Source organism: Hymenobacter citatus, from assembly GCF_014333615.1.
Taxonomy (GTDB): Bacteria; Bacteroidota; Bacteroidia; order Cytophagales; family Hymenobacteraceae; genus Hymenobacter; species Hymenobacter citatus.
On the sequence record NZ_JACSCY010000004.1, the window covers coordinates 401,807 to 443,141 of the forward strand.

Here is a 41,335-nt window from a genome sequence, read left to right on the forward strand (position 1 = left end):
GAGAACAACATCAAAATCGAATATCTCAAAAACCTCAACGAGCACTACGAAAAGTGGATCAGCGGCTACAAAAACGGCAAACTGCTGGTCATCGACGTCAATAACCTCGACTACGTGCACAACCCCGAAGACCTCGGCATCGTCATCGAGCGGATTAATAGCACGTTGTTTGGGCTGTTTTAAAGAATGGTGAAGTTGTGAGTTTGTGAAGTTGTGAATGCAACAAGCGTCTGTCATCCTGAGCGGAGCGAAGGACCTTATGCCAGTTGAACGAGTCGTTGTTACGCTTGCCGTTCTGAGGTGATAAGGTCCTTCGCTCCGCTCAGGATGACAGACGCTTTGCTATTTCCTATTCACCACTTCACAAACTCACCATTTCACTATCTCACCATCTCACCATTATTCCTCCCCAATGGCCTGATTGAGAAACTGCACCAGCGGCTGTGCTATGCGCAGGCTTTCAACGGCTTTTTCCACGAAATTAGGTTGCAGTAACTCGGCGTCGGAGATGGGGCGGCTTACCAGAAAGCTTTTCATCTTGAGCCATTCGATATCAGGGTCGTGTTTGTCGTAGCCTTTGGGTGGGCGCTGGAGCCGGTCGCCCTCCAGGCCGTCGGGGAAGTGGCGCACAAAATCGGGGTGCTGGCGCAGGGCGTGAAAGGCATCGGGGGAGTAATGGATTTCCTGGCGGATGCGTTGCAGGCTGGCGGTGTCGGGCAGCCACTTGCCGGCGCCCAGCCAGGAGTTGCCGGGCTCCAGCGTCAGGAAGTAGCCCGCCCAGCGCGAGTGCCTACCCTCGGCCTTGAGGCCCGCGCCCATGTGGCGCTTGTAAGGCTCCTGGCCCTGCTGAAACCGGTCGTTTTTGTTGATACGGTACATCGTTTCGCCGGCTGTGAGAGTTTGCAGCGCTGGTTCGAAACGCTGCACGCCTTGGAGCACTTCCGCTACCAGCTCCTTGAACACGGCGCGGGCCTGGTGGTACTCGGCCCGGTGGTCATCCATCCAGGGCTTGTTGTTGTTGGCGGCCAGGCCGCGCAGAAATTCCAGTAGTACAGCACGATTCATGGCTGGGCATACGAGGCAGGGTAGGCGGGAGTTGGGTAGGGTAGGGGTGAGGGTAATGAATGGTGAGTAAAGAATATGGCTGTCATCCTGAGCTTGCGAAGGACCTTCTCACACGCGAACGAGCCGTTGGTACACTTGCCGTTCTTGCATGAGAAGATCCTTCGCAAGCTCAGGATGACAGACAACTCAGGATAACAGATACAATTGGGTTAGTGTCGTTCAACGACGTTTACCACCCCCTACCCCTCCTTAAAAAAGGAGGGGAGTTCGTTCTAACTTCTGCTTCTAGCTATTCTCCTTATACCCCAGCACCGTCAGCGCGTCGCCTATCCGGATGGTGCCCTGACTACCGGCCGTCACGTTCTGGCCGAACATCACCTTGCGGCCCACCGTGCGGTAGGAGGCCAGCGTGCTCAACGTCTCAGGGTTTTTCTGGGCAGTTTGCTGGTCGATGGTGGTGACCACGCAGCGCCCGCAGGCCCGCACGGCCCGGAAAGCCACGTCGCCTACCCGGAAATCAGTCCAGGTGTCCTCCGCAAACGGTTCGCCACCTGTGAAGACCAAGTTGGGCCGGAAGCGGTTCATGGGAACGGGCACGGCGAGGCGCTCGTTTAAGTCGTCCAGCGCGGCCTGCCCAATGAGTAGGTAGGGGTAGCCATCGGCGAAGCTCACAAGCGTGCCGGGCGGGTTCAGCTCGGGCTTGTCGGGCTCTACCTCACGCCGAACCATGTCTGACATATACACCAGTCGGCACTCCTGACCCAGGGCTTCGGTCAGCCACTCGTCGGCGGCGGGAGTGCCGCGCCAAGCAAACACCATATCATCCCAAATAGTCACGAATAGCGTTTTGTCCCGCTCTGCCTCAAACGGAATATAGAGCGGTAGTAGCTCGGGGCGCTGACGGTGCGTGAGCAGAAAGCCGTTGAAGGCGGGGGCTACGTCTAGCAGGGCCATGGTGGCAATCTGCCGCTGAGTCATGAACTGGTTGCGCGCATCCACAATTAGCCAGCGCCGGTCATATTGCAGACCACGCCAGCCCACGGCTGCCTCCGTGAGCCGAATGCCACCCAAGGATTTAACAGGATAAATGTAGATATCGGAGAGGATGAGAGAAGTAGCCATTGGGTAAAGGTAAGAGACGTAGGGTAGAGACACTCGATAAAGAACGTCATTTCAACCAGTGAGAGAAATCTCGCGTGTTCCTATAGGTCGTCTTGGGTAGGCTCGCTCCGGGCCGTCATGCGGAGCGAAGCGAAGCATCTCGCTCGCATCGTTGGGTTAGTTGCACAACATCAGCACGCGAGATGCTTCGACTTCGCTTAGCATGACGTTCTGAAGGAACCATGCAAACACAAAAAAACCGGCGCGGGAGGTAAGTCCCGCGCCGGTTTGGCTTTAAGCAACTATCTGCGAAGACTACTGCTTCACGAACTTGCTTTTCTTACCCTGCACCTGTACTACATACAAGCCGCTGGGTAGGTTGGCTACCGACACCGAAGTCGTCTGATCCTTGAAGGAGTGCGTTAGCACGCGCTTGCCCATCATGTCGTACACTTCGGCTACGTGGGCGCCGCTGCCCAGGCCACTGATGTTCAGTACATCGGGAGTAGGCACGGGGCTCAGCACCAGGGCAGGCGAGTTACCGGCCGGTACCGCAATGGTTACCACCGGCGAGAAGCTCTCGGTGCCGTCATTGTCAATCTGACGCAGGCGGTAGTAAGCTTTGCCTTCGGGGGCGTTGGCATCGCGGTAGGCGTAAGCGTTGCGCTGGCTGGTACTACCATGGCCAGCCACAAAACCCAGCGTGAACCACTGGTCATCGCCCACGCTACGCTGCACCTCGAAGCCCTTGTTGTTCTTCTCCGAAGCCGTAGCCCAGTTCAGACGAACGGCCGAGCCTTCTAGTTGGCCAGTGAAAGCCACAAGCTCGACGGGTAGGGGAGCGTTGCCATCACCTAGGGTGAAGTAGCCGTTTAGAGAAAACTCACCGGTTACAGTTACTGTGTTAGCGGATGCATCAACTAAGCCGCCTAGTCGCTCATATGGGGGGGTGTTTTCAAATTCTGAACGGAACACGCGTAACTGGCTCTCAGGAATACTATTTAGTTCACCATTGGTAGCGGCTGGTTGATTAGGATATGCATCTCGGTAGCCAAATATCAGTGTTGAAGCCAGTACCTTATTGTTAGCAGGAGTCACTTTATACTGACGAGTAATGCTCTTGCTATTGTTCGGACCAGCCTGTGCAAAACCGGTGCGACGTAGTACAGTTGTTGAACCTGGCAACGTTTCGAAGGAGTTGCCAGAAGGGCGGATTCTAATACCGATGTTATTGAAAATTACTTCTGTATTAGGCGTTGATAGATTACCCTGAGCTTGTACATAACCTAATACGTAACCGCCGCCTCCACTATTTGCTTCATTCAGTCTTGAGCCGGGTTGCAGGTTGAGTGTATAGTTAGTTGTATTACCATTAACTGTTCGAATAGTATTTAAAACTGCTCCAGCTCCTAGCGAAATATTTCCATTGATAGACAGATTGTCAGTCAAATTCTTCTGACCGCTACCAGTAAAGCTAACAGAGTTGAAGCTAGCTACTGAAACAATATCCTGTGGAGTATCCCCATTTAATACAAGGGTCTGAGACCCGGCATTAAAAGTGCCTGGCGTGCTAAAATTGCCGCCCACACTCAAGCCAGCAGAATTCTGTGAAAATGTACCACCATCATTAACAGTAAAATTACCACCAACTGTAATGTCATCACTTGAACGCCCCGCACTAACAACACTATTAGTACCGACTGTTAAAGAGCCAAGAATATTCCATGGCACGCTGTTTCCATTAACGTTATCTCCACGTGTGACGGTTAATTGAGGGGTTGTACCCGGAGTAAACTCAGTTTTATTTACTGTGAAATCGTATACTTGGATAGATCCAAAGTCGCTACGGTTACCTTCTGTATTCGTGTAACTGTTTCTGCTAAAGGGACCTGTAGAACCAGAAGCAGTACTATTTACGTTGTCGTCACCAGTAGTTGATACAGTGTAATACCGCACAAATTTTGCTTCACGACCTATAATTCCAGGTCCTTCTAACCCTAATACTGTGTTAGTTGGGATTTGGCCATATATGTAGCCAGTTTTACCATTTGAGGCATTTCTATTTTTAGGTACTGTAGTATATCCTAGAAAATTAAAGGACTTAGGAAGCCCACCAATTTTGCTCCAAGGAATAGAGAATTCACGAGTAGCATTTTCTCCTTCTACAAATTTTGTGGTTGCAAAGCCGCCTTGTGTTCCAGTCCAACCGCCGTTTCCGTCGGAAAGACGAAATTCCTGATAGTCTCCTCTAACAAAAAATACTACATCAGCCCGAAAAGGTAATATGCCTCCTGTACCATCGTATCCTTCACCCTGATTAAACGCTTGGATGGAGCCATCTTTATTAGCTCCTCCATTAACAATGGGTAGGGGATTCTTATCTAAGTAAATAACTGTGGCTTCTTGATCACCGCTAATATTATTTATATCAGTAATACCAACATATAAATTCGTAGCATCCCAAGTCATATGCCATACTAACTGACGTCCGGGCACATTGGTTGGAGTCGTATTCTGTCCTCCTCCATACTTGGCTTGGTCAACATTGCCATTTACTGTAACAGTTCTAAACTGAGCCTTCACGCTCCCTACCGCCAGCACGAGTAAGAAAAGAGCACTAAGAACTTTTCGGGTTAGATATAAGTGTTTCATTTTGAGAAGGTGGAATAGAAGAATTCTGTCACAAATTTAACGTATAGATGAAAAAATTGTGTTAAATAAATTTTACATTTAACAAAAACTTATTTTAGTTATATAATAAAGAATGTGTTCTATCCTATATAGAAGCCGATATGACAAAACGGTAGTCTAGGATTAATCCTGATAGAAACGCCTTTAGAGGTTCTTCGTGCTATAGGTTAGAGCGAAAAAGCCTATTATGATAGGTAGTATTTTACCTCACCAGTATAGAGAGTAATCTGACTTTTAGATATATTCTCTTCAAAAATTATAATTGAATTATTCGGGTAGCAAAACAGGCTCGTAACCATTTGGCAACCTTATAGTAGTGGTTGTGGCAAAACCATGTAAATGGTTGATGGACAAAAGTATAGATGAATAAAAAGAAACGGCGCGACAGTTCCGAAACCGGTAACTGCCGCGCCGTGTGCGCTGTTTGTTACAATAAGATTTACTGCACCTGCTGGGCCATCTGAACGGCCTTGTACAAGTTCACCAAGCCGCCCGTGTTCGACAATTCAGCAAAGTCGATGGTGGTTTTGCCGCCGGGCTTGAGCACCTTGGTGTGCAGGGGCGTAGCCGACTCGCGGATGATGCGTTTCAGGTCCTCGGGGCTGAGCTTGGGGAAATACGATTTCAGGACTGCCGCCATGCCGGCTACCATGGGGCCGGCCATACTGGTGCCGCTTTCGTTGCCGTAGGTGTTGTTGGGGAGGGTGGAGTTGATCTGCACGCCGGGCGCAAACACGTCCACGTTCTTCTTGCCGTAGTTGGAGAAATCGGCTACCAGCTCCTGGTTATTAGTGCGGGAGGAGGCGCCTACCGTAATCAGGTTCGGGATGGTCTTGGTGTTCAGGAACACCGGTGAGGGGTACTGCTTCTTGGTGTCGATGTCGATGGACTCGTTGCCGGCGGAGTGCACCAGCAGCACGCCCTTGGTATCGGCGTAGCGGATAGCTTCTTCCACGGCCTCGCGGTGGGGCGAGAAGTACTTGCCGAAGCTCATGTTGATGACCTGCGCACCGTTGTCAACGGCGTAGCGGATGGCATTGGCCACGTCCTTGTCGCGCTCGTCGCCGTTGGGTACGGCTCGTACTGCCATGATGCGCACGGGTAGGCCGGCCACACCCATGATGCCCAGGTTATTGGTTCGGTCGCCGGCAATGATGCCCGCCACGTGCGTGCCGTGGGTAGGGTCGGGGCCGGTTACGTCGGCATTGCCGTACACGCGTTGTTTCAGGTTGTCGGGGTCGTCGCCCACAATGCTACGCGGGTTGAAGTTGAGGTCCAAGGAGTACTCTACCAGGTTTTTGGTCTGGTCGTAGGCGTGCTTCATGTCGTCCAGCACCGATTCCATATCGGCGTAGCCACCTGCTTTTAGATTCTGGTAGAATAGCTGGCTGATCTTGCGCAGATCGGCATTATCGGTGGGCGGGTTGCGCAGGGTAGCCGTGTCCAGACGCGACACGCCCAGGGCTTGCTTCATCTGGTCGGTCACGGCCTGGGTCTGCGGATACGCATCCTTCACCTGGTCATAGTGCTCGTGGTCTTCCTTGTAGTGCGTCTGGTAGGACTTTTTCACCTGCTGGTAGAGGTCAAATTCCTCGCGCTTGGCGGCGGGCACCTGGTTGCGGGTTTTGCCCTGGTAGAGCGGCTCCAGGCGGGCCAGCATGCGGGTGTCCTCGTAGGCTTCCACATCAATGTTGCGGCCATCCTGACCCCCAAGGAAGTTCCAGCCATATATATCATCGATGTAGCCGTTGCCGTCGTCGTCTTTGCCATTGCCGGCAATTTCCTTGGGGTTGTGCCACATCACACCACGTAGGTCTACGTGGGCGGTATCCACGCCGCCGTCAATTACGGCCACGGTTACGGGGGTAGCCGTGCGGCCTTTCAGAAGCTCCTGGTAGGTGCGCTCGGCGCTTAGGCCCATTACGCCATTATTTTGTTGCGGGTCGAGCAGATGCCATTGGGGCTGGGCGGCAGCAGGAGCAGGGGTAGTTTGCGCAGCGGCAGCTACAGGCAACAGCAGCGCCACCAGACCAGCCTGGCAGGAGAGGGGGAAAAAGCGCATTAGAGAAAAATAAGGAGATAAAGAGGCGGCTACTACACAGTTGCCGTGGTGGAATGCTGTGCCTAACACAACGCAACGGCAAGCTGGTTCTTGCTTTCAATACAAGATTGAGAAAAATCTCGCGTAGTTACACTGTTCTGAGCCAGCGGCAGCAGGCAAAACAAGTAAAGTGGCTGGTGAATAATCGTAACGGTTTCGTGAGCTGTGTGCAAAGTATATCGTAGATATACAACGGTTTATGTCTCGTTTTTGCTGACGTGGGCTGTTTGATGAGGGTGTCTGGAAGATTCAGCGAGGAGACATAAAATATTGTGTCTCTGCTTACCGCCCACAAAACCGTTGTAGGTAGGCGCTATTTTTTATAGTGCATTATTCCAGAAAAAAATAGAATAGTAAAGCCTGCTAGAATTGCACTTCATGAGTATGCTATTATAGATAAAGGGCAAAGAACTACGTAAATTGAAATTGTGTATATAAAGTGTTATACCATTGTAAATACTGTGATGACGCTGTTGAAATAGATTTATTTCGGTGTGGCATCATTCTTTAGGCTAGTATTTCTGACGTCTAACCGCCTCAGGAATGCAAATACGTTTACTATTTTTCTTATTTCTGTTGTTGCTGACCAGCAAACAAGCAGCTGCTACCACGTATTACGTACGCATTGCGGGCGATGATGCGCAGGATGGTACTACCCCCGGTACTGCTTGGCGCAGCATTGCGCGGGTAAACGCCGCCACGCTGCAACCCGGCGACCAAGTGCTGTTTGAGGGAGAACAGACCTTTGTGGGCGGCTTGCAACTGAATGGTACTACCCAAGGCACAGCTGCGCACCCTATCGTATTCGGTTCATATGGCCGGGGCTGGGCTACTATCAGCAGCGGCGGCACTGTGGGGTTGCTGGCCCGCAACGCAGGCGGTATTGAGCTGCATCGGCTGTATTTTGCCGGCTCGGGGCGGTTGAATAACAAAAGCGCTGGGGTGGTGTTCGTGCTGGATTCAGCGGCCACACAGCTCCCACATCTGGTACTCGACAGCCTCGACGTAAGCGGCTATCAGCAGGCGGGCGTTACCATCAGCAGCCAGCAGGCCGGCAGCGGCTACGCTGGCGTACGCATCACCAACAGCCGCGTGCACGACAATGGCGAAGCGGGCATCAGCTCGTATGGCCCGGCCGCGGCTACCCACCGCAACTGGTACGTAGCACATTGTCTACTCTATAACAACACCGGCCGGCTCGATCTAAAGCAGACTCGCACCGGCTACGGCCTGCTGCTAGCCCACGTAACGGACGCCGTGGTAGAGCAGTGCGAGGCCTACAACAACGGCCGCCTGAACGCCTACCCTGCTGCCGGCCCGGCCGGCATCGGGGCCTGGCGCTGCACCAACCTGACGGTGCAGCAGTGCCAGTCGTACAGCAACCGCTCGGGCACGGTGCGCGGTGGAGGCTTTGCCCTGGAAGGTGGCTGCGCTACTGCTGTGGTGCAATACAACTATGCGCACGACAACGAAGGCCCCGGCTATGCCATCACCCAGCCCGATACGCTGTCGGCGCCCAGCACCAACTTGACGGTGCGCTACAACATCAGCGACAACGACGCCCGCCGTGCCAACCAGGGCGCTCTAGCAGTGCTGGCACCCGCCACGGCAGCGCAAATGCAGCGCGTCAGCCTGCACAACAACACCGTGCTGGTGACGAAACCCGCCAACAACTCGGCGCCCGTAGCAGTCCAGCTTGGGGGCAGTGCAGCCAGCGGGCTCACCCTGCGCAACAACCTGTTGCAGACCACCGACGGCCTGACGCTGGTAGACGCCACCCTCACCACCGGTGTGCGCCTGGAAGGCAACTGCTACTGGAGTGGCGCGGGAGCTTTTGCCTTACGTTGGAACAATGCTACCTACACCTCACTACCCACCTGGCGGCAGGCTACTACGCAAGAGCAACTCGGCGACCGGCCCTGCGGCCTCAGCATCAATCCGCAGCTGCGCACTGCCAACCAGAGCGATGCAACGACAACTCCTCTAACTGCCGCCGCTACGACCGCCAGCAACGACTACCGGCTGGCGCCTACCTCGGCACTGGTAGGGGCCGGGCTGAACCTGTGGGACGAGTTTCGGCAGGATGCAGGACCGCGCGACTACTTTGGTTTAGCAACGCCCGCGGCGGGCATACGGGGTAGCATCGGGGCTGCGGAAAGCCCGGCCGTGACGCTACCTACGGCTACCCCCGCCGTTGTCTCGGGGCCTTGGTGCGCGGCCTACCCTACCCGTACCCACGAGCTGGTGCGCGTGGTGCTCACCAACACGCCTACCGCCGACGTAGCCATTCGTCTCTACGATATGCAGGGCCGCACCTGCCTGACGCGCACGCTACACGGCCGCGAAACAGAAGTGCCCGTAGCCGGCTTAGCTAGCGGCGTGTACGTGCTACGCGTGGAAGCCAGTGCCCAGCAGTATCAGCAGCGTATTGTGGTGGAGTAGTAATGTGCATTAGTTAGGTAAGAAAAGCGTTTGTCATCCTGAACGCAGTGAAGGACCTTCTCACGCTGAACGACCATCGTACCAACGACTCGTTCTAGCGTGAGAAGGTCCTTCACTGCGTTCAGGATGACAAACGCTTTTTACTGACCACCTCACAACTCGTAACTTGCGCGCTTATTCGATTTTAGAAGCGTGCAAATGATGCAGGTAGTAACTACCCGCTGCCGATGGGGCGCGGGCATGATCATGCTAGTGTGGCTGCTGCTGAGTGGGGCCGCGCAGGCCCAGGACGCGCCGCCCAAGCGGGAGCTGCGGGGCGTGTGGATTGCCTCGGTGGCCAACATCGACTGGCCCAGCCGCCCCGGCCTCACCGCCGACCAGCAGCGCAACGAGTACCGCCGCATGCTGGACCGACAGCAGCGCACGGGCATCAACGCCGTATTTGTGCAGGTGCGGCCCGCCGCCGATGCCTTTTACCGAAGCGGCCTGGAGCCCTGGAGCAAGTGGCTGATGGGGCAGCAGGGCAAAGACCCCGGCTACGACCCGCTGCCGTTTCTGATTGACGAGGCGCACAAGCGCGGTATGGAGTTTCACGCGTGGTTCAATCCCTACCGTGCTTCGCAGGATACGCTCACGCGGCGCCTGGCTGCTACCCACGCCTACCGCCAGCACCCCGAGTGGTTTTTGCGCTACGGCGGCAAGCTGTTGTTCAACCCTGGCCTGCCGGAAGTACGGCAGCGCATCACAGAAGTGATTCTGGACGTGGTGCGTCGCTACGACATCGACGGCGTGCACTTCGACGACTACTTCTATCCCTACCCCGAAGCTGGTCAGACGCTGCACGACGAGGCGGCTTTCGCGCAGTTCAATCCCGACCACCTCACGCTGGCCGACTGGCGCCGACAAAACGTGAACCTGCTGATTGAGGGCCTGAACCGCGAGATTCACGCTACCAAGCGCTGGGTGAAGTTTGGCATTTCGCCGTTTGGGGTCTGGATGAACCGCTCGGCGCACCCTGAGGGCTCCGATACGCGCGCTGGCCAGCCTACCTACGCCAACCTCTACGCCGATACGCGCTTGTGGCTGCAAAAGGGCTGGATCGACTACATTGTGCCGCAGCTGTATTGGAGCAGCAACTTCCGGCTGGCGCCCTACCCGGTGCTGGTGGAGTGGTGGAGCCGCAACCACTTCGGGCGCCACCTCTACATTGGACAGGCACCCTACCGGATGCTGGAAAACACCCGCGGCGACACCACCTGGCGCAACCCCCGCGAGCTGATGCGTCAGATTCGCCTCAACCGAAATTATCCCACGGAGGTGAGCGGGAGTGTGTTCTTTAGCTCGAAGTCGTTGCTGGCCAACCCGCTGCATGTAACCGACTCGTTGCAGCAAAACGCGTTTCGCTACCCGGCGCTAGTGCCGGCTATGCCCTGGCTGGATGCGGTGCCGCCCCGCCCGGCCCAGCAGTTGGTGCTGGTGCGCACGCCCCCAGCCGTGACGCTCACCTGGCAGCCCGGCCCCACCGCCGCTGATGGCGACGATGCCCGCTACTTCGTGGTCTACCGCTTCGCCGAAGGCGAAACCCCCTCGCCCGACGACCCCCGCCACATCTTAGCCCTGGTGCCGCGCACCGCCTACGCGCCTACCCTGATTGATACCACAGCCCTTGCCGGTTTGGAATACGCTTACTACGTGACGGCCGTAGACCGCCTCCACAACGAAAGCGCGCCTGTGCACGTGGTGACCAGGAAAGGGGAAGTTGTGGTAGCACAAGCACCCCAACCAGTCAGCCCAACGGTGCCGACACTGCCTACCCCAGTGCCACCTACTCCCCAGCCAGCCACCGATGTGAAGGTGAAAACCAAAACCGAAGCTGGCACCATCAAGAAAAAAACCAAGCTAAAAAAGCGCCGCAAAGGCTTTTTCGGGCGGTTGTTCGGCGGGTGAGTGGTGAAATGGTGAGGTGGTGAAGTGGTGAAATGGTGAAATAGTGAAATGGTGAGTTTGTGAAGTGGTGAGTAATAAAGAGGGGCTGTCATCCTGAGTGCAGCGAAGGACCTTATCACGCGTGAACAACAGGCGTAACAACGACTCGTTCAACTGGTAAAAGGTCCTTCGCTGCACTCAGGATGACAGCCCCTCTTTATTACTCACCACTTCACAAACTCACCATTTCACCACTTCACCACTCACCATCTCACAGCATTCGGTACTCAAAACGCACCCGCGAGGTGGCGCCGGTGGCACCGGCTTTCACGCCCAGAATGCGTAGGAGCATTACTTCGCCGGTGCCGCGCACGCGTACGGCGTACACGTCGCCGGCGGTGGCGGTGCCCAGCTCAGCGGTATTGGTATTGCGGAACAGCAGATTACCTACGGCGTTGGCAGTGGCCTGGGTGTAGAAGCCGGCAGCTACCTGCGTAGCCGGTACCTTGTAGTAGCGGGTGGTATTACCGGCCGTGAGCGTGACGCTTCCATTGGCGGCGCCACTCACAAACAGATCCTTCGTGGCGGCGGCGCTGGCGGCGGGCTCGTTGCGGGCCAACTTCAGGTTATAGGCCAGCGAGTCGGGAGAAGCGCCGGTGCCGAAGCTCACCGCGCCGCGCTGAGTGGTAGCCAGCGCGGTAGGAGCTACAATGTTGAGGGTAGCCGAAGGCAGATCGACGCGCTGGGTTTGGGCAAAGGCTGAAAACAGGAACGTGACGGGCTGGCCCTGTGCCCCGGAGGGAACCGTTACATCTACGGTGCGCGTGGTAGCCACGCCGGCCGTTGGTGTGCGCAATACTCCCTGACGCACGGGTGCCTGCGTGCCCACGCGGGCATAATACACCAGGCTATCGATGTTCTTGAACAGGGTAGCAGTGCTGCCGGCAGCAGGCACCGTCGAGATGCCGCCTTCATTCATCACAATAGCGTAGCCAATTAGGTCGCCGGGGCTCTGGGCGGTGGCGGCCAGGCCGTTGCGGTAGGTGGCAGGGGTAGCGCCAAACTTAAGGGTAGGGGCTGAGGCCACAGTGTAGGAAAAGCGCCGGAGCTGCCTGGAGCCATTGGTGAAGTTCAGCGTTACATCCACCCGCACAGGGGTTTTGTTGGCTAGCGCCGCAGGTACTGTATAGGGCACCGACTGTATGAAAGCCTGCGTGGTAGCATCCAGGGCACCACTGGCGGGGTAGGTGCCCACCACGGCCGAGTCCTGGCGGTTTATCACCTGAAACACGGTGATGTCGCGGAGGTTGTCTTGCTGATTGTAGCTTACCAGTACCGGCACGGTTTCGCCGGGCGCAAACTTGGTAGCCGTCGTTACCAAACCACGCAAGGAGCCGTAGCCCGCATCCTGCTGGACGGTGTATAGCTCGTCGTACGGTTCTTTCTCGCAGCTCGCTAACAGAGCCACCGCGAGGCATGCTACCACCGGTAGCGTGCGGCGTAAAGTGAAAAAGGTAGAATATAACATGCTGATGAAGTGCGTTTTGAAGAAAGGTATTGCTTCGCTTGTTAACGTTGTATGTCCTTCCGAGCGTAGCGAGGAATCTGGCTTAACCGTTATGGGTGCATACTCAGATTTCTCACTACGCTAGGAATGACAGCAGGCCTTCTAATTGGCCTGGTCCCACCACAGCGGCTTGGTGATGTAGTTGCCGTTGGAGGTAGCGCCTACGTCGCTAAACAGCTTAGCCACAGCGGCGGGGTTGTAGAGTACCTCGGTGGCACCAGGTAGCATCCGCCGCGGAAACTTGCTATCCACCTCGGGGTTGGCATTCACCGGGAAGCGGAAGTTGGGGTAGATGGTATCCGAAAAATCAAAGCGGCGCAGGTCCGACCATGACTCCGGATTCAGGAACATAGCAATGTACTTTTGCTCCATAATGCGCTTCAGCGTGAGTTGGCTCTCACTCTGGGCCACGGCGGCGCTGCTTAGGTATTCTTCAATCTGAGCCGAGGAAATGAGCGGGAACGTAACGGGCGGCAAGGCGTTGAAGCCACCGGATCCTACCTTCTCCATGTGTGCTCGAATGCCGGCCCGGTAGGCCGTGAAAGCCCGCGACAAGTTGCCGGCCCGGAATGCCGCTTCGGCCTCTATAAACTTGGCCTCCGCGTACGTCATCACCTGAAAAATGCCCAGGTCGCGGGCGTACCAGCCGGAGTAGAAATCGGAATAGCCATTCACCACAAAGCTGGTGGAGGGCACGCTCACGCCGGGGTCGGTACCCAGGCTGATGGAGGTAGCCATAATGGTATAGCGCGGGTCTACCACGCCAGGGTAGGCGGCCCCGCCCGCGTTGCCGTTCAGGTACTTAATGATGTTGGCCGAGAAAGTGGCCGTGGAGTAGTTGTTGCGCGTGGTCCCAAAGATGTTGGTGGTGCTCGTTTGCGGCGCCACAGCCGGAATGTATTGAATCTGCGCGTCGTCGGCGTTGCTGGTGAAGCCCTTGTCTAGTAGCGCGAGCACCTGTTGTGGGTTGTAGGAGCTCTTTTTGGTGAGGTGGTTGAGCTGCCGCGCCTTTAGGGTGTTGGCAAAGCGAATCCACTTTTGCACATCGCCCTTATACAGAATGTCGCCGCTTTCGCTGGGCGAGGTCACGTACAACGGCCGGAACTCCTCGCTGGCGGGCCGTTCCATCAGGGCAATACCCTCATCCAGCAGCGTATTGATGGTGGCGTAGATTTGCTGCTGCGGGTCGTAGGCGGGCGTGTAGTTGGCAGCCCCTTTAAAGGCCTCGGTGTAGGGAATGTCGCCCAGCATATCGGTGGCATGGGCCAGCACCATAGCCGTCATGATCTTGCCCGCGCCCACGTAGTAGGGCGAGCCTTCAGCCTCGGCAGCGGCTGTCATCGTCGGCACGTTGCCGGCCGAGTAGTAGTAGGTGTAGTTGAAGACGTTGGTGCTGTTGGCGTTCGACAGAAAGTACTGGTCGGTACTACCTACCGGCGTTTTGCGCACCGTGTACTGCGTGAGGTAGGTAGTGGTGAGCGAGGTGAACATCTGCGCTTGAAAGCCCTGCGAGATGATGCCGGGCAGCAGGAAGTTCGGGGTGGTCGTCACCGGGTTATTGGGGTCGGTGTTCACATCGAGGTAGCTCTCGCACGCCGTGAAAGCGCCGCTACCCAGCAACAGGCCCAGGAAAAGGAAATATCGTTGTTTCATTGAGTTCATATGTTGAAGTGGACCCCACTCCAACCCCTCCCCTCCGGGAGAGGGGCTCTAGTTCTAGCTTTTTAATTTTTCTTGAAGTTAAAGCTAGAGCCCCTCTCCCGGAGGGGAGGGGTTGGGGTGGGGTAACGGTTAAAAATTCACCCGCAGGCCCATGTCTACGCCACGGGTGCCGGGCACGGCGCCGTAGTCGAAGCCACCGGAGCCGCCGCCGCGCACGCCGGCGCCCGATGCAGCCGTTTCGGGGTCTACGCCCGAGTATTTGGTGAGCAGCAGCAGGTTGCGACCAGTCACGTTCAGCTCAATGCCTTTGATGAACTTGGAGCGTTCTAGCAAGGCAGCGGGTAGGGCATACGTCAGGTTCACGTAGCGCAGGCGCACCCAAGAGCCGTCCTCAATAAAGGGAGTACCGATAGCGCCCAGCACGTTTTGATAGTAAGCCTGCGTTAGCTCCACGGGACGCGTATTGGCCGAGTAGGTGCCATCTGCGTTAGCCACTACCCCATCAAATACCACTTGCTTGTAGCGGTCCTGGGTGCGCTCGGCTAAGCCGGTACCAGTCAGGTACAACTCATTGCCGTTGAATACTTTGCCGCCCTTGCGGAAATCCGTCAGAAACGACAGCCCCAGGCCTTTGTAGCTGAACGAGTTGGTGATCTGCACCGTGAAATCGGGGGCGCGGTTGCCGGCGTAGATGAACGTACCGGTGTTGATGAGCGGGTAGCCGGTGGTTGGGTTAATCAGCACTTTCCCATCGGGGGCACGCTGAAAATCGGTGGCGCTGATAGATGAAATCGGGCGACCCAGGAACGCGCCTCCACGGGCACCAAGCAGGTTCACGTCCGATTGGTATACCTCGGTGAGGAAGCTCGGGATGGACTCTACCTTGTTGCGGTTGCGGGTGTAGTTGGCCAGCACGTCCCAAGTGAAGCCGCTGGCGGCGCGTACCGGCGTGCCGGTCAAAGACACTTCCCAACCCTGGTTGCGCACATTGCCCGCGTTGATGTATTGCAGAATAAAGCCTGTGGCCTGGCTCACGCGCGGCCCAATGATCTGGTCGCGGGTGAGCTGGTTGTAGTAGGTCACGCTCAGGCCCAGCCGGTTCTGGATGAATTGGAGGTCCACGCCGCCCTCGATAGCGCGGGTACGCTCGGGCACTAGGTTGGCGTTAGAGCCAAAAAAGCCGTTGCGGAAGCCGCCCCCAATGTAGGTAGCCTGCGCCAGCGGCGAAAACACGCGGTAGGGCTGGGTGTCCTTGCCCACATCGGCCACCGCCGCCCTGATCTTACCGAAGTTTAGGTAACGGTTTTGGTCCAGGCCCAGCAGGCGCGTAAACTGCCAGCCTGCTGCCACCGAGCCGTAGCCGAACAGCTTACCAAAGTTCTTGTTCTCACTGGGGCGGGGTAGGGTAGACGACTGGTCAATGCGGCCGTTTACCTCCAGCGTTACCTGTTGCAGAATATCCAGGCTTAGGCGGGCAAAGTTGCCAATCAGGCGGCGGTCCTGGGTGGTTATCAATACGTTGCGGTTTACGGTGTTGTTGATGCTGGTGAAGGTAGGGTTCTGGAAAATGAGGCCCAGATTATCGGTGGTTTCGCGGTGCAGGTATTCCACCGTGTTGCCCAGCACCAGCGAGCCGCTGAAGTTGTCGCTGAAGCTATGCGTGAGCGTGCCGAGCAGGTTGCTGGTAATGAGCTGGTTGAAAACGTCAGACTCCGAAATACCGCCGTTCTGGTTGTCGCGCTGGGTGGTACCCACGGCCCGCACCGAGCGGTCTTTCTGAAAGTAGAAGTCGTTGCCAATGTTGTAGCTGAAATTCAGCCAGTCGGTCGCCTTGAAGGCCAGCTGCACGTTGCCCAGCATGCGGTTGGTGCGGCTGGTCTGGGGGTTGCGATACACCTGGAAGTAAGGGTTGTCGGCATCGGTTGAGGCCTGAGCAGCGCCCAGCAGGCGGCGCACCGAGCCATCGGGGTTCAGGTAGTTGCGGGCATCGTCGTTGCGGGGCCAGTTCAGCAGGCTGCGCAGGTAGCCGCCCGCGCCCCCAAACAGACCATCACCCTGCAAGGGCGAACGGTTGCCCGAGTTCAGGTACTCCACCGAGCCCGAACCGCTGAATTTCGGCGTGAATTGAAAAGTGCCCGACAAGCGAGCCGTGGTCTTATCGTACTGGCTGGTAGGCGCCACGCCGGTTTGGTCGAGGCGGGAGGCCGACACGAAGAAGGTGCCCTTCTCACTACCCCCCGACATGGTGAGGTAGTGCTGCCAGCTTTTGCCGGTCTGGAAGAAGTTGCCCAGGTTGTCGTATACGGCCTCATCGGGCTGGAAGCGTGGCCCCCAGGAACCCCGCACACCCGTATCGAATACGCCCTGCGAGCCTTGCTTGTACTGGTCCTGGAGCTTGGGTAAGCGGCTCACCTCATCCACCGAAAACTGCGTGCGGTAGTTGAGCGTCGTCACGCCTTTGGTGCCTTTCTTCGTGGTGATGACCACGGCGCCGTTGGCAGCGCGCAGGCCGTAAATGGCCGAGGCAGCCGGACCTTTCAGCACCGTCATACTCTCAATGTTTTCCGGGTTCAGGTCGCCGGCGCGGTTGGTGCTGGCCGATGAGCGCCCCAGAATGCCGTTGAAAGCCGAGCCCCCGCCCGGCGCCGTCGACTCCACGAAGGAGGAGTTGTCCATGATGATGCCGTCAATCACGAACAGCGGCTGGTTGTCCGAATCGAGCGAGGCCCCACCCCGAATCACGATGGACGCCCCCTCGCCAGGCGCGCCGCCCGAGCTGGTTACCTGCACGCCGGCCACCTTGCCTTGCAGGGCATTCACCACGTTCGGCTGCCGCGACTCAATGATATCCTTGGATTTCACTACCTGCACGGCGTAGTTGATTTTGGCTTGTTCCTCTTTGATGCCGTAGCCCGTCACCACGGCCTCCTGCAACTGCTGCGCCGACTCGCGCAAACTCACGCTGATTTCGCCACTGGCTTCTACCGTGCGCTCCTGGCTAGTGTAGCCGATGAAGCTGAAAACCAATACGGTACCTGGCGCAGCTTGCAGCGTGAAGCGGCCGTCGCCGTTGGTGGTAGCGCCGTTGGTCGTGTTTTTCACTACCACCGTCACGCCAGGTAGGGGAGAGTTGTCGGAAGCGGCCGTGACGACGCCCGTGACGGCGCGGGCTGCCCCCGTTTGGGCGTGGGCGCCGGGCACCACAAAGCCTAGTAAAAGGAGAAATAGTAGGAGTTTGTGCATGGATTTGGAAAGGGAAAGGGGGAAAGAAAGCATTTATATGGGTGAAGGCCCGTACAGATGCGAGGACGTGTAGGGGGTAGTAATAAGAATAATGATACTACTACCGCCAGTATGCAAATCAGGGTAAGGGGGGGCTATTTAAAATACAAGCAAGCCCTTACCCGTGAGGAAGAACGGATTTTCAATCTACATTTTTCACTTACAATAGCGCAAACGTGTCGGTGTATTTGTCGAGGTATCTTGAGGCTCTATAGGGCGTAAACTTGCCTTTATCGGTTGCATGGTCAGAATGCTTGCTGGTAGGTCTTGCTGAAATATCTACATTTAGCAAAACGCTTCTGCCCATGCAAACCACTACCCAGGCTGCCACCGCTACCACTGGCGCCCTGCCTCTTGCCGAGGCCTCCCAACCCGGTCGCCTGCTTTCCCTGGATGTATTCCGGGGCTTCACGGTAGCGGCCATGCTGCTGGTAAATAACCCCGGCGACTGGGGCCATATCTACGCCCCGTTGGAGCACGCGCACTGGAACGGCTGCACGCCCACCGACCTCATTTTCCCGTTCTTCCTGTTCATCGTGGGCGTCAGCATTGCCTACGCGCTCGGCACCGCCCGGCAAGACGCCAGCCGCCACCCGCAGCTGCTCCTGCGCGTGCTGAAGCGGGCGGCCATTTTATTCGGGCTGGGGCTACTCATGGCCCTGGAGCCGCGCTTCGATTTCGCGCATGTGCGCGTGCTGGGCGTGTTGCAGCGCATTGCGTTGGTGTTTTTGATATGCGGGATAGTGTTCGTGAAAACCGATTGGCGCACGCAGGTGTGGCTATTGGTGACGGCTTTGGTAGGGTATAATATTCTGATGCAACTGGTGCCCGTGCCGGGGGTAGGCGCCGCCAACTTGGAGCCCGAAACCAACCTCGGCGCCTGGCTCGACCGCACGGTGCTGGGCGAAGCGCACCTCTGGAGCCAGAGCAAAACCTGGGACCCCGAGGGCCTGCTGGGTACCCTACCCGCCGTGGGCACCGGCCTGCTGGGCCTGCTTGCCGGGCAGTGGCTGCGCCGCAAGGCAGTGCCCGTGGCCGAGCGCATAGCCTGGCTGTTCGTCATAAGTGCCGCCGCCATAGTGCTGGGTCTCATCTGGAACGGCTGGTTTCCCATCAACAAAAGCCTGTGGACCAGCTCCTTTGTGCTCTACGTGGGTGGGCTGGCCGGCGCTACGCTGGCGGCCCTCTACTGGCTCTGCGATGTGCAGGGCTATCGGGGCTGGTGGTCGCGCTTTGCGGTGGTATACGGCGTCAATGCCATTACCGTGTTTTTCTTGTCGGGGGTAGTGGCGCGGTGGTTGGGCATGTGGCAGGTAGCCGATGGAACGGGCGGCACCACCTCGGCGCACCAATGGCTATACCAGCGCTTCTTCGTGCCCTACCTCAGCCCGCTGAACGCCTCCCTGGTGGCGGCCGTCGTGTGCGTGCTGATTTGGTATGGGGTACTGTGGGTGATGTATCAGCGTCGGATTATTATCAAGGTATGATCTGCGCTTAACTCAGGCGCCGGACTATCCACATAACCAGACTGAGTAACAGGCTGATCAGCAGCATCGACGCGAGTGGGACGTACAGCCGAAAACCGGGCCGCTCCACCCGAATGTCACCGGGCAGACGACCAAACCAACTGAGCAAGCTGCCGCCGCCCCACCATACAAATGCCCCCAACAGCGCCAGGCCCAAGCCAAGAATCACCAGTAATTTGCCGAATTGTGGAGCCATAGGAATACGTTGAACAAGTACGGATACCTATAACGCTACCGCGCAGGCGCTGGCCGGTCCGACGCCGTAGGCGTCCGACCGGCCAGCGCCTGCTGCCGCTTGGTCAAACGGCTGCAACCTCAGCAGGCCTCCGACCGGCCAGCGCCTGCGCGGTAGTGCTAACGTCTAAAGATAATGCCCGCCGGAACAGCATCTAACTCTGCTGAACCGGCGGGCATAATGCGTTGTAGTCGCGCTTGCCTACTCCTCCTTCGGCACCGTAGACTCGATGGGTAAGCGCGCCGTTTTTCCCGATCGGGCGGCTTCAATGGCAATTTGCAGGAAGTTGCTGCGTACACTCAGCTCGCCCAGCTTGTTGTTGTTGCGGGTAGGAAACACGCGGTTGGTGAGCAGAATGCACACCAGGTCTTCGGTGGGCTCTACCCAAAAATAGGTGCCCGTGTAGCCGGTGTGGCCGTAGCTTTGCTGGGAGGCACTTTTGGCGGAGTTAATGGTCGGGTCGAGGGTAGGGCGGTCGAAGCCCAGGGCACGGCGGTTGTCGGGGCAGAACTGGCAGCGCGTGTACTCGTCCAGGGTAGTGGCTTTCAGGATCTGCTGCCCGCCATAGCGGCCGTGCCAGGCGTAGGTTTGGATGAGCTTGGCCAAATCGTTGGCATTGCCAAACAGGCCGGCGTGGCCCGAGAGGCCACCGAGCAGGGAGGCGCCTTCATCGTGCACGGTGCCGTGCAGCTGCTGGTGCCGGAATAGCGAGTCGTACTCCGTAGGCACGATGCGGCTGAGTGGGAACCGGCGCGTGGGGTTGAAGGTGAGCGTGGTAGCGCCCAGCGGCTGGTAGATTTCCTGGCGCACAAACTCATCCAGCGGCTTGCCCGATACGCGCTTCACAAACTCCGGATACATGATAAACGACAGGTCGGAGTACACGTAGCCCGGCTTCGCGTTCAGCGGCGACGCGCCAATTTCTTTGTGAATCCGGTCGGGCATATCCTTGCGCACCCATACGTTATTCGCCGCCCGAATGGGAAACCGCGCCGACGAATCGGCCCGGAAGTAGCGCCGGCTCATCTCGCTGGGCTTCTTGTCTGATACCGTCACGGCGTCCGGCCGCTTGTTCAGCAACGTATTGAAGAAGCCTTTGGGGGCCGTGTATTCCTTCCAGAACGGAATCCAGGCCTTTAGGCGGGCCTGGTGTGTGAGCACGTCGCGCAGCTTGATGTTCTCTTTGTTGGTGCCTTTGAACTCCGGGAAAACCTGGCCCATGGTCATCTCCGGCGAAAACTTGCCCTCGTCCTGTAGCTTCATCAGCGAGGGTAGGGCGGCCGTAATCTTCGTTAGGGAAGCCATGTCGTACAGGTCGGTGTTGGTCACGGGCCGCGCTTTCTGACCTGCCGTGGCATAGGTGTGGGTGCCGTAGCTTTTGCGCAACACCACCGTGCCACGCCGGGCAATGAGTACCTCCGCGCCAGGAAATGCCTGAGCAGCAATAGCATTGGTAATCAGCGAGTCGATGCGGGTTTCGAGGTTGTTGTTCATGCCTACTGCCTCGGGGTAGGAGTAGGCGAGGCGCTGCCCGCCTTGCGTGGTCAGGCCAGCGCCGTAGGGAAACTGCTGGTTCACCGTCACGGGCAGGTGGCCGGTGGCGCCTACCCCGCCAAAGATGATTTCGGCAGCCACTTCCTGGGCATTCTGGCTTTCCTGGTAGGCCAGTAGCACGGCGGTGGCGCGGTTCAGGTCACGTAGCTTGTCTACGGCGTAGGCATTGCCAAATACGCTGACTACCACCCGCTGTTTGCCGGTGCACAGCTCGCGCAGCAGTACGTTGGTTTCGGGCGTCACGCCGAAGCTGGTGGCAGGCAGGCGGCCCAGGTTGTTCACCCCTACCAAGATAGTATTGTAAGGCTTCAGCGTTTCGCGCATGCGCATCAATTCGTCGAGGCTGGCGGTGGCCGGCAGCCAGAAATGCTTGGCAGTGGCGTAGTCGGCCACCATTTTCTGGAAGTAGGTGGTATCGGTGGTGCCGATGGTGAGGGTGGCTATCCGCAGCGTATCGAGGCGCTGGAGGGGTAGGGCTTGCTGCTGGTTGCGCAGCACCGTTACGCTCAGCTCCGAAAGGCGGCGCGTGAGGTACTCGGCGTGGGGCGTGTTCAGGTCCTGGTATAAGTTTTTCAGCTCCACGGGGCGGTAGTGGTCGAGGCCTGCCCATTGCTTGAGGGCCAACACCTTGCGGCAGCGCCGGTCAATCTCGGCCTGCGTCAGCTCGCCGCGGTTGATGGCCTCGCGCACCATGCGCAGGGCCAGCGGAATGTTTTTAGAAAACTCCAGAATGTCGTTACCGGCGAGCAGTGCGCGCACATCGGCCTCGCCGGGCGGATACTTGCTGATAACGCCCTTCATATTCATGGCGTCGGTGAAGATCATACCATCAAAGCCCAGCTTCTGCTGCAACAAGCCCGTCACGATGGGCTTGCTAAGGGTAGAGGGTAGGCCGGTGCTGTCGAGGGCCGGAATGTTGAGGTGGGCCACCATCATGCCGCCCAACCCGCGCTTAATCAGGCTCTTAAACGGAAACAGCTCCAGCGTGTCAATGCGGCGCTGGTCTACCCGAATGAGGGGTAGGGCCAGGTGCGAGTCCGTGTCGGTGTCGCCGTGGCCAGGGAAGTGCTTAGCCACGGCCAATACGCCCGCGTCCTGCATGCCGCGCATGTACTGGTAGCTTTTCTCGGTCACGTCCTCGCGATTTTCGCCCCACGAGCGGTAGCCAATCACGGGGTTGGCGGCGTTGTTGTTCACGTCGACCACCGGCGCAAAGTTCACGTGCATGCCAATGCGTTTGAACTCGCGGGCAATTTCCTGGCCCATGTCGTAGAGCAGCTGGTTGTTGCGGATGCCGCCCATGCTCATCTGGTAAGGAAACCGGATGGTGCTATCCAGGCGCATGCCCAGGCCCCACTCACCATCCAGCGCCACCAGCAGCGGCACTTTGCTCTGGCTTTGGTAGCGGTTCAGCAGCTTGGCCTGCCGCACGGGGCCACCCTGGAAGAAGATCAACCCCCCAATCCCATACTGCTGAATGAGTGTCGACACCGAATCCTCAAACACGCGGTTGCGGTTGGAGTAGGCGGCCACCATAAACAGCTGCGCCACGCGCTGGTCGGGCGTCAGCGTCGCCATCACCGAGTCAACCCAGCGCGAGCTGAGCTGGGGCGCAAACGGCACCGGCGCGTTCAGCGCGGCGGCTGGGGTAGGGGTTTTAGCTAGCTTGCGCCGCCGCTGAGCGGTGGCGTCGGGGGTGTGCAGCAGCGTCAGCAGCAGCAGCAAAAGCAGTGGAAAACGAGAAGTAGGCAAAATATTTCGCAACAGTTGAGACACGTAAGTTGCGAAAATAGAGGAATAGAGAAGGAAATAGTTGCACAGAATCCCCTTTTATAAGCGCAGACCGTCCTTTCGACCAGCGGGAGAAATCGCGCATGCTGATAATAAGAACGTCATGCTAAGCGGAGTCGAAGCATCTCTACCATGAGTAATTCCGGGCAATTAAGATTACCGTTGCGGTAGAGATGCTTCGACAAGCTCAGCATGACATTTACTATCTATTAGCGGCGCGCGATTCCTCCCGCTGGTCGAAAGGACGGTCTTGTCAAATCCTACCCGTAAGCTACGGATTGGTGCTCCACAAACCGGCTTCCTTCACAAACACCCGGCGGTTCAGCTTCAACTGGGCAATGATAAATTCGGCCAAATCTTCCGGCTGCATCACTTTCTCCGGGTTGCCATCCGTGAGCTTCAGCTCCTGCGCCAGCGGGGTAGCCACGGTGCTGGGCGTGAGGGCCGATACGCGAATGTTGTGCTTGCGCACCTCCTGCATCAGCGACTCGGTGAGGCCCAGCACGGCAAACTTGGAGGCCGAGTAGGCGCTGGTGCCCGCCGCTCCGCGCTGCCCGGCCGTGGAGGAAATATTGATGATGTCGCCGGCCTGGCGCTCAATCATGCCGGGAAGCACGGCGCGGGTGGCATAGTACACGCCCATGAGGTTCACCCGAATAATATTTTCCCAAGCGTCAGGCTCCTGCTCCAAAAATTTGCCGAATGCGGCCGTGCCGGCGTTGTTGATAAGAATATCAATGGGGCCGAGTTGCTGCTGCACCTGTGCCGCGGCAGCTTCCACAGCGGCGCGGTCGGCCACATCAGCCGTTGCAATAGCGGTTTTTACGCCCAGCTTTTCCAGTTCGGCGGCTACTTCGCGCAAGTCGTTTTCGGAGCGGGCCAGCAGGCCCACGTGCACGCCTTCGTGCGCCAGGGCCACGGCTACGGCGCGGCCGATTCCTTTACCAGCGCCCGTTACGAGGGCAATTTTTCCGGTGAGGTTTTCCATATAAGTAAGGGGTGATGAATAAAAAGAGTTGAGTGGTAGCCGCTGCGCGGTGTAGAGACGCATCCTTGCGTCTCGTCGTTGCTGAAGTTGTTTGCGTTGACTGTTATTGAATAATGAACAGGTGTCGCTCAACGACGAGACGCAAGGATGCGTCTCTACACTGTACGAACCTTGAACGGTGATGAGTAGCCTTAACCAACCAGTCGCCGAGTTGTTGCGCCGGAAATTTCGCGTATCATTGCCCGTAGTTCTTTGCAATATCAATTGCCGTAGAGGGGTTTTCGGGTAATACCGAGATTAATAAGGAACCGTGTGTGAATCACGGGCTGTCGCGCAACTGTAAGTACCCAAGCAAGTTACGATCCGTAGCAGGTCCATTGTTCTGCCAGGCAGAATGAGAAGGATGATCGTAATGGTACAAGCCAGGAGACTTGCCTTTCTACGCCTTGACGTATGCTTCCGCGCTCTGAAGCAGTAGTCTGGTCAATTGCATACTGCTGTCTTTTTAGGGCCTCCGTGGGGCGGGGGCTGGCGCGTGCGTATACGTGCCGGATGGTAGGGTGCAGGGTAGACCATACGCTGTGGTGGGCGCGTAACGTACTCGTTGCGAGAACAATAAATCTATTTATTGTTCCCTTCAACCCAAGCACCATGCTTACGCACAACCTCGGCTACCCGCGCATTGGTAGCCAGCGCGAACTGAAAAAAGCCAGTGAGAAATACTGGTCGGGCCAACTAGCGCTGCCCGAATTGCAGGCTACTGCCCGCCGCATTGCCCAGCACAACTGGCAGTTGCAGCAAGAAGCCGGCCTCGACCTGATTCCCTGCAACGACTTCAGCTACTACGACCAAGTGCTGGACACTAGCCTGATGGTAGGGGCCATCCCGAAGCGCTACACGCCCGTGCTCAGCGAAAATCCGCAGAATACGGCGCTGGACCTGTACTTCGCTATGGCCCGCGGCTACCAGCGCAACGGCCTCGACATCACGGCCATGGAGATGACCAAGTGGTTTGACACCAACTACCACTACCTCGTGCCCGAGTTCACGGCAGACCAGGAGTTCCGGCTGTTCTCCGAACACATTTTTGAGCAGTTTATCCACGCCCGCAACACGCTCGAAAATACGCCCAAACCCGTGCTGCTGGGGCCGGTTTCTTACCTTTTGCTGGGTAAGGAAAAAGAGGAAGGCTTCCACCGGATTGACTTATTGAAGCGCCTGTTGCCCGTGTACGTGGAGGTGCTGACCCGGCTGCACCAGTACGGCGCCACTTGGGTGCAACTCGATGAGCCCTACCTTGCTCTCGACCTGACGCCCGCCGAAAAAGACGCCTACCTCTTTGCCTACGCCAAGCTGGCCCGCAGCTGCCCCGGTATTAAACTGCTGGTAGCTACTTATTTTGAGGGGCTGCGCGACAACGCCGCGCTGGCCGTGAGCCTACCCATCAGCGCCCTACACCTGGATTTGGTGCGCGCGCCCGAGCAGCTAACGTCGGTGCTAGGGTTGGTACCGCAGTGGCTGAGCTTGTCGCTGGGCGTGGTGGATGGCCGCAACGTCTGGAAAAACGACTACCAAGCGTCGCTGGCGCTAATTGAACAAGCCGTGGCGGCGCTGGGCACCGAGCGGGTGCTGGTGGCGCCTAGCTGCTCGCTGCTGCACAGCCCCTGCGACCTGGACCTGGAAACCAACGACGCCACCCTGACGCCGGAAATCAAAAACTGGTTGGCCTTTGCCAAGCAGAAGCTGCGCGAGGTAGGGGAGCTGCGCCAGATTGCTGACCACGGTGCCCTGGACCTGCTGCACCAGAACCAGCAGGCGCTAGACAGCCGCCGTAAATCGGAGCGTATTCACCGCACGCATATCAAGGAGCGCACCGCCGCCGTGACGGAGGCCGATGCGCGCCGCCGGAGTCCGTTTGCGGTGCGGCAGGCCCGGCAACAGGCGCAGCTGCAATTGCCGCTGTTCCCAACGACTACCATCGGTTCATTCCCACAAACAGAGGACATCCGGCAGCTGCGCGCCCGCTTTAAGAAGGGTGAGCTGACCGCCGCGCAGTACACCGAAGCCCTGCAACATGCTACCGTTGAGGTAATTCGCTGGCAGGAGGAGGTAGGGCTGGATGTGCTGGTACACGGCGAGTTTGAGCGCAACGACATGGTAGAGTACTTCGGTGAGCTGCTCGACGGTTTTGCTTTCACCAAAAACGGCTGGGTGCAGAGCTACGGCTCACGCTGCGTGAAGCCGCCCATTCTGTACGGCGACATCCACCGCCCCACCGACATGACCGTGGCCTGGAGCACCTTCGCGCAGGCCCTGACCCAACAATACGTGAAAGGCATGCTGACGGGTCCGGTGACCATTCTGCAATGGTCCTTCGTGCGCGACGACCAGCCGCTGGCTACCACGGCGTTGCAGATTGCGCTGGCCATTCGCGAAGAAGTGCTGGCCTTAGAAAAGGCTGGTATCCAACTAATTCAAATCGATGAGCCAGCCATTCGGGAGGGGCTGCCGCTGCGCCATTCCGACTGGCCCGCCTACCTGGCTTGGGCCGTGCGAGCGTTCCGGGTGGCTGCCTCCGGCGTGCGCGACGAAACCCAGATTCACACCCACATGTGTTACTCGGAGTTCAACGAAATCCTCCCCGCTATTGCCGAGCTGGACGCCGACGTGATTACCATGGAAACCTCCCGCTCGCAGATGGAGCTGCTGGCCGCCTTCGCCGATTTTCAGTACCCCAACCAAATCGGGCCGGGCGTGTACGATATTCACTCGCCCCGCGTGCCCAGCACCGCCGAGATGGTAGCGCTGTTGGAAAAAGCCCAAACGCTTCTACCCGCCGAAAACCTGTGGGTGAACCCCGACTGCGGCCTCAAAACCCGCAAATGGCCCGAAACCGAAGCCGCCCTCCGTAACATGGTGCAAGCCGCCCGCCACGTGCGCGCCAAGGGGTGAAATTGTGAGTAGTGAGATGGTGAGGTTATCTGTCATCCAGAGTGAAGCGAAGGACCTTATGCCTGCAGAACGACGGTCGTGCCAGCGTGAGAAGGTCCTTCACTTCGCTCCGCTGTGCTCAGAATGACAGATAACCTCACCATCTCACTACTCACAATTTCACTATTTTCCCAAGTGTGCGGCCCGCATTTTGCGGGTGCGGCGTACGGCTGCGCGCTGTATTGACGTTCTAGCAAGCTGCCGTTCACCCAATCCTTTCTATTTTGGCTATTCCAACAAACTTTTCTGCTGCCACGGCGCGCTTGCTTGCGCTGGCCGGTTTCTTTCTGTTGCTGTTAGGTAGCAGCACTGCGCAGGCGCAATACCAACTGCGCGGCTCCGTGCTCGATAAAGATACCAAGGAGCCCATTCCCTTCGTGAGTATCGGTATTCCGGGCACGTCGTTGGGAACGGCTAGCAATGCCGAAGGCCAGTTTTTCCTGAATCTGCCTTCGCTGCCGCAGCGCGTCATTTTTTCCGAGATTGGACACTTGCGTGATACGCTGGTCGTTACCAGCACGCAAAAACCTTTTGAGGTGCTGTTGGGCTCGGCCACGATTACCCTGCCCGAAGTGAAGGTAGGTAGCTACGCCTTCCAGCTCGTAGACCGCGCCTACCGTCACATGGCCGATAACTACGACACAAAATTCTACGGCAAGGCCTATTATCGCCAGGTAACGCGCATTGGTGCGGAGCCCACCGAGTTGCAGGAAATGATCTGGAATGTGAAGTCCAACAACGCCCGCATCGAGGGCACTACCACGACGCAAGGACGCTTTGCTGCCAAGCAGGCTCTGCTCAACTTCACCAATTTCTCCTTCAACACCAAAGGCTACGGCCTCTACAACCCCAACGCCGACAGCACTGTGTCGCTGGCCCTGCTGAGCCCGAATGCGGTGAAAAACTACTACGTGGAGCTACAGGGTATCCTGGAAAAGGGTGATGCCAACGTGGCCGAAATCAGCTTCGAAACCCGTCCCGAGGTGGAAGGCTACCAGGCCAACGGTACCGTTTGGATTGATACAGATACCTACAAGGTAGTGCGCTTCACCATCACTTCGCCCAACTACACATCGGCCTCGCAAAACCCGACGTACAAGCTAAAAAACACGCTGCTGACGTTCGACCTGAGCTTTCAGAACACGCCCGACCCCGTGTCGCCGCTCGACTACATGAAGGTGAAGCTGACCGCCGACGTGCTGCGGCCCGGCACGCCCATCACCAAGCTCGACGTGTCGTCGTTTACTTTCTTCTACGATACCAGCCGCAAGCCTACCGGCATTGCCTACGAGCGTGGCACTCTGGATGAGAAAGACCGCGAAACCATCCGACAGGCCAAGTACGACCCTGAGTTCTGGGCCAATAACCCCGTAGTGCAGCGCACGCCAGTAGAGGATGAAGTAATCAAGTCCTTCGAGCAAAAAGGCGCGTTTGGTACGACTATCAAGCCTAAGCGGAAATAAGGGTAGGAAGATGTGGGGGTAGGAGGTGTGTCATCCTGAGCGCAGCGAAGGACCTTCTCACGCGTGAACGACAGGCGTCACAATGACTCGTTCACGCGTGAGAAGGTCCTTCGCTGCGCTCAGGATGACACACCTCCTACCTTCCTACTCCAACTTCACCCGTACCCGCAAGGCCAGAAGGCCCTTTACGCCTTGCAGTTCTTCCAGTTCCAGTTCCTCAATTTCGGGCTCTAGCATGCCGCGGTCCTGGAGGTAGTCGAGGTACTCTAGGTATTCGTCGGCTTCGCGCTGCTGGGCGTAGACCAGGGCAATGTAGCCGGGTTGCGTGAGTCGTTCGCCGGTACCCAGCACGGTGGCCTTGTCAATGCGCTTCTTGATGATTTCGTAGCGGATGTTGTAGGCGCCGTCCACGTCAAACTGGCGCTCATCCTGCCGGAACCGAATGGCCAGCGGCTGGCTATGAATGAGGATAAGCTGCGTGGTATCGAGCGGCACGGGTAGGCGCTCCTTGAGGGCAGCCGTACGGCGCGTAATTTCCACCATCACCAGCAGCTGCCACAAGCGCAGGTTCTTCAGAAAGACCAGATCAAACGGCTTGTTTTCGACCAGCGACGCGCCCACGTAGATATTGTACTCCACGCCGTCGGTTTTGAAGCGCTGGAAGTAGTGCGGAAACATCTGCTGGGCTTTCTGTTCTTCCTCGTCGAGGTAGTCGCTCACGGTATCATTGAGCAGCGTGACGCTCCGCTCGAAGGCTTTGCGGCGCTTGTAGAGAATGCCCAGCACAGGGTCGATGTTATTCCAGTAGTCGGCAATAACAGGCCGTAGCTCCAACGTGTTCTGTGCAAAGTACTCGAACAGGGGCTCCACCTCCGACTTCAGCGAATCGAAAATACTTACCTCATCACCCGAGATAATGCCCTGTTGCAGCCGCTTCAGATTCTTCTCTACATAGAACTTTAGTTCATCCAGAATGGGTAGCTGCTGAAACTCGGAGGCTTTCTTGAGCACCTTGTTGGCCAGCGAAAGATGTTCGATCAGGTCGCCCTGCACAGCCTCGTTGCGGGCCGTGCTGCTACCGCGAATGTCGCTGGAGCCGTGCAAGGGATACACTTCCTGGAAGACAATGTCTTCCATCTCAGCGTTTTTGTTGCCAGCTTCTATCTTCTCCAGCAGGTTCAGGGCGGCATCGTTGAAACGCCATTCCATGGTAGGGTGCAGTGCCGTGAATTTCTCTTTCACGATGGCCTGCACGCGGTTTTGCATATCCTCCGCGTTGCGCTTCACAGCCACCGCAAACAGCGGCACAAACTGGTTCACCTTTTCCAGGCTGAACTCGTCCAAATCACCCACGTTGGGAGAGCCAAGTTCCAGCAAGCCCACCGTGTCGTCGCCGTAGGGTAGGAGGGCCAGGATGGCGCTTTTGATGCCGATGCTGCGAATCTGCTGGCGTAAATCTTCCGGGATGTCAGCTGTTTCCACATTTTCCAGAATCAGGGGCTGGCGGTCCTGCAACAGCTGGGAATAGATTTGTCGGAAGCCCGTGCCAGCCTGCTGGTTGTTGAGCTGTTTGGTGAGGAAGCTATGGTTGATTTTGCGACCAAAATCCACGAAAGCCTGCTTGTTCTCATCGTAGGCAGCAATGCCTAGCTGCAAAAACGGCCGCTTAAACAGCACCCGTAGCTTCTCCTGAATCTGTTCCAGCCGGTCGGAGGCCTGTAGCACGTCGCGCTCCAGCAGGTCATACTTCAACTCCGATAGGATTTCCTGGTCCGTCACATCCACTAAGTGCAGGATGTTGAAGCCTTCCAGCTCGAAGCGTTCGGGGGGTAGCAGCTCCCGCCACAAATCCTGGCGGTGCATGTTATGCAGCAGCAAATCAATCTGCTCTTCAGTTAGCTCCGGCCGCTCGCCTACTAGCTTCACATTTAAGAAGGTAGAATTGAAATCGACGCCGTAGTGCCGGTACAGGCCGATGCTGTAATCAGGCACCGTAAATACCAGCGTATCGTTTTTAGGTAGCTCTACATCGTATATCTTGCTCAGGATGAGGTGATACGCCATGCGCGACATGTATATTTCCATGTGGCGGCTATCGATGTTGAGCGGCTGCTTGATGATGTCGTTGGCATTCAGCAGTACTTCTCCAAACAAGGGCGTATAGTAGAAGCTGCGGCGCTGAAAAGGCGGAATTGCCCCACTGATATCCGTAGAGAAAGATGCCGGCGGAAACACGGCCATCATCAGCGTTTCAATCAGGTCGCAGCCGCACTCCACGGCGTTGAGGTCCGTGATGGGGCCATGTGCCCAGGTCTCTTGCGCCACCTGCTCGCCAATACTGCGTGCCAGCTGCGCTAAGCCGGCATTGGAGTCGTTTTCCCGGCTCTTCCAGTACGCAATCAGCGGTTCTAAGCTGAGCGTAGTGCGAAAGGGAAAAATGGTGCTTTCGATAGGGGAAACGAGTTCTTTCAGCATATAGGTTGTCCGGAGGCAGGCCATGGGCTACCTGGCCGTACTATATACGTAAAAACTGCGCAGTTCGCCTACCCGCGGTTAGGGCTTTAATGTGACACGGGACCTTTTGTTGAGGTCGATATTTGTTTCTGACTGAGTTCCGTTATTGATATCTATAATCTTCTTCGTGTTTTTATAATACGTGCAGCAACCATCCTCGTCATTAAATCCACCTTCCAACAAAATGTTGCTGACGGTAAAGCGCAATGCCTTAGTGGTATCAGTTGAAGACTTTACCGTGTAAATCTCATAAGTATAGGCATTAAGCTTACGGTTGGCCGTTGCTACAAAAGGAGAGTTATTACCAATAGCGAGCCTACGGTTAGTCGACGAGTCAACAGCGGTGCTGATTAGGCGAGCTGTATCGCGCACAGGAGTTAGTGAAGTAGGTTTAGGAATATCAGTGGGGTCGGGTGTGTAAGTGCGGACGATGTACACAGTCTCAATGGCCTCGCGCGTTACGGAGGGCGCGAACTCAAAAAATAACGTATCCGCGTTTTTTTCCCGATTGTCGCAGGCGACGCTACCGCAGCATGCAGCCACAACAAAGGCAAGGACAGGAAGAAGCAACCAGGAGAAGGAAGTGCGTAGCATAACAGGACAAAGATAAGCAGCCGGTGCCGGAAGCCTATGTACGTTATGGGGGAAGAGATTATTGCTTCGCCTCCTGACTGGTTTGTGAAGAGGCGGCGGATAGAGGAGCCACCAAAGCCAAGCGCCACCACGACGATTGTCGTGGTGGCGCTTGAACTATTCTTTCTACGGCAATTAGCTTTAATACGCCGCGCCCACGATGGTTTCTACCGGGCCCGTGTGCAGCAGCTGTTGGCGCAGCGTATCAGCATCGTCGGCCAGCTGCGGGCGAATCTGGCTGAGCGCTTGCCGCAGGGCTTCTACATCGGCCAGGCGCGGCGCCTTGCTTTGGGAGTAGCCGTGGTACATAGCCACCCGCACATTCGACTTGCCCGAGCCGGTGTAGGTGCCCAGCACGTGGCCCTGGGCATCCATAATCTGCACTTCGGCCTGAATATCGGTGCAGTAGTTTTCCAGCGGTAGGCCCAGCAGGCTGGGCGTGAGCAGCGTCAGCATCTGAAATGCCTGGAATCCTTTCCCTTTGCGCGTGACGTCGGCCTTGGTTACTTGCAATTTGGCGTAGCCAAATACCGTGCTGTCAGTCGGCTCCAGTACGTTGCGCTTCATCTCCGTGTCGAACAGCTTCTCGGGGTCGTCGGGGTAGGCGCCTTCGGTTGCCATCAGCGGGCCTGGGTCTACGGCTAGCTCCAGAGCAGGCAGCCGGTTCTCGATGATGTCCACGTCACTTTTGGCCATAATCTGGCTGGCTGAACGGCAACCAATGAGCAGCAGCGTGAGCGGCAGGATCAAATGCAGAGAGCGGGAAACCAGAGTTGAATGCATAGTCAGGTGGACGAAAGATCGAAGATAGAAACTCTCTACACACCTTGTATGCCAGGACGTTACGTAACCGTCATATTGTTCAATACTTAAAAGTTAATATTTGATAAGTGCAAAATAAAATATAACTTTTTCAGTGTGCTGTAGGATTGACCTTTCTTGCTTTGCAGTGTAGGAAAGAACGAATGGAGCCTATCCGACTACCTATCAACAACAAAGCCCAACGCTCCTTCGGTCAGCAGGATTTCTCCCTGACCGAAGGAGCGTTGGGCTATTGCAGAATATTCTTAGTGACCGGAGTGGGCCAGCGTGCTATCGGCTTCGGCCAACTCCGTGACAGGTTCCGGGGCCACATAGTTGTCGATAAACTCACCTTCCCACCGAGCTACCACGGCTGAGGCCAGGCAGTTGCCCATCACGTTTACGGCGGTGCGGGCCATGTCCATTAGCGCGTCAATACCCAGAATGATAAACACCGGCCAGGAAGGTAGGTTGAACGAGGAAACGGTAGCCAGTAGAATCACGAGCGAGGCGCGGGGCACGCCGGCCACGCCTTTGCTGGTGAGCATCAAGGTGAAGACCATCACGAGCTGCTGCCCAAACGACAGCTCGATACCCGCGGCCTGGGCCACAAAAATGGCGGCCAACGACAAGTAGAGCGTGGTGCCATCAAGGTTGAACGAATAGCCCGTAGGCATCACAAAGGCCACAATGCGGCGCGGCACGCCTACGCTCTCCATGGCCTCCATGGCGCGGGGTAGGGCGGCTTCGGAGGAGGTAGTGGCGAAGGCAATACTTACTGGCTCAGCAATGGCCGCCACAATGCGCTTTACGGGTAGGCGCGCAATGAGCGCTACGGGCAGTAGCACCAACAGCAGAAAGGCTACCAGGGCACCATACAGCGTGAGCAGCAGTTGAAACGCATTCACTAAGGGGCCGAAACCCATCTTGCCTACCGTATAAGCCAGGGCGCCGCCTACCCCAAAGGGCGCGAAAAACATAACCACGTTGGTGAATTTGAACATCACCTCCGATAGGCTTTCCGTCCAGCTGAGCATGGGCTGACGGTGCTTGGGGTGCACCATGGCCAAGCCAATGGCAAAAATGATAGCGAAGATAACAACCTGCAACACCTGACCCTCAGCCACCGACTTCGCAATGTTCTCGGGGAAAATATGCAGGATGATGTCGCTGGTAGTTTGGTTGACGGTGGCCAGCTGCTCGGTATCGGCGGCAATGGCGCCGCGGTTGATGCCCGCGCCGGCTCGCGTGAGGTTGATGGCTGCCAGCCCGATAAACAGCGCGAAGGTGGTGACCACCTCAAAATACACCAGCGCCTTCACGCCCATGCGTCCCACCTGCTTGAGGTCGGCGTGGCCAGCAATGCCCACTACCAGAGTAGCAAAAACCAGCGGGGCAATAATGGTTTTTACTAAGCGCAGAAAGGCGTCGCTGAGCACCTTCATGTTCACGGCAGCGGCCGGGAAATCGTGTCCAAACTCGGCCCCCACAAACATGCTGACCACAATCCAGAACGTGAGCGAGCGGCGGCGGGCTGCCAGCATACCTAGTGCTACTAGGGCCATCCAGCGGGCTACCAGGGGCACAGCCGGGGCCAGCGTAAGCCAGCCGTAGGCTTGCCCGGCTGTGAGCAGTCCGGCTACTAGAAATAAAATGAGGGTGAGCAGAACCAGGGGAGAAAACTTCATCAGCAGCAAAAAAGGAGAATACTTGGCGACGGAAAGTCAGCAAATATACTCCTTTGCGCGTGGCCCCCCAGCACTCGGCTAGTACCCAATCACAATCCGTCGTACAATGGTTTTGTTGGCCATCTGGAGGCGTAGCGTATACAAGCCGATAGGCACGTTGGGCGAAACCTGGACGTCGGGCTGGCCGGTGATGGGTAGGGGCGCACTGTAGGCGCGCAGGCCGCTGGCATCCCATAGCTCTAACGTGGCGGTTTGGGGCAGAGCCGGTTGTACCCGCAAATAGAACGTGCCGTTGTTGGGCACAGGGTACATGCTCACCTGCAACGGTACCTCTTTTACCTCCACTGCTTTAATAGGAGAATACACAGCCTGCGTGCCGCAAAGCTGACGCAACCGATAGTACGTGGTACCCAGCGGAGCATGCTGATCAATTAGGTCATAGGCGTGGGGCTGCATAGAAGTGCCCGCGCCTGCTACGCTGCCAATCTCCTCAAACGCAACGCCATCGGAGGAACGCTCTACCACAAACGACTGGCTATGGTGCTCCGTGGCGGTAGTCCAGCTTAGCTGCACCTGCTGGTCTACACTATTTAGCTCAAAATCGGTAAGTACGGCAGGGGCGTTGCCGTTTTTATCGGCGTACAATACACCATTGGGCACCACTTGCTGCACCAAGCCAGGGCCATCATAGCGCAGTACCAGCCCTTGACTACCGCCGTGCTCACCATAGTATACGCGCATGGTATGAAAACCAGCGCTGAGTTTCTTGGTAGCTGTTGCTTCGCGGTAGCCGTGCGCGTCGCCGGCATTGATAACCGTGGGTTGCGCATCCTGATCAAACCACACGGAAGCGGCGTCGTCGGAACCGAGATAGAAGGTGTAGGTGCCGCCCGTGAGAGCGTACAACTTGCCAGTATAGGTGCCGCTAAACTCGTCGGGATTACCGGGAGAGTTATAAACGGCTACATCGCCCACATTGAATATGTCGGTCTGGCCAAAAGGGAAATTTAGCTCACTTACGTGACGGTTAACAATCCCTGGTTTAGCACGGGTAAAAAACGATATGTCGTCGTAGAAATAGCCGCGGTAATACGTGGCCAGCAAACCCGCTTCACAGGCATTAGGTGGGGTATTTTGGCCCAAAACGAGGGTAGGCAGCACCAGCCCCACACAAAACAGCACACAAAAACTGGTGCGCTTTATTGACTGTAACCAGCTGAAAAATGCGTAAAAATTAGTTTTCATAGCGTGGGTGGGAAGGAGAAAAGGGCGGAAAGCGTAATACCTCTGAGTAGGAAAAAGCAAAGTGAATGGCGGCCCGGAATCCAACTATATTATCTTATAATTGTAATATTCCAACTGCACTTGTAGCCATATACGGACACTCAAATCAGAGGTTTAAAATTATGACATTGCTAGGAAAAATAAAGTAAAATGATGGCTAAATGCTATTAAAAAAGATAGGGTATAGCATTCTAAAAAGGCTTGCTGTTCTTTGTGAAATTCTGATTGTTAGGCTGGCGACATTCTTCTCTCCCTCTTTTCTATGCTGATCTGGACCCTCACGCCACTACTGCTGCCCCTGCGGTATACCTGGAAAATTGCCCGCAATGCATCGGATAGCAAAACCAACCTGCTGGTCCAGCTCACCGATGGGCAAGGGCGTTACCAGGGTAAGGGAGAGGCAGCCCCAAACGTACGTTATGGAGAGTCGCCGGAGCGGCTGGTGCAAGAGTTCGAGCAACTGCTGGCGGCGGGCCTGAGCCACGTGGGCAGCCTGGTAGAGCTGGAAGCCTTGCTGGCCGCCTACCCCCCCGCCCACGCCCTGCGCTTCGCGCTAGAGTCGGCCTACCTACACCGGGAGGCGGATCGGCTCGGGCAAACCGTGCCGGCATTGTTGGGCGTGCCCGCGCCGGTAGCACGCACGCCCACCGCGTTTTCCCTGCCTATTATGGAGCCTGGCGCTGTGGCCGGCTTTATGCAAGCGCAGGACATGCGACGCTTTCCGCTGCTGAAAATCAAAGTGAATCAGGAGAGCGGCTACGAGCTGCTGCGCGAGGTAGTGCGCGCCGCGCCGGGGCACCTGCTGCTGATTGATGGCAACGAGTCCTGGACCAATGCCGACGCGCTGCTTCATTTTCTGGAGAAAATAGGGCAATTGCCCGGCTTGCGCGTGCGCCTGCTGGAGCAGCCCCTACCCGCCGCCTGCACCACCGACTACGAATACCTGCGCCCCCGTACGCCCTATCCCTTGTTCGCCGACGAATCGGTAACCGATACAGCCGATTTTGCGGCTATTGCCCGGCAGTTTCATGGCGTGAATATGAAGCTGATGAAGGCCGGCGGCTACCACAACGGCCTGCGCCTATTTGCCCAAACCCGCGCCCACGGCCTGCAAACCATGCTGGGTTGCATGGTCGAAACGTCGCTGGGCATTTGGTCGGCTCTGCAAGTGAGTGCATTGGCTGATGTATGCGACCTAGATGGATTTTTGATTCTGCGCGACGAGCCCTTTGGATTGGTGCATGAGCAGGATGGAGAGTTAGGAATGGTGAAGTGGTGAGTTTGTGAAGTGGTGAGTGGTGAGTTTGTGAAATGGTGAGTAAAAAACGGCTGTCATCCTGAGCTTGCGAAGGACCTTCTGCCAGTTGAACGAGTCGTTGATACGCTTGCCGTTCACACATGAGAAGGTCCTTCGACACTGGCTTGATGCGCCACATGCTCAGGATGACACGCATTTTCTATTCACAATTTCACAAACTCACCACTCACCATTTCACAAACTCACCATTTCACTACTCTTTACTTCGCCAACTGCTGAAGCTGCTGGTCCAGTTCGCGGAGTTGTTGGTCGAGTTGGCGGGTGTCGGGTGGGGTAGACTGGCGAGAGAGTAGGTCGATTTTTTGGTTGAGCAGCCGTACTTTTTGCTCCATCAGCTTCAACTGCTGACTTTGCCGGCTCAGCTGGGCCTGCAAGTCGGATAGGGGCACCACCTTGCCACGCTCTACATATTGCTCGAAGCGGGCTGCATTGGTGCCAATGGTATCGTGGCGGGCTGCTGCGGCGCTGCTAGGCGTTGCAAACACGATACTGCCCGCGCTATTCACATAGTCGCCCTCGTGCAGCGTCGTTAGTTTGCCGCTGGGCAGCTCTACAATGCCACTTTTATAGTTAATCTTCGTGCCATTGGCCAGCCGAATATTTTTTGTGAGCGGCTGGTAATTGTTATCTTGATGGAGCACTACCTCTCCATTGCGAAACAGAAACTGCGCTCCAGTACCGTAATCGACCGCACCTATAGGCCGAACGCGAACTGCAGTTTTTTGCTGGGCGCTGGCAGGTAGTACCGCCGTTAGCAAGCTGCCTGTTAGTAGAAGGGAGAAGAGAGTACGCATAAGTGGCTGGTATAGGGGAGGATTTTCCCTCTACGCAATCAGCACAAGGCAGAGTGGGTAAAGCAAGAACAAATTTTTTAGTTAAATATGTTGCAACATTAAATGTATGTACATACATTTGTGTCGTTAAGTAGCCGCATCAATTATGTCAGCAATGAAAATAGAGGATGCCATTAAGCAACCGGTTTTTAAGGATCCTTATCAAAAGGTGATGATCAACCTATTGTATACGGCAGGCTGGTTGGAGCTGCGGCAGGCTTCAGCCTTCCGCGAATACGGTGTAACTGGGCCCCAATACAATGTACTGCGCATTTTGCGGGGCCAGCACCCAAAGCCTGCCACCGTTAACCTGTTGATTGAGCGGATGCTGGATAAAACTAGCAACGCCTCGCGCATTGTGGACAAGCTAGAGGCCAAGCAACTCGTGACGCGCACGGTATGCCCCAGCAACCGCCGGGCCGTCGACATTCGCATCACCGACGCTGGGCTGGCGCTGCTGGAAAGCATGCAGCCCGCACTGGAAGAACAGAATACTGCTTTGAAAAACTTGAGCGTGGCGGAAGCCGAACAGCTCAGTAATTTACTCGATAAACTCCGGGACTGACGGCTTTCAGTCACATACACTCCTTTTTTCACCATGAAAAAAATCGTTTTGTCGGCTCTCGTAGCCGCCACTTTCCTTGGCACTTCTGCGTTTGTTTCGGCTCCTGGCACTGGCGCCAACGCTACCCGTGTGGAGAAAGCTGCCGCCAAGACCTACAAAGTACAGCCACAGCTCAGCACCCTGGGGTGGGAAGGCAAAGCCGTGACACACGGCCACAACGGTACGGCCCAATTTACGGGTGGTGAGTTGATGGTGAATGGCAACCAGCTGGTAGGCGGCACCGTGACGGTAGACATGACCACGGTGAAGACCACCGACATCAAAGATGCCGACAGCAACACCAAGTTCATGGGGCACATCAACTCGGATGACTTCTTCAGCACCGCGAAGTTCCCCACTGCTACCTTTAAAATCACGAAAGTAGCCTATATCAAAGGCGCTGCTGCTGATGCCAACAACGCCAACATTACCGGCGACCTAACCATCAAAGGCAAAACCAACAGCATCACCTTCCCCGCCAAGGTAGGCGTGAAGAATGGTGTAGCTGCTGCCAGCGGCACGGCCACCGTAGACCGCACCAAGTACGATATCAAATATGGCTCAAAGTCGTTCTTCGAAGGCATCGGCGACAAAGCCATCTACGACGACTTTACGCTGAGCTTCAACGTAATTGCCAAATAGTAAGCGCGTAAGCATACACAAAAAAGCCCCGTTACCATTGTGGTAACGGGGCTTTTTTGTGCGTTGTGCACGTTATTTACCGCGCAGGCGGCTCTGGCGGTACAGCATCTGCTGGCGCACCACCTGGGCCAGCGAGTCGGGCACGAAGACGGGCGTGGTGGGAGGCTGCTGGGCGTTGAGAGGGTAGCGCAGCCAATAGGTTTTGTCGGTGTCGTCGAACTGGCCGTTGCGGTCGGAATCGTAGCGCAGCTCGGCCAGCAGCATCTTCGTGTTCGGAATCAGTTGCCAGCTTTCGAGGCGGGTGCTATCGGGTGTGAGCTGGTGCAGTTGCTCGCCAGCGCGGTTGGAGATAAAGAGAATGCGCCCGTCGGCACTGGTCAGCTCACCGTCCCCATTGCGGTCAGCCGTAATCATCTGATAGAAAAGATGCGGGTAGGAAGTGGTAATCACCTTTTCGATACGGTAGCCGCCATTATCTAACAGTAGGTGGGTGCGGCCGGTAGGCAGATGATAAAATAGCAGATTGAAGACCGGGCCGCGGGCCGAGTCGTAGTTGGTGCTAGCATAGGAGGTAGGCGCATCACCCTTAATATCAATCAGCGGCCGTTCCTGCCGGCCCGTTTTCACCGCCATAATAGGCTGGTACACGTACCGGCCGCTGTCGAGTGGTACGGGAGCGGCGTATTGCACCCGGTACGTTTGAGCAGCCTGCCGAATGGTGAGCGAGTCGGGGATAGGCGGTGTCTGAGAAGCCGAAGTAGCTGCCGGTTTCTTTTGCTGATCGGGAGAGCAGGCGGTAGCCAAACCGCCAAGTAACAGACAGGTAAACAGCGTAGAACGGGTAAGGGGCATGAAAAGGGTTGCGCAAAGGGTAAACGGAAGCTGGGTTGCCTACTAACGAAACCCGGCAATAACTAGTACGGTAGCGGGTAGGGTAGGGATGTATCGAGCGGCTCAAAGCCTGTGCCAGCACCGGCGCCTACCCAGGCAGTGCCAGCTCGTGCGGTAGCTCAAACCGCAGACTGTGGCTTTTGCTGCGGGCACGCAGCTGCTGCAAAAAAGAATCGAGGTCGGCCTTGTATTCCAGCCACAAGTCTTCGTGTAGGTTGGCCTGTACCAGCGTGGTAGTGCGGGCAGCCAAACGGGCCGTGGCGGTATAAAAACCCGCAAACGGACTTTCAAACTGCCCTGTGTAGTTAGCGAAAATATGCCGCAGCATGTACAGATTCAGGTCTACCTCCAGGCGCTTGTCTTTGGTGATGCGGCGGGCGCGGGTCACTTCCTTGGTAGCTTTGCTAAGGGCTTTGGTAAGGCTGCGGTTGAGCAGCCGCCCGGTAGCCCCTACCGCAAACAGTTCATGAATCCGGTCGGAGGCCTGTTCATACACCGTTTCCACTGTCACGTCGGGTAGCAGCTCAAAGCTGAGCGTGTCGTACAGCTCGGCGTCGCGGCGGGCCGCACGTAACAGTAGGGCTTCTTTTTCCTTATCGGTGAGGCGTTTAAGCGCCTTTTTAAACTCGGCGGACGGAACGGGCATGAGGGAAATACGGACTAAAAAGGCAGAATTGAAAGTCTTGTACGATAGATAGGGCAACGGTATGTTGGGATTCGTAGCCTTTTTTCTATATTGCTAAAAATATTAGTTGTTCAAATTTTTAGCAAAGTAAGCCATGGCGCTACTCACTATTCAGGATGAAACTGCCATGGGCAGCATCCTCAACCGGCTGGAGTTGGAGATAGAGCAGGAGATGCTCACCGTACGCGAGTTGATTTCGCGGCGCGTGCAACAGGAAGTAACCACCTACAATGCCCGACAGGTAGGGGTGTTTAGCGGCTTGGTACAACCCACCATGTCGGAGCGAGTGCTCAATGGGTTTCGGCTGCGGCAGCCCAAACCCATTGATGCCGAAGAACAGCTGTACAAGGCGCTAGAAGGTTTTCAGCAAAACGGCTACTTCGTGCTCGTGAATGATCGGCAGGTAGAGTCGCTCGACGAGGAGGTGTGGTTGGGCGCGGGTGCTACGGCTAGCTTCATTAAGCTGACGCCGCTGGTAGGCGGATGATAGATGATTCCCCTCTGGACCACTCTATTGCGGCGCCTTGGCTTTGCTAAGGCCGAAACGCCTGCCATGCTTTCATCTCTATTTACTATGGTTACCAAAGAAAAGAAATCCTTTACGAAGCTGTTGAGCAGCCCCCGCCCCGAAGCCGTTGAAATGCAGCCTTTCCTTGAGCAGTACCTAACGGAAGTACAAGAGTTAAATTTATCCTATTACTGGGATTTGAGGCTGCCGGAACTGTCTGCCTATCAGACGCTCAAGCAGCAGGATGCCGCCTACAAAGGTCGGTTGGTGCTAGCCACAGTAGAGGCGCTGCGTAGTCTGTCTAATAATTATGAGACGCTTTATCAGCTAGAAGCATTGCTGAAGCAATTGCTGCGCCTGACGCTAAGCATCAGTAGTGAAGGATTCCTGCAACTGCTGAAGCTATACGGAATAAGCGAGCAGGCAAAGGAGCAGGAAGTGGAAACGGCGTTGAACAAGTTTCCGGTGCTGCTGAGGTGGTCGGATAAATCTGGACAGAATAGGGTGTTATCTTTCCTTCGTCATGAAAGACAGCCCTCAGCCTGCTAA

29 protein-coding genes and 1 riboswitch (1 of these 30 only partly in view) are annotated in these 41,335 nt (G+C 56.6%); of the genes, 11 read left to right on the forward strand and 18 right to left on the reverse strand.

Annotated features, from left to right (window positions below; all coding sequences use genetic code 11):
- Nucleotides 1–183, forward strand: partial view of a deoxynucleoside kinase gene (locus H8B15_RS07980; RefSeq protein WP_187319135.1) — the end only. 441 nt of this gene lie to the left of the window's left edge; only the last 183 of its 624 coding nucleotides appear in the window; the start codon falls outside the window, past its left edge; its stop codon occupies nucleotides 181–183.
- A gap of 216 nt (nucleotides 184–399) precedes the next feature.
- Here H8B15_RS07980 and H8B15_RS07985 read toward each other — a convergent pair whose 3' ends face one another.
- From H8B15_RS07985 to H8B15_RS08000, 4 genes are all read right to left on the reverse strand, one after another.
- Complete coding sequence (locus tag H8B15_RS07985) at nucleotides 400–1,065, reverse strand: DUF2461 domain-containing protein (protein WP_187319136.1); 666 nt, start codon at nucleotides 1,063–1,065, stop codon at nucleotides 400–402.
- Between the two features lie 285 nt (nucleotides 1,066–1,350).
- On the reverse strand, nucleotides 1,351–2,187 hold the full coding sequence (locus tag H8B15_RS07990) for an MOSC domain-containing protein (protein ID WP_187319137.1): 837 nt from the start codon (nucleotides 2,185–2,187) through the stop codon (nucleotides 1,351–1,353).
- A 294-nt stretch (nucleotides 2,188–2,481) separates the two neighbouring features.
- Nucleotides 2,482–4,818: a T9SS type A sorting domain-containing protein gene (locus H8B15_RS07995; RefSeq protein ID WP_187319138.1), complete on the reverse strand. Its 2,337-nt coding sequence runs from the start codon at nucleotides 4,816–4,818 to the stop codon at nucleotides 2,482–2,484.
- Nucleotides 4,819–5,296: 478 nt separating this feature from the next.
- A complete protein-coding gene (locus H8B15_RS08000) occupies nucleotides 5,297–6,919 on the reverse strand; it encodes a S8 family peptidase (RefSeq protein WP_187319139.1) in 1,623 nt (540 codons plus the stop codon).
- Nucleotides 6,920–7,501: 582 nt separating this feature from the next.
- Here H8B15_RS08000 and H8B15_RS08005 point away from each other — a divergent pair.
- Nucleotides 7,502–9,400, forward strand: a complete 1,899-nt coding sequence (locus tag H8B15_RS08005) for a right-handed parallel beta-helix repeat-containing protein (protein WP_187319140.1) — start codon at nucleotides 7,502–7,504, stop codon at nucleotides 9,398–9,400.
- Between the two features lie 198 nt (nucleotides 9,401–9,598).
- The gene (locus H8B15_RS08010) at nucleotides 9,599–11,347 is read left to right on the forward strand and encodes a glycoside hydrolase family 10-like protein (protein WP_216859098.1); all 1,749 of its coding nucleotides are present in this window, start codon (nucleotides 9,599–9,601) and stop codon (nucleotides 11,345–11,347) included.
- 250 nt (nucleotides 11,348–11,597) lie between these two features.
- On the opposite strand, the gene H8B15_RS08015 is transcribed toward H8B15_RS08010, so the two are convergent.
- The 3 genes from H8B15_RS08015 to H8B15_RS08025 all read right to left on the reverse strand — a co-directional run bounded on the left by H8B15_RS08015 (nucleotide 11,598) and on the right by H8B15_RS08025 (nucleotide 17,798).
- The gene (locus H8B15_RS08015; protein ID WP_187319141.1) at nucleotides 11,598–12,854 is read right to left on the reverse strand and encodes a hypothetical protein; all 1,257 of its coding nucleotides are present in this window, start codon (nucleotides 12,852–12,854) and stop codon (nucleotides 11,598–11,600) included.
- 141 nt (nucleotides 12,855–12,995) lie between these two features.
- A complete protein-coding gene (locus H8B15_RS08020; RefSeq protein ID WP_187319142.1) occupies nucleotides 12,996–14,546 on the reverse strand; it encodes a SusD/RagB family nutrient-binding outer membrane lipoprotein in 1,551 nt (516 codons plus the stop codon).
- Nucleotides 14,547–14,684: 138 nt separating this feature from the next.
- Nucleotides 14,685–17,798 (reverse strand): SusC/RagA family TonB-linked outer membrane protein, encoded by a 3,114-nt coding sequence (locus tag H8B15_RS08025; RefSeq protein ID WP_187319143.1) that lies wholly within the window; start codon nucleotides 17,796–17,798, stop codon nucleotides 14,685–14,687.
- Between the two features lie 344 nt (nucleotides 17,799–18,142).
- On the opposite strand from H8B15_RS08025, the gene H8B15_RS08030 reads away from it, so the two are divergent.
- A complete protein-coding gene (locus H8B15_RS08030) occupies nucleotides 18,143–19,324 on the forward strand; it encodes an acyltransferase family protein (RefSeq protein WP_187319144.1) in 1,182 nt (393 codons plus the stop codon).
- 7 nt (nucleotides 19,325–19,331) lie between these two features.
- On the opposite strand, the gene H8B15_RS08035 is transcribed toward H8B15_RS08030, so the two are convergent.
- The 3 genes from H8B15_RS08035 to H8B15_RS08045 form a co-directional block, all read right to left on the reverse strand.
- On the reverse strand, nucleotides 19,332–19,559 hold the full coding sequence (locus H8B15_RS08035; RefSeq protein WP_187319145.1) for a DUF2905 family protein: 228 nt from the start codon (nucleotides 19,557–19,559) through the stop codon (nucleotides 19,332–19,334).
- A gap of 240 nt (nucleotides 19,560–19,799) precedes the next feature.
- Nucleotides 19,800–22,904: a serine hydrolase domain-containing protein gene (locus H8B15_RS08040; protein ID WP_216859099.1), complete on the reverse strand. Its 3,105-nt coding sequence runs from the start codon at nucleotides 22,902–22,904 to the stop codon at nucleotides 19,800–19,802.
- Nucleotides 22,905–23,214: 310 nt separating this feature from the next.
- Complete coding sequence (locus tag H8B15_RS08045; RefSeq protein ID WP_187319146.1) at nucleotides 23,215–23,931, reverse strand: 3-ketoacyl-ACP reductase; 717 nt, start codon at nucleotides 23,929–23,931, stop codon at nucleotides 23,215–23,217.
- 258 nt (nucleotides 23,932–24,189) lie between these two features.
- Nucleotides 24,190–24,384: riboswitch (cobalamin riboswitch) on the forward strand.
- Between the two features lie 198 nt (nucleotides 24,385–24,582).
- On the opposite strand from H8B15_RS08045, the gene metE reads away from it, so the two are divergent.
- Together metE and H8B15_RS08055 are read left to right on the forward strand one after the other, a co-directional pair.
- On the forward strand, nucleotides 24,583–26,883 hold the full coding sequence (metE, locus tag H8B15_RS08050) for a 5-methyltetrahydropteroyltriglutamate--homocysteine S-methyltransferase (protein WP_187319147.1): 2,301 nt from the start codon (nucleotides 24,583–24,585) through the stop codon (nucleotides 26,881–26,883).
- Between the two features lie 263 nt (nucleotides 26,884–27,146).
- Entirely contained in the window at nucleotides 27,147–28,385 is a 1,239-nt protein-coding gene (locus H8B15_RS08055; protein WP_187319148.1) for a carboxypeptidase-like regulatory domain-containing protein, read from the forward strand.
- A gap of 144 nt (nucleotides 28,386–28,529) precedes the next feature.
- Here the strand turns inward: H8B15_RS08055 and H8B15_RS08060 are convergent, their stop codons facing one another.
- The 5 genes from H8B15_RS08060 to H8B15_RS08080 all read right to left on the reverse strand — a co-directional run bounded on the left by H8B15_RS08060 (nucleotide 28,530) and on the right by H8B15_RS08080 (nucleotide 35,266).
- Nucleotides 28,530–30,860: a GAF domain-containing protein gene (locus tag H8B15_RS08060; RefSeq protein ID WP_187319149.1), complete on the reverse strand. Its 2,331-nt coding sequence runs from the start codon at nucleotides 30,858–30,860 to the stop codon at nucleotides 28,530–28,532.
- A 78-nt stretch (nucleotides 30,861–30,938) separates the two neighbouring features.
- Entirely contained in the window at nucleotides 30,939–31,493 is a 555-nt protein-coding gene (locus H8B15_RS08065) for a hypothetical protein (protein ID WP_187319150.1), read from the reverse strand.
- Nucleotides 31,494–31,673: 180 nt separating this feature from the next.
- The gene (locus H8B15_RS08070) at nucleotides 31,674–32,315 is read right to left on the reverse strand and encodes a hypothetical protein (RefSeq protein WP_187319151.1); all 642 of its coding nucleotides are present in this window, start codon (nucleotides 32,313–32,315) and stop codon (nucleotides 31,674–31,676) included.
- Nucleotides 32,316–32,599: 284 nt separating this feature from the next.
- A complete protein-coding gene (locus H8B15_RS08075; RefSeq protein ID WP_187319152.1) occupies nucleotides 32,600–34,021 on the reverse strand; it encodes a dicarboxylate/amino acid:cation symporter in 1,422 nt (473 codons plus the stop codon).
- 78 nt (nucleotides 34,022–34,099) lie between these two features.
- Nucleotides 34,100–35,266: a PA14 domain-containing protein gene (locus H8B15_RS08080; RefSeq protein ID WP_187319153.1), complete on the reverse strand. Its 1,167-nt coding sequence runs from the start codon at nucleotides 35,264–35,266 to the stop codon at nucleotides 34,100–34,102.
- A gap of 301 nt (nucleotides 35,267–35,567) precedes the next feature.
- Between H8B15_RS08080 and H8B15_RS08085 the strand changes: the two genes are divergently transcribed.
- Nucleotides 35,568–36,584 (forward strand): enolase C-terminal domain-like protein, encoded by a 1,017-nt coding sequence (locus H8B15_RS08085; RefSeq protein ID WP_187319154.1) that lies wholly within the window; start codon nucleotides 35,568–35,570, stop codon nucleotides 36,582–36,584.
- Nucleotides 36,585–36,823: 239 nt separating this feature from the next.
- On the opposite strand, the gene H8B15_RS08090 is transcribed toward H8B15_RS08085, so the two are convergent.
- Complete coding sequence (locus H8B15_RS08090; RefSeq protein ID WP_343069142.1) at nucleotides 36,824–37,417, reverse strand: DUF6799 domain-containing protein; 594 nt, start codon at nucleotides 37,415–37,417, stop codon at nucleotides 36,824–36,826.
- Nucleotides 37,418–37,571: 154 nt separating this feature from the next.
- Here H8B15_RS08090 and H8B15_RS08095 point away from each other — a divergent pair, with 154 nt between their 5' ends.
- On the forward strand, nucleotides 37,572–38,021 hold the full coding sequence (locus tag H8B15_RS08095; RefSeq protein ID WP_187319156.1) for a MarR family winged helix-turn-helix transcriptional regulator: 450 nt from the start codon (nucleotides 37,572–37,574) through the stop codon (nucleotides 38,019–38,021).
- 33 nt (nucleotides 38,022–38,054) lie between these two features.
- Nucleotides 38,055–38,702, forward strand: a complete 648-nt coding sequence (locus tag H8B15_RS08100) for a YceI family protein (RefSeq protein WP_187319157.1) — start codon at nucleotides 38,055–38,057, stop codon at nucleotides 38,700–38,702.
- Nucleotides 38,703–38,774: 72 nt separating this feature from the next.
- Here H8B15_RS08100 and H8B15_RS08105 read toward each other — a convergent pair whose 3' ends face one another.
- Both H8B15_RS08105 and H8B15_RS08110 read right to left on the reverse strand, forming a co-directional pair.
- On the reverse strand, nucleotides 38,775–39,554 hold the full coding sequence (locus H8B15_RS08105; protein WP_187319158.1) for a hypothetical protein: 780 nt from the start codon (nucleotides 39,552–39,554) through the stop codon (nucleotides 38,775–38,777).
- 127 nt (nucleotides 39,555–39,681) lie between these two features.
- The gene (locus H8B15_RS08110; protein ID WP_187319159.1) at nucleotides 39,682–40,239 is read right to left on the reverse strand and encodes a hypothetical protein; all 558 of its coding nucleotides are present in this window, start codon (nucleotides 40,237–40,239) and stop codon (nucleotides 39,682–39,684) included.
- Nucleotides 40,240–40,372: 133 nt separating this feature from the next.
- Between H8B15_RS08110 and H8B15_RS08115 the strand changes: the two genes are divergently transcribed.
- Together H8B15_RS08115 and H8B15_RS08120 are read left to right on the forward strand one after the other, a co-directional pair.
- Entirely contained in the window at nucleotides 40,373–40,765 is a 393-nt protein-coding gene (locus tag H8B15_RS08115; protein ID WP_187319160.1) for a hypothetical protein, read from the forward strand.
- Nucleotides 40,766–40,768: 3 nt separating this feature from the next.
- Nucleotides 40,769–41,335 carry a hypothetical protein gene (locus H8B15_RS08120; protein ID WP_187319161.1) on the forward strand — a complete coding sequence of 189 codons (567 nt, stop codon included), beginning with the start codon at nucleotides 40,769–40,771 and terminating at the stop codon, nucleotides 41,333–41,335.

Excerpts from the sequence above, each read along its gene's own strand:
- H8B15_RS07985 (WP_187319136.1), bottom strand. The coding sequence starts at position 1,065 with ATGAATCGTGCTGTACTACTGGAATTTCTGCGCGGCCTGGCCGCCAAC.
- H8B15_RS07990 (WP_187319137.1), bottom strand. The coding sequence starts at position 2,187 with ATGGCTACTTCTCTCATCCTCTCCGATATCTACATTTATCCTGTTAAA.
- H8B15_RS07995 (WP_187319138.1), bottom strand. The coding sequence starts at position 4,818 with ATGAAACACTTATATCTAACCCGAAAAGTTCTTAGTGCTCTTTTCTTA.
- H8B15_RS08000 (WP_187319139.1), bottom strand. The coding sequence starts at position 6,919 with ATGCGCTTTTTCCCCCTCTCCTGCCAGGCTGGTCTGGTGGCGCTGCTG.
- H8B15_RS08005 (WP_187319140.1), top strand. The coding sequence starts at position 7,502 with ATGCAAATACGTTTACTATTTTTCTTATTTCTGTTGTTGCTGACCAGC.
- H8B15_RS08010 (WP_216859098.1), top strand. The coding sequence starts at position 9,599 with ATGATGCAGGTAGTAACTACCCGCTGCCGATGGGGCGCGGGCATGATC.
- H8B15_RS08015 (WP_187319141.1), bottom strand. The coding sequence starts at position 12,854 with ATGTTATATTCTACCTTTTTCACTTTACGCCGCACGCTACCGGTGGTA.
- H8B15_RS08020 (WP_187319142.1), bottom strand. The coding sequence starts at position 14,546 with ATGAAACAACGATATTTCCTTTTCCTGGGCCTGTTGCTGGGTAGCGGC.
- H8B15_RS08025 (WP_187319143.1), bottom strand. The coding sequence starts at position 17,798 with ATGCACAAACTCCTACTATTTCTCCTTTTACTAGGCTTTGTGGTGCCC.
- H8B15_RS08030 (WP_187319144.1), top strand. The coding sequence starts at position 18,143 with ATGCAAACCACTACCCAGGCTGCCACCGCTACCACTGGCGCCCTGCCT.
- H8B15_RS08035 (WP_187319145.1), bottom strand. The coding sequence starts at position 19,559 with ATGGCTCCACAATTCGGCAAATTACTGGTGATTCTTGGCTTGGGCCTG.
- H8B15_RS08045 (WP_187319146.1), bottom strand. The coding sequence starts at position 23,931 with ATGGAAAACCTCACCGGAAAAATTGCCCTCGTAACGGGCGCTGGTAAA.
- metE (WP_187319147.1), top strand. The coding sequence starts at position 24,583 with ATGCTTACGCACAACCTCGGCTACCCGCGCATTGGTAGCCAGCGCGAA.
- H8B15_RS08060 (WP_187319149.1), bottom strand. The coding sequence starts at position 30,860 with ATGCTGAAAGAACTCGTTTCCCCTATCGAAAGCACCATTTTTCCCTTT.
- H8B15_RS08065 (WP_187319150.1), bottom strand. The coding sequence starts at position 31,493 with ATGCTACGCACTTCCTTCTCCTGGTTGCTTCTTCCTGTCCTTGCCTTT.
- H8B15_RS08070 (WP_187319151.1), bottom strand. The coding sequence starts at position 32,315 with ATGCATTCAACTCTGGTTTCCCGCTCTCTGCATTTGATCCTGCCGCTC.
- H8B15_RS08075 (WP_187319152.1), bottom strand. The coding sequence starts at position 34,021 with ATGAAGTTTTCTCCCCTGGTTCTGCTCACCCTCATTTTATTTCTAGTA.
- H8B15_RS08080 (WP_187319153.1), bottom strand. The coding sequence starts at position 35,266 with ATGAAAACTAATTTTTACGCATTTTTCAGCTGGTTACAGTCAATAAAG.
- H8B15_RS08085 (WP_187319154.1), top strand. The coding sequence starts at position 35,568 with ATGCTGATCTGGACCCTCACGCCACTACTGCTGCCCCTGCGGTATACC.
- H8B15_RS08090 (WP_343069142.1), bottom strand. The coding sequence starts at position 37,417 with ATGCGTACTCTCTTCTCCCTTCTACTAACAGGCAGCTTGCTAACGGCG.
- H8B15_RS08095 (WP_187319156.1), top strand. The coding sequence starts at position 37,572 with ATGAAAATAGAGGATGCCATTAAGCAACCGGTTTTTAAGGATCCTTAT.
- H8B15_RS08100 (WP_187319157.1), top strand. The coding sequence starts at position 38,055 with ATGAAAAAAATCGTTTTGTCGGCTCTCGTAGCCGCCACTTTCCTTGGC.
- H8B15_RS08105 (WP_187319158.1), bottom strand. The coding sequence starts at position 39,554 with ATGCCCCTTACCCGTTCTACGCTGTTTACCTGTCTGTTACTTGGCGGT.
- H8B15_RS08110 (WP_187319159.1), bottom strand. The coding sequence starts at position 40,239 with ATGCCCGTTCCGTCCGCCGAGTTTAAAAAGGCGCTTAAACGCCTCACC.
- H8B15_RS08115 (WP_187319160.1), top strand. The coding sequence starts at position 40,373 with ATGGCGCTACTCACTATTCAGGATGAAACTGCCATGGGCAGCATCCTC.
- H8B15_RS08120 (WP_187319161.1), top strand. The coding sequence starts at position 40,769 with ATGATTCCCCTCTGGACCACTCTATTGCGGCGCCTTGGCTTTGCTAAG.